This window comes from Halomonas sp. WWR20, assembly GCF_054602495.1.
Genome location: NZ_JBTRHR010000007.1, coordinates 57,672 through 115,342, shown reverse-complemented (window position 1 = coordinate 115,342; position 57,671 = coordinate 57,672). Strand labels below are relative to the sequence as shown.

Sequence of the window (57,671 nt, the reverse complement as noted above, 5' to 3'; positions counted from 1 at the left end):
GACCTTGAGTAGCGAAATCATTAAGGTTCCCGACATCGGTGGCAGCACCGATGTCGAAATCATCGAGATTGGCGTGTCCGAGGGCGATGTCATCGCCGCGGAAGACACCATGATCACGCTCGAATCCGACAAGGCCAGCATGGATGTACCGGCGCCCAAGGGCGGCAAGGTACTGAAAGTGCTGGTCAAGGAGGGCGACAGCGTTTCCGAGGGTGACGATATCCTCGAGCTGGAAGTGGAAGGCGAAGGCGACGGCGAGTCTCAGGACGCCGAGCCGGCCCCGGAAAAGACCGAGCAGCCCCAGGCGGCCGCCGAGAAAAAACCGGCAGCAGACAAGCCGGCAGCCAAGAAGACGTCGGGTGGCGGCAAGCGTACCGTCGAGATCAAGGTGCCTGATCTTTCGGGCAGCGAAGACGTGCCGATCATCGAACTCGCCGTCAGCGAAGGTGACGAGGTGGATGTCGAGGACCCGCTGATCACGCTGGAATCCGACAAGGCCTCGATGGACGTGCCCAGCCCTCACAAGGGCAAGATTGTCTCACTGTCGGTCAAGGAAGGTGACACGGTCTCTCCCGGTGACGTCATCGGCAGCATGGAGATCGCCGGGGAAGAGGGCGATGACGAAGAGGCGCCCGTCGAGGAGAAACCGCAAGCGGATTACACCGAGACGGCAGCTCCCGACGAAGCCGACAGCGGCGATGCCGAGGAGAGCGAAGGCGAGTCTCTGCGCAAGGAGATTCGTGTTCCCGACATCGGCGGCAGCGAAAACGTGCCGATCATCGAGGTGGCGGTCGCCGAAGGCGACGAGATCAACGAGGAAGATCCGTTGATCACGCTGGAATCCGACAAGGCGTCGATGGATGTGCCCAGCCCGTTCAAGGGCAAGCTCGTCGAACTGGCGGTCAAGGAGGGCGATAGCGTCTCCGAAGGCGACCTGATCGGATATATCGAAGTCGCGGGCGCCGCCAAGCCCAAGCAGCCAGCGGCCTCGAAGCCGGAGAAGCAATCCTCGGCGGATCAGGGCGAGACGCGCAAGCCGGCCAGCCAGATCGCGGAAGTCGAGGCGGCGGCCACCCCGAGCCCCGAGGCACAGATGGCCGCGCACAAACCGCGCGACGGCAAATTGGCCCATGCGGGGCCGGCGGTGCGCATGCTGGCGCGCGAGCTGGGTGTCGACCTGAATCAGGTCAAGCCCAGTGGACCCAAGGAGCGTGTCCTCAAGGAGGACGTGCATGCCTACGTCAAGCAGGTGATGAAACAGCAGTCCGCGGCGCCGGCGACGGCGACTTCCGGCGGGGCGGGCATCCCGCCGATTCCCGCCATTGACTTCAGCCAGTTCGGCGAAGTCGAGGAGCAGCCGATGGGCCGCCTGCTCAAGGCCGGGGCGACCAACCTGCACCGCAGCTGGCTCAACGTGCCTCACGTGACCCAGTTCGACGAGGCCGACATCACCGAGCTCGAGTCATTCCGCAAGGCGATGAAGGCCGAGGCGGAAGCCGAAGGTGCCAAGCTGACGCCGTTGCCGTTTTTGATCAAGGCGTGTGCCTTTGCCTTGCGCAAGTACCCGCAGTTCAACGTCAGTCTTCACCCGGACGGCGACAAGCTGGTATGGAAGAAGTACGTGCATATCGGCATTGCCGTGGACACGCCGGAGGGGCTGATGGTGCCGGTGATCCGTGACGCCGACAAGAAGTCATTGTTCGAGCTGGCGCGCGAGTCCGTGGATCTGGCCAAGCGCGCGCAAGCCAAGAAGCTCAAGCGTGAGGAAATGCAGGGCGGCTGTTTCTCCATTTCCAGCTTGGGTTCCATTGGTGGCACGGCATTTACGCCGATCGTCAACGCTCCGGAAGTGGCGATTCTCGGCGTCTCCAAGGCGCAGATGAAACCGGTGTGGGACGGCAAGGAGTTTGCGCCGCGGCTGATGATGCCGCTGTCATTGTCGTACGATCACCGCGCCGTCAATGGCGCCGACGCGGCACGCTTCACCGCCTTCCTGGCACAGGTGCTGACCGATATCCGCCGATTGCTGCTGTAATCGGATATTGTTTCATCTTATTGGGCGGCTCTCTCGAGAGCCGCTTTTTTTGTTCTTGGCCTGGATAACGCCTGCATTCCAAGCTTGCATGACGAATGTTTCCTCAAGCTTTTGTTTTTAAAGATCTCCTTATATTAAAGTTTTTCCGGCGGAATCCGATATAAACCGTAACCGGCCCTTGTCAGAAAATCGCTCCGATAAAAACTATCAGTCGCCTAATTCCGTTGCGCCCTCATCCCGACCGGGCATGTGTCAGCACCGCCTGCGGTGGGGTCTGTCCGTGGCGGCGCTGCGTGATGAGCGTGCGGTTTCGCAGGGTCTGTCCGAATTCAGAAAAACTATAGGATTCACCGTCATGCAAAAAACATTCGCTCCCCAGTTCCTGCGTCAGCTGTCCCTGCAGGGCAGGATACTGATGGCGGTATTGCTGCCGCTTGCCATCGTCACGGCATTGCTCGTCTTCGAAAGCACCACAAGGCTTCAGGCGCGGGGAGAGGCAAGCGTTCAGGCGCAGCGAGAAATGCTGCTCGCCGATCGTCAGGAGTCGCTGAAGAATCTCGTCCAGACGGCGATGACCGCGATCGCGCCCTTCTATGCCGATGCCGGCGCCAACGACACACAGGCCAAGCGGCAGGCCGCGGAGGTCCTGCGCAGCATGCGCTATGGCGAGAACGGCTATTTCTTCGTTTACGATTATCAGGGTACGAATATTGTCTTGCCGACCAGTCCTGAAACGGAAGGCAAGAGCCTATGGGACAAGCAGGCTCCCAACGGTGACTACATCATTCAGGGCTTCGTCAAGCAGGCCAAGGCGGGCGGAGGCTTTCATGATTATCCATGGGGTAACCCGGCCAGTGGCCAGGAAGAACCCAAGCTTTCCTATCTGACGGGGCTTGACAAGTGGAACTGGGCGCTGGGCACCGGTGTGTACATTACCGATATCGAGGAGCAGGTCGCGGCGCTGCGCGAGCAGGTGGAAGCCGACGTCGCCGAGAGCGTGATGTTCAACGCTCTTCTCGGCCTGGGGGCATTCATCATCGTCGGCATGATCGCCGTCGTCATCACCCGACGTATCATCGGGCCCATTCGCCAGACCAGCGCCGCCATGGCGGATATCGCCTCTGGCGAGGCCGACCTGACCAAGCGTCTGCCGGTGATGCGTAAAGATGAAATCGGTGAGCTGGCCGAGCAGTTCAATGCCTTCGTGGCACGCATTCAGACCACACTGCTGGAGGTGCGCGGCAGCACCGACTCGGTAGAGCATGCTGCCAGGGAAATCGCTCAGGCCAGCCAGGATCTGGCCGGTCGTACCGAGCAAACCGCTTCCAACCTGCAACAGACCTCGGCCTCCATGGAGCAACTGACCGGCACGGTGAGCAACTCGGCGGACTCCGCCACTCAAGCCAATCAGTTGGTCCACACGGCCGCCGAAGTCGCCAAGCGAGGGGGCAGTGTGATGGGGCAGGTGGCGCACACCATGGAGGAAATCAATGCGTCGTCCAAGCAGATCGCCGAAATCATCGAGCTGATGGACGGCATCGCCTTCCAGACCAATATTCTGGCTCTGAACGCCTCGGTCGAAGCCGCCCGGGCCGGAGAGCATGGGCGTGGTTTTGCCGTGGTGGCCGGCGAGGTACGCAATCTGGCCAGCCGTTCGGCCCAGGCCTCCAAGGAGATCCGCACCCTGATCGATACTTCGGTGGAGCGCACCAGAACGGGAACGCAACTGGTCGAGAGTGCAGGGCATACCATGCAGGAGATCGTCGACAGCGTCATCCGCGTGACCGATGTCATCAGCGAGATCAGTGCGGCGACCAAGGAGCAGAGCGTGGGCATTGGCCAAGTCAACAGCGCGGTGGCCGAGCTGGATCAGATGACGCAGCAGAATGCCGCGATGGTCGAGGAGTCGAGTGCCGCCGCCGACGAGCTGCGCTCGCAGGCACAGCGTCTGACCGGGACGATCGCCGCCTTCCGCCTGGGGGAAAATTACTCCCAGGCGACGCACGGCGAGCTTTCACATACGCGCCGGGAATCGCTGGTCAGGCCTGCCCCGGCGTCTTCCGCAAGCAAAGCGCTGACTTCTCGAACCGGAAAGGCCGAGCCTCAGGCGGTGGAGGACTGGAGTACGTTCTAGAGTCGATGCTTGGCGAACAGGACTTATTGCCAATCGGGAAACGGATTATGATTCACTTGGGCGGCCCTGCGGGGCCGCTTTTTATCGATCCCGAGCCAGCATGCAAGCTTTCAGCGGGTGGCAGCCATCACCAGGCAGGAGATATCGAGGCGCAGGATACGGCACGCGGTGGTTCGGCCAATTTCTGGAGCGTGCTGGTACAGATCGCCCTGATCGATATCGTCTTCTCGCTGGATTCGGTGATGACCGCGAGGCATGGTCGATCAGGTCGAGATCATGATCGCGGCCAAGCCGATCGGCGATTTCGTCGATGTCCATCCCACGATCAAGATTCTGGCATTGGCGTTCTTGATCCTGGCGGGCATGACGCTGATGGTCGAGGGATTCGGCATCCATGCGTCCGAAGGCTATATTTATTTCGCCATGGCGTTCTCGCTGTTGGTGGAAACGCTCAACATTCGCCTGCGACGCAAGCGCCAGTCAGCCGCGACATTGCGCCGACATCAGGCGGACGAGGCGGACTCGCCGAGCGAATAGGCCGACCAAAGTGGTATTCCCGGCCTAACCTATTGTCGGGAAAGGAAGTATTGTCTGCCCTGGCAGCAGGAATGTGCGCTTTGTTGCTTGTGCGTCCCAGGCGCGCCGGGTATCGTCTGCAGCATCCGCTTATTTTGTCATGCCCGACTGTATGTCGGGCATGACCCACGCTTTTTTACTGATAAGTCGCGAGACGAATATTCGAGGAGCAGTGCAGATGCGTTTGATCCTGTTGGGCGCCCCCGGCGCAGGTAAGGGCACCCAGGCCCAGTTCATCAGCGAGCGGTTCGGCATTCCGCAGATCTCTACCGGCGACATGCTGCGCACGGCTGTCAAGGAAGGCAGCGAACTGGGGCTCAAGGTCAAGGAGATCATGAACAGCGGTGGGCTGGTGTCCGATGACATCATCATTTCCCTGGTCAAGGAGCGCATCAGTCAGCCCGACTGCGAAAACGGTTTCCTGTTCGACGGCTTTCCGCGCACCCTGCGCCAGGCGGATGCCATGAAGGAGGCCAACGTTAAGCTCGACCACGTCGTGGAGATCGCCGTCGACGACGAGGAGATCGTCAAGCGCCTGGCGGGGCGTCGGGTACATCCCGATTCCGGTCGCGTTTACCATGTCGATTACAATCCGCCCCGGCAGGATGGCAAGGACGACGTCACCGGCGAAGCCCTGATCCAACGCGACGACGATCGTGAAACGACCGTGCGCAACCGCCTGTCCATCTACCACGACCAGACCGCACCGCTGATCGACTACTATCGGCAGTGGGCCGAGCAGGAGCCCCAGGCGGCCCCGAAGTATCATCGCATCGAGGGCGTGGGAAGCGTCGACGACATCAAGGCTCAGGTCACGAGCGCCCTGGAAAGCTGAGCTGCCGCGTTAACCGGTCAATCGGCCGTTTCGGCAAGTTCACCGGCCGGCGTCCTGCCGGTCGGTGGCATGCTTTTGCAAGCTGCTTCGTCCCCGTATAATGCGGCTTCATTCTTCTGATTTCGCGATAGCCCATGTCCACGCTGCTGGCTCTGGATGCCTCCTCAAGTGCCTGCTCCTGCGCGCTCTGGCAGGACGGTGAGGTGACGTCTCGTTTTGCTCTGACTCCCCGGGAACACACCCGCCGGCTGATGCCGATGATCGACGATGTGCTGCGTGAGGCCGGTGTCGCTTATGCATCGCTGGATGCCGTAGCCTACGGTCATGGCCCGGGCTCCTTCACTGGGCTGCGTATTGCCGCCGGTGTCGCTCAGGGATTGGCCTTCGGGCTGGAGCGCCCGTTGATCGGTATTTCCACGCTGGAGGCGCTGGCCCTGGCGGCCCATCGCCAGCACCATGCCCGGCATATCGTGGCCGCCCTGGACGCGCGCATGGGCGAGATCTATGTCGCCGCCTACCGTTGTCACGATCAGCAACTCGAGGCGCTGCTCGACGAGGCCGTCATGCCTCCCGAGCGTCTAGAGCTGCCGATGCCGCACGAGACTTCCGACTGGCTCGGGATCGGTTCGGGCTGGGCGCTGCTGAAGAGCATGCCGGTCATGGTCCAGACGGCCATGGCCCAGTGCTTGCCCGAGCAATATCCTGCCGCTGAAGACATGGTGAGACTGGCTGCCCGGCGCCTGGCCGAAGGTAAGGCCTGCGCCGCGCATGAGGTGGTGCCGGTCTATCTGCGTAATGAAGTGGCTTGGCGCAAAGCATGACGGAATCCAGCCTTTATCAGGTTCCGCTTATCTGAAAAAATGGCGCTGATACCCTTTGTCTAAGGACTGCCAATGGACGGGTTGCATGTGGCCGTACTGGCCCTGCTTCAAGGATTGACCGAGTTTCTGCCGATCTCTTCCTCGGCGCATCTGATTCTACCCTCGCAGATCCTAGGTTGGCCCGATCAGGGGCTGGCCTTTGACGTGGCGGTACATGTGGGAACCCTGCTCGCCGTTATGCTGGCCTTTCGCCGCGACATCGGGGCGATCGTGCAGGGCTGGTTCGGCCAGTTCGCCGGGCAGGGGTCATTGGCGTCGCGTCAGACCGAGTCCAGTTGGCTGGGCTGGATGGTATTGCTCGCCACGCTGCCGGCGGTGATCGTCGGGGGCATGTTCGACAACCTGATCGAGACTTCGCTACGCTCTTCTTTGGTCATCGCCATCACCACCATCGTCTTCGGTGTGTTGCTGTGGTGGGCCGATGCGCGTGGATCACGAACCCGCGACCTGACCACGCTGACCCTGCAGGCGGCACTGATCGTGGGGCTGTTCCAGGCCATCGCCCTGATTCCCGGCACCTCCCGCTCCGGCATCACCATCACTGCGGCACTGCTGTTGGGCTTCAACCGCCAGAGTGCTGCGCGCTTCTCGTTTCTTCTGTCGATTCCGTTGATTCTCGCCGCCGGTCTGCTCAAGGGGGTGGAACTGGTGGAGGCGGGCACCGATGCGGCGCTACATGACGTGCTGATCGGGGCGGGGCTCTCTTTCGTGGCAGCGCTGGTATGCATCAAGCTGTTCCTGGCGGCACTGGATCGTATCGGTATGTGGCCCTTCGCCGTCTACCGGTTGCTGCTGGGCGGGTTGCTGCTGGCCTTGTGGATGACATGAGCGCAGCCATCGTGGCGGTCGGTGAGATATTGCAACCGCTGGCGCAGCGGTTGGGGCTGGCCTGGGCGGCGACCCGGCCGGCGGACGCCTTGGGGTTGATCGCCACGCCGCAGGGATTGGCGATTGCCGGTGACGAGGCGCGCTACGGCAAGCCGGTGACGGCGGATTTTGTTGGCGGCAAGGCCGGACATCGGCGGCGTTTCGGCGGCGGGCGTGGCCAACTGGTCGCCAAGGCCTGCGGACTGGGACGGGGGGCGACGCCGGACATCGTCGACGCCACGGCCGGGTTGGGGCGCGATGCCTTCGTCCTGGCCAGTCTCGGCGCCCGCGTGCTTATGCTGGAGCGGATCGCGCCGATCTATGCCTTGCTGGAAGACGCTCTGGATAGAGCACGCGGCGAGCCGGACATCGCGGCAATCGCGGCGCGGCTCTTTGTGCGTCATGCCGATGCCACGCTTGCGCTGGAGCACGCCGTGCACGACGCGCCGGTGACGCCTCAGGTGATCCACCTCGATCCGATGTTTCCCCACCGCGACAAGTCATCGCTGGTCAAGAAGGAGATGCGTCTGTTCCGTGAGCTGGCGGGCGACGATGAGGACGCCCCCCGCTTGCTCGAGGCGGCGCTGGACGTGGCCACGCATCGCGTGGTGGTCAAGCGTCCCCGCAAGGCGCCGCCCATCGCGGGTCCCGCGCCGGCTCACGTCATCGAGGGCAAGACCAGCCGCTATGATCTCTATGTGCACCGCGCCCTGAAGTAGCCGGCAATATTTCGGCCCGTTTGGAATGGGCGGGCCAGTGATATGCCTTCAAGGCTGGCGGGTCAGCTGTCCCAGGCGCTGGCGGAGCATGGGGTCGAACAGGGCCCGCACGCGGTGCTGGGCGTTCTCCAACGCCTCGCCGTAGCATAGCTGTCCATCTTCCTGCCATAGCCAGCCATAGGCTTCGAGAGTATCGAGCAAACCGCTGAACAGGCGCTTGTCGAAGAATTCGGGGGCATTGAGCCCCGAGAGCAACGTCAGGCGTTCGGCAAGCTGATGGCTATGTTCTTCCAGCGCTTCACGCGACAGCTCACCGCTGGCGTGGCGCAACAGGGTCGCCAACAGCAGGTAGCCTCTCTCCAGAGTGGGCTGCACCGGCTGGCCGAGCAGACGCAGCTGTTCGCTGGCGCCCAGGTCCCGGGTGGGGCGGCTCCAGCGCTCGTCTTCGCGAACCAGCAGGCCTTCGTGCTGCAGCGTCTCCAGGCAAGCCTTGGCGTGCGCGGCCAGATCATCCGGTGTCCGCAGATAGAATTCCCGAGCGAGTACCGGCCAGGTCAATTCCAGTAGCCCCACGAGTTCTTCCAGCGTGAAACGTGCATTGTTGCGAAAGGCGAAGGCAACCAGGCCGGGGAAGGCGAACAGATGCAGGATATTGTTGCGATACCAGGTCAGCGATGTGGCTTGCTCGGGGGAGGCCAGCACCAGTTCGCCGAGGGCTTGGGTGCGGCGTTCGATAAAGCCCAGATGAGCGACGTGAGCGATCCAGTCGCGTGCGGTGCCTTGGGGCAGGATCACCTGCTCGCCGCCGGGAAACTGTCGCTGTAGCCTGACCAGCAACGCCATGTGCTGGCGAAGCAGGTCGGCCTCGATGGCACGGTGGGGCGTAGCGAGCAGAGTGATCGATACCAGTGACACCGGATTGAGCGTGGCGGCGGCATTGATACGCCGGGCGAGCTCCTCGCCAAGCGCGGGCACGGCCTGCTTGAGCCAGGCGGGACGCCCGGTGCGATGCGGGGCCCGCCAGTCGACGACGCCGGCGTCGAGAAAATCCGTCAGCGACAAGGGGGCACCGATATTGACGCTGACCCGCCCGAAGGGCTGACGCAACTGCCCTACGACCCGCAGCAGATCCAGCGGCGACTCCTTGCGCTTGCTGGCGCCACGCAGCTCCTTGAGATAGCTGGCGCTCTCCACCACCTTTTCGTAGCCGATATAGACGGGCACGAAGGCCACGTCACGCCGGGTATCGCGAATGAAGGAGCGTAGCGTCATGGCCAGCATGCCGGGCCGGGGCGTGAGCATGCGCCCGGTGCGCGAGCGCCCGCCTTCAATGAAGTACTCCACGGGATGCCCGCGGGAAATCAGACGGTGCACGTATTCGTTGAACACGGCGGAGTAGAGCCGATTGTCGCGGAAGCTGCGGCGCATGAAAAAAGCCCCGCCACGGCGCAGCAGCGCGCCGATCACCGGCATGTCGAGGTTGCGACCGGCGGCGATATGCGGCGGCATCAGCCCTTCGCGATAGAGCACGTAGGAGAGCAGCAGATAATCGATATGGCTGCGGTGGCAAGGCACATAGATGATCTCCTTGTCACCGGCCAGCGTCTTGACGGCGTCGAGTCCATGCACGTCGACACCATCATAGAGACGATTCCATACCCGGCGCAGCAGTTGATACATGAAGCGCAGCACCGGATAGGACATGTTGGAGGCGATCTCCTGTCCATAGCGCCAGGCCTGGCGGGTTTCCCGCTCGAGGGAGGACGCGCGTTGCGAGCAGGTGTCGCCGATGGCCTGGCGCACGTCGGGGCTTGCCACGACGCCGCGTATCAGCGTACGCCGGTGAGAAATGTCCGGACCCAGCACCCGCGTGCGCACGCGCCGGAAATGCACGCGCAGCACGCGTGCCACCTTGCGCTGGGTCAGGGCGGCGGGGCGCTCGTCGAGCAACTGACGCAAGCGTACCGGCTCACCCAAGTGAACTTCCACGCTCTTGCCATTGATCAGCACCGACAACAGGCGCCGCAGGCGTCCCGACCACTGCCAGCTGTCTGCCGCCAGCAGTTTCCAGAATCCGAAGTCCTTGCCGGGTGCGCGGCCCCAGAACACGCTGACGGGCACTAGCTGTACCTCGCTGTCGGGGTGGCGCTGCAGGCTTTCCACCAATGTTTCCAGAGGGCGAGAGCGGTTGCCCTTGAGCCCTCCCAGCCCGCGCTTCAGACGGGGCAGGGCGAAACAGGCCGGTAGCTGGACGTCACCGGCCGCGACGCGTCCTGCGGCGGGAGGCAGGGCCTGACGACGGCATAGAAGCTCCAGGGCCAGCATGTCAGAGAGCGACGCGTGCGGCAGCACATAGAAGACCGGGTGTTCCCGGTCGAGGTCCAGGTGGGCGGGGTCAGGTTCGACAAGGCGAAATTCGAGCCAGCCGTGCAGAAGGCGGCGTGCCAGAGTGCGCCAAGGGTGTCGAAGTGCGCTCGGAAAAGCCATTCGGTTGCCTGTGCTCGAGTGGGAAGTGGCATTATAGCGGGACCGCTTATAGCGAAGCGAAACGTCCCGAGCTTTTTCTCCTATATCGTTATAGGGTAATGAAAAATTACTGATTGCAGCACAAGGAGCCAGAATGCGCAGCATTTGGAGAGCCGGCAATCGTTTCACCCTGTTGCCGGAAGGCAAGCGCTTTCTGCCTGAGATGTTTGCGGCCATCGAGGAGGCTCGCGAGTCGCTACTCGTCGAGCAGTATCTGATGGAATCCGGCACGCTGGCCGGGCGCTTCATCGAGGCGCTGTCCGACGCGGCGCGGCGCGGCGTCTCGGTCATGTTGCTGCTCGACGGCTACGGCTGCATGGGGCTTGTGAGCGAGGACCGCGAGCGGCTGCAACAAGCGGGGGTGGCGGTGCGGGATTTCAATCCTCTGGCCTTGCATCGGCTAAGCGGGAACCTGACTCGCGATCATCGCAAGCTGCTGGTCGTGGACGGGCGCGTGGCGTTCACCGGTGGCTTCTGCATCGTTGATGAGTTCCTCGAGGCTTGGTATGAGGTGGCGGTACGCATCGAAGGCCCGGTGGTGGGCGACTGGGTGCGGCTGTTCTCGCGATTATGGGATTCGTCGAAGACCCGCGGCGCGGGTGAGCCGTCGCGTATCCGCAGGCTCGCGCTGCACCTCGATCCGGTACCCGGCTATCACGGCATGTTGGGGCGGGTGATGTGGGGACAGGGCCACCGTTACCAGGCGATCCGCCATTCACTGCATCAGCGCATTGCCAACTCCCGTCAGCGGCTGTGGATCTGTACGCCCTATTTCGTGCCGACCCGCTCGCTGCTACGGCGCCTGGGACAGGCGGCGCAGCGCGGCATCGACGTACGCCTGTTGTTGCCCGGCGAGAAACATGACCATCCCACCGTGCGCTATGCCGGGCAACGCTTCTATGGCCGGTTGCTGCGTGCGGGCGTACGAATCTTCGAGTTCCAGCCGACCTTCATTCACGCCAAGTTCTGCGTGGTCGATGACTGGAGCACGGTCGGTTCCTGCAACTTCGATCACTGGAGCCTGCAATGGAACCTGGAAGCCAACCAGGAGATCGACGACAAACGCTTTGCCGATGAGATCGCCGCGCTCTTCGAGCGCAACTTCGCCTCGAGCGAAGAGATCCATCGGGAAGCCTGGGCCCGGCGCCCTCATCTTCAGCGCTGCCGGGAGTGGCTATTTGGAACGCTGGATGCCTGGCTGACACGGCTGCGCTAGGCGTTTGCAGTGCGGCTAGCGGCGTCGTCCACCCTTGCCACGCTGAGTGCCGGACTTGCGTTGCAGCGCGGGCTTGGGCGCCTCGGGCGGGACCCGATAATGCAGATAGAGATCGAGCACCAGCTCGGGCAGCTGACGTACCAGCGCTTCTGCCTGGTGCGCTGGGGTGATCAATTCCTGCATGTCCGGCTCGTCCTCGAATAGCCCCGACAACGCCATGAACGGCAACAGCAATGCCGCGGTATTCTCTTCATCCTGGGCGAACCAGGCCGCCTCGTCGAGGAACACGCCTTCCATGAAACCGGCGCACCAGTCCCCGATCGGAGTTTCGGCCGGGTCGAGTCCGCCGAGTTCAAGATCGAACGGCAACTCGGGGAGCAGACCATGCTCCAGAGCGTCAACGGCGTTGCTGCGCAGAGCTTCCAGCAGGCTCAGGATGTGGTCTCGCTCGGCGTCGTCGGCAAAATTGGGTTCGCCATGGAAGAGTTCGGCCACCCAGATGGACGCCTCCGTGTCGCGCGGAGCCACGGCGAGCGCCAGCAGAAAGCCATGGGCGCTGACCAGATCGAGTGCGTCCGGGTCGACGCGCTCGGACTCGAGAAACGCATCCAGGGTGTCGAGCCCGGTGTCGTCGAGCAGAGGTTGAGGGAGGGCGGGGGAGGTCTCGTTCATGACAGGCTCTCTTGATTCTTCCAGGGCTGGACGCTGCCGGCATCTGTCGGCATTCTAGCACCCCATGATGTCAGCGACCCTACCTTCTCCCGATCCCGATCATCTGGCCAGCCTCGACGAAGCAGCGTTACACGCGAGCGTTCGTGACCGTGCCGAGGCTGCCTGGCAACTGGCGAGGGAAGTTCACCCCCAGCTTCCCCGCCCTGGAATATGGTTCGACCTGCGCGGCAAGGGGGCCGGCCAGGCACACTACCAGCGCGGTGGGCTGCGCTTCAATCCGGTGTTGCTAGCGGATAACCGCCAGGCGTTCATGGTCGAGGTCATCCCTCACGAGATGGCGCACTGGCTGGTGTTTCATCTCGATGGCCCGCGTGTACGACCGCATGGTCGCGAGTGGCAGACCGTCATGCGACAGCTCTACGGGCTGGCGCCCGTCACCACTCATCGTTTTGACGTGACGCGTGCCAGCCCCGCACCCTATCGCTACCGCTGCGGTTGCAGTTCACCACATCATTTTTCGCCACGGCGTCATGCGCTTGCTCGTCGCGGTACCGATTATCGCTGCCGTCGATGCCGTGAATGGCTGGTTTTCGAGGCGCGTATCGACGTTTGAATTGGATTGCAAGCTATTGAAATGAATAGGGATCTTTTTGATACCAAGGTCTAATAGGGCACGTGGTACCTCCCGGGTATATGCTGAATGCAGTTCTAGCGCTGGTACGCTCGGTTTTGCGACGCCAGCGAAATGCATACATCTCCGGCACAGAGGCAGACCATGACCGAACAGCAGAAAGTCTATCCGGTACGCGAAGAGCTCGCCGCCAATGCCTGGGCCGACAACGAACAGTACCTGGCCCTGTATCAGCAGTCGGTGGACGATCCCGAGGCTTTCTGGGCCGAGCAGGCCAAGCGGCTGGAATGGTTCAAGGCGCCCACCAAGATCAAGAACACCTCGTTCGCATCGCAAAACGTCGATATCCGCTGGTATGAGGATGGCGTGCTCAACGTGGCCTACAACTGCCTCGACCGTCACCTTGAGGCTCGTGGCGACCAGCCGGCGATCATCTGGGAGAGTGATGATCCCGGCCTCGACAAGACACTCACCTACCGCGAGCTGCACGCCCGTGTCTGCCAGCTGGCCAACGCGCTTAAGGCGCTTGGCGTCAATAAGGGCGACACGGTCACGCTATACATGCCGATGGTACCCGAGGCCGCCATGGCCATGCTGGCCTGCGCGCGTATCGGCGCCGTGCATTCCGTAGTCTTCGGCGGCTTTTCGCCGGATGCGCTTGCGGGGCGCGTAGTGGATTCCCAGTCCCGTGTCGTCATCACCTCCGACGAGTCCGTGCGCGGGGGCAAGAATGTCCCGCTCAAGGATAACGTGGATGCCGCCCTGACCCGTCAGGGCACCGATGTGGTGGAAACGGTGCTGGTGGTTAAGCGTACCGGAGGCGATATCGACTGGCAGGAAGGCCGGGATGTCTGGTTCGATGATGCCGTCGACAAGCAGTCCAGCGACTGTCCGGCCGAGCCCATGAATGCCGAGGATCCGCTGTTCATTCTGTATACCTCCGGCTCTACGGGAACGCCGAAGGGGCTCGAGCATACCTCCGGTGGCTATCTGGTCTATGCGGCACTGACGCATCAGTACATCTTCGATTATCACGAGGGCGAAGTGTACTGGTGCGCCGCCGATGTGGGCTGGATCACCGGGCATAGCTATATCATCTACGGGCCGTTGGCCAATGGGGCCACTACGGTGATGTTCGAAGGGGTGCCCAGCTATCCGACACATGGGCGCATCGGCGATATCGTCGACAAGCACAACGTCTCGATTCTTTATACGTCGCCCACCGCCATTCGTGCCTTGATGGCGCATGGCGAAAACATCATGGACTCCAGCAGACGCGACACTCTGCGCGTGCTGGGTTCGGTGGGCGAACCGATCAACCCCGAAGCCTGGGAGTGGTTCTATCGGGTCATAGGCAACTCGCGCTGTCCCATCGTCGATACTTGGTGGCAGACCGAAACGGGCGGCATCATGATCGCGCCGCTGCCCGGTGCCACGGCGCTCAAACCGGGCTCGGCGACACGGCCGTTTTTTGGTGTGCAGCCGGCACTGGTGGACAACGAGGGGCATCTGCTCGAAGGTGCCACCGACGGCAACCTGGTCATGCTCGATTCCTGGCCGGGGCAGGCGCGTTCTATCTGGAACAATCACGAACGTTACGTCCAGACCTATTTCTCCAATTATGAGGGAATGTACTTCACCGGTGACGGCTGTCGCCGCGACGAGGATGGCTACTATTGGATTACCGGGCGCATCGATGATGTCCTCAACGTTTCGGGACATCGCATGGGTACGGCGGAAATCGAATCCTCACTGGTGGCGCACCACGCCGTGGCGGAAGCGGCGGTGGTGGGCTTCCCTCACGATATCAAGGGTCAGGGCATCTATATCTACGTCACGCTAGCCGACGGGTTCGAGCCTGACGAGGATCTCAAGAAGGAGCTGATCCAGTGGGTACGCAAGGACATTGGACCGATTGCCTCCCCCGACATCATCCAATGGGCGCCGGGTCTGCCCAAGACGCGCTCAGGCAAGATCATGCGGCGTATCCTGCGCAAGATTGCCGCCAATGAGTGCGAAGGGCTGGGCGATACCAGCACCCTGGCGGACCCCAGCGTGGTCGACGACCTGATCGAGCATCGCGCCATTCGCGAGTAAAGATAGGCTGCATTGTTTTGCCCGGACCCTCCCGCTTGCCGCCAGCTTCATTACCGCGGGGAAGTACGCCAGCTTCCATGGGCTCCGGGCTCTTTCGTGCCGGCCTTGAGGCTGGCTTTTTCATTTCTGTAAGATTTTTCCTCTCGATCGTCTGTAAACGTATGCCCCAGGCTTGGGATCGCGCAGGCCTTGGGGTAACATGCCGTGATAAGAGGCGAACCGATCCTGGCCCGATACCGCATGGCACGGCTGTTCGCTCAAGGGGATCCGAGGAGACTCGCAATGGCTTTTGCCCAGAAATTTATCGTCGCCGATGACCACCCGCTATTTCGTGCCGCACTGAATCAGGCGTTGCGCCAGGTCGCGCCGCAGGCCGAGATTGTCGAAGCCGATACCATGGCGGCGACAACCGATGTCGTGATGCGGCATCCCGATGCCGACCTGATCCTGCTGGATCTGCACATGCCCGGAGCACACGGGTTCTCGGGGTTGATCCAGTTACGTGGACAGACGCCCGATATTCCCGTAGCGGTGGTGTCCGGGAGCGACGAGCCGCATGTAGTGCGCCGTGCCATTGACTATGGCGCCTCGGGCTTCATCCCGAAATCCTCGTCGCTGGATAAGATCGCCGAAGCGATCGGTGAAATCCTCGATGGCGAGGTATGGCTGCCCGCCGAGATGGCCAACTCCCTGGGGGAGTCGGACTCGGAAGATACGCGCTTTGCCGAGGCCATCGCCTCGCTCACGCCGCAGCAATTCAGAGTACTCAACATGCTCACCGAAGGCTTGCTCAACAAGCAGATCGCATATGAGCTCAGTGTCTCCGAGGCCACCATCAAGGCGCACGTCACGGCCATCCTGCGCAAGCTTGGCGTGCATTCGAGAACTCAGGCGGTAATCGCCGCTCAGCGACTCGAAGTCGAGCCGCCCAAGGTGGAGAGTTGACATTGGGACAATGCGCCTGAGGTCAAGAATCCGCGACATTCGATGAACTGCACCCCGAAGGTTGGACACTCTCCAGCCTTCGGGGTGTTTCTATGAGGAAGCCATGCGACGAGCGGTTCAAGCGGCTGGTGGTGCAGCAGTGTTTACGCGAGGACACCCGCCCAAGGGAGGTGGCTCTATACCCTTGAGTTGCAGCAAGGCCTCGACCATGACGTCCATGACGACAATCATGAGCGCAGAGCGCTGGAGCTAAAAGGCCTGAGCCCCAGCACTCAGGCCTTGAGCGCCGGCCGAATGAGCCGTCCCACTATTGGAGGACAGCTCACAATCGAGAACCTCTCGTTTCACACTCTAGGGTCTGTTGACATTTCAGTGCGAACCGCGTTGCTGCGCCAAATGGCGCCCAACAGACCCTAGGCAGTAACGGATGAAAGTTGCGGGCGCTCGCGGCTAGGTCGTGGCATAGGCGTAGAGTAGGGTTTCCTGGGCGCTGATCGGCGCAACGTCGCCGGGCTCCGACTTGCGATAGCTACCGTTCTCCTGAAGCAGCCAGCTCTGGCAGTTATCGACAAGGTAGGTTTCCAAGTCCTTACGCACCCGCTGGGCAAGTTTCTTGTCGAGAATCGGAAAGCAGGTCTCCACGCGATGGAACATGTTGCGTTCCATGAAATCGGCACTGGAGGCCCAGGCTTCCGGCTTGCCGTCATTATGGAAGTAGAACACGCGAGTATGCTCCAGGAAGCGGCCCACGATCGAGCGGACATGAATATTATCCGAAACCCCCTTGACGCCGGGGCGCAGACAGCACATGCCGCGGATGATCAGGTCGCAGCGTACCCCCGCCTGGGAAGCGCGATAAAGCGCACGAATCAGGCGAGGTTCGGTGAGCGAGTTGCATTTGATGATCAGATGCGCCTTTTTGCCTTTCTCGGCGAACCGGGCTTCGCGATTGATCATCTCCAGGAGCTTGCCGTGCAGTACGAAGGGGGCATGCAGTAGCATCTCGATCTGGCGTGGCTTACCCATCCCCGAGAGCTGCTGGAAGACCATATGTACGTCCTCGCACAACGTCGCATTGGCGGTGAGCAGGCTGTAGTCGGTATACAGCTTGGCCGTCTTGGAATGATAGTTACCGGTCCCCAGATGGACGTAGTAGTGCAACTCGCCTTTCTCGCGGCGCACGATATGCAGCATCTTGGCGTGCGTTTTGTAGGCCATTACCCCATAGATGACGATGGCCCCGGCTTCCTGCAGTCGCGAGGCCAGGGCCAGGTTGTCGGCTTCGTCGAAACGCGCACGCAACTCGATGACCACGGTGACTTCCTTGCCGTTGCGTGCGGCATCGACCAGTGCGTTGATGATCGGCGAATCGGCCCCGGTGCGGTATAGGGTCTGCTTGATGGCGAGCACGTGGGGATCGCAAGCCGCCTCGGTCAGTAGTCCCTCGACGGGCGAAAACGCTTGGAAAGGGTGCTGCAGAAGAATGTCTTCCTGACGGATCAGGTCGAAGAGGCTATCGTTGCCGCCGCGCAGGGCTTTGGGCAGGCCCGGGGTGAAGGGTGAGTAGAGCAGATCGGTACGCTCGGAGTCGCCGATCATTTCCATCAGGCGGCTCAGATTGACCGGCCCGTCGACCTGGTAGAGGTCGCGATCGTCGAGTTTGAACTGTTTCAGCAGAAAATCGGTGAGATGCGCCGGGCAGTTGCTCGCCACCTCGAGGCGCACGCCATCACCGTAGCGCTGGGCTAGCAATTCGCCCCTGAGTGCCGAGGCGAGATCGGAAATTTCCTCGGTGTCGACCGTCAGATCGGCATTGCGCGTGAGGCGGAACTGATAGCATCCCTTGATGATCATGCCGGGGAATAGCTCTCCAGCGTGGGCGTGAATCATCGAAGAGAGAAAGATGAACTTGTCGCTGCCTGTCTGGCCGAGGTCTTCCGGCAGGCGGATCAGTCGCGGCAATGAGCGCGGTGCGGGCAGGATCGCCAGCCCCCCCGTGCGGCCGAAAGCATCCTGGCCCTCGAGCTCGACGATGAAATTCAGGCTCTTGTTGACCAGCCGCGGGAAGGGATGGGAAGGGTCGAGCCCGATCGGACTGATGACCGGCATGATCTCTTCTTCGAAGTATTCCCGCACCCACTGCTTCTGTGCCGGGGTCCAGGCGTCGCGGCGCAGGAAATCAATGCCCTGCTCGTTAAGGGCGGGGATCAGGACCTCATTGAGTATCCGGTACTGTCGCTCGACCTGTTCGTGGACGATGCGGGAAATTTCATCGAGGACCTGCGAGGGGCGCATCCCATCGATCCCTGCCTCCTCATGATGGAAAGCGATGCGATGCTTGAGTCCGGCGACCCGGATCTCGAAGAACTCGTCGAGATTGGATGAAAAAATCAGCAGGAACATTAGCCGATTGAGCAGGGGGTGCGACGTGTCCAGGGCCTGCTCGAGAACGCGAATATGGAACTGCAACGTGGACAATTCGCGGTTGAAGTAGAGGCCGGGTGCCTCCAGGTCGGTCACATCCGAGGGAGCCGGTTTGGCGCGCACCCCCGTGCGGGTGCGATTGACCCGCAACGGGGACGTATCGCCGCCGGCGTCGACGTTGGCCGCTTCGGTGGCGTCGCTATCGGTGAATGCCGGCGACTGGCCACGTGGCTCTTCTTCCATTGCAAAGCTCCTTGCGCTGGCGAGAGGCGCGTGGCTCTCGCGTTTATTGATTGAGCAGTTGGGCGGCGCGTTTGGCGAAGTAGGTCAGTACACCATCGGCACCGGCACGTTTGAAGCACATCAGGGATTCGAGAATGATGCCGTCGGCCTCCAGCCAGCCGTTTTCGAAGGCCGCCATATGCATGGCGTATTCGCCGCTGACCTGATAAGCGAAGGTTGGCACCCGCAATTCGTCCTTGACGCGGCGCACCACGTCCAGATAGGGCATGCCCGGCTTGATCATCACCATGTCAGCCCCCTCAGCGAGGTCCATTGCCACTTCGTGGATGGCTTCGTCGCTGTTGGCGGGATCCATCTGATAGGTCGTCTTGTCGGCCTTGCCCAGGTTACCGCTCGAGCCGACCGCGTCGCGGAAAGGCCCGTAATAGCGTGACGCGTATTTGGCGGAATACGCCATGATCCGGGTGTTGTGCAACCGTTCCTGTTCGAGCGTCTGGCGAATCGCGCCGATGCGTCCGTCCATCATGTCGGAGGGCGCCACCACGTCGGCGCCCGCCTCGGCGTGCGACAGAGCCTGCTTGATCAGGGTTTCGACGGTACGGTCGTTAAGCACATAACCCCGTTCGTCAAGGATGCCGTCCTGGCCATGCACCGTGTAGGGATCGAGTGCCACGTCGGTGATCAGGCCCAGCTCGGGCAGAGCGTCCTTGAGGGCACGTACGCTGCGCTGGACCAGTCCCGAGGCGTTGTAGGCTTCTTCGGCAAATTCACTTTTCAGGCTAGCGTCGACCACTGGAAACAAGGCCAGGGCCGGCACGCCCAACGCCGCGACTTCACGCGCCTCCTCGATCAGCAGGTCGATCGACAAGCGTTCTACGCCCGGCATGGACGGCACGGGTTCGCGGCGATTCTCACCGTCGAGCACGAACACCGGCAGGATCAGATCCGCTGGCGTCAACGTGGCTTCACGCATCAGACGCCGGGAGAAATCATCCTTGCGCATACGACGCAGACGTGTAGTGGGGTACTGACGAGAAGAGGCGTAACTCACGGTATATCTCCGGTCGTGTCAGATTCGACCGCTACGCAGGCCAGTGTGCGGCGATCGTGTGACAGTGATATGACAACGGGGTGTGGTGTGTCGAGTTTATTGAGTATATCAGGAGCCGATGGATCAAGACTGCGGGCGCTTGTCGCACGTCTTGGTTGTCGCTGGCTATAGGACTCTCTAGAGTAGTAGCTTTTTGGCCATTGATGGTGGCGAGCCTGCTGTCGCGGGCCTCCTCCAGGAGACAGGATGCATGAACAAGAACGTCGCGGTAATTCTTTCCGGTTGCGGGGTATACGATGGCTCGGAAATCTATGAGACGACCCTGACACTGCTGCGTCTGGATCAACGCAACATTACCTATCGCTGCTTTGCTCCGGACATCGATCAGTATCACGTCGTCGATCACCGCACCGGGGACGTCGTCGAGGGCGAGACCCGCAACGCGCTTACCGAGGCGTCGCGACTGGCGCGTGGCGAGATCTCACCGTTGGCAGAGCTGGATGCCGGCGCCTTCGACGGGGTGATTGTGCCGGGAGGCTTCGGTGCCGCCAAGACGCTATCGAGCTTCGCAGTGGCCGGGGCCGACATGGAAGTGTTGCCGCTGCTCAAGGAGAAATTGTGCGATTTCCGCCAAGCCGAAAAGCCCATCGGATTGATGTGCATCGCTCCGGTACTGGTGCCTCGGCTGTTCGACGAGGTCATTCCGGTCACCATCGGCAAGGACGCCGCTGTCTCGGGGGCGATCAGCAGCATGGGAGGATTGCATAAAAGTTGCGCTGTCGGCGATGTGGTGGTCGATCGCGAACACCGGGTCGTGACCACGCCGGCCTATATGCTCGCCGAACGCATCAGCGAAGCCGCTGAAGGCATTTTCAAGCTGGTCGACAAGCTCGATGAAATGATCGTTACGGAGTGAGCCGTTGGTTCGAAGAAAAAGGCCCTGCCGGACATATGGCAGGGCCTTTTTCATCTGGGGGCAGCACTTATGCCGCGTCGTCGGAAGTGTCCGTATCGTGTCTGCGTCGACGTACCAGGCGCGCGAACAGGATGCCTACTTCGAACAGTAGCCACATGGGCACGGCCAGCAGACTTTGCGAGATGACATCCGGCGGGGTCAGCAGCATACCGATCACGAAGCAGCCGAGGATCACGTAGGGGCGTTTCTTGGACAGGCTTTCGACGCTGCTCGCACCGGTCCAGATCAACAGGAAGGTAGCGATGGGAATCTCGAAGGCCACGCCGAAAGCGAAGAACAGCTTGAGCACGAAGTTCAGATACTGATTGATATCGGTCATGATGGCGATGTTCTCCGGGCCGGTATGCACGAAGAAATCGAACAGCAACGGGAATACCACGAAATAGGCAAAAGCCGCTCCGCCATAGAAGAGCGCGATGCTGGAGGCCAGCAGCGGCAGCGCGAGCAGCTTTTCATGCTCGTAGAGTCCCGGCGCGATAAACGCCCAGGCCTGATGCAGGATAAAGGGTATCGAGGCGAACACCGCCACCACCAGCGTCAGCTTGAAAGGGGCGAGAAAGGGCGAGGCGACCTCGGTGGCGATCATCTGCGAACCGGCCGGCAGCAATGCCATCAAGGGGTCCGCGACGAAGCGGTAGATGTCGTTGGAGAACGCATACAGCGCTGCGAAGATGATCAGCACCACGATAACCGCTTTCATCAAGCGTGAACGCAGCTCGATGAGATGCTCGATCAACGGGGCCTGAGGCGTCTCTTGAGGCGGGCGGGTATCACTCATCGGGACGCGGGATCCTTATCGTCGGCGGAAGCGTTCTCGGGCGACGTGGGACGTTCGCTACGTTCAGGCGCGCGGCTCTCTTCAGGCGTCCGGCTTTCTTCAGGAACTCGATTCTCTTCAGAAGTCCGGCGCTGCTTCTGCTGGCCGGCCATGTCGACGGCGTCACCGGTGGCAACGCGTTCGCTCGATGACGCGGGGGCCTGGGGCGTGTCGGTCTCGCGGGAGACGGTGCCCGATGTCTGAGCCGGCTTGTCGGCGGCAGAGGAACGAGGCGGCGCCTCGACCTGTCTTTCGACCTCGGCGCGCGCTTTGGCAAGACCGTCATCGAGCTTTTTCTGTTGGTCGGCGAGCTTCTGCCGCAGTTCCTCGGCTTCGAGCTGTGCAGTGATCTCACGTTGCATGCCGGCGACGCTGCGCTTGATTTTACCGATCCACAGCCCGGTGGTGCGGGCCGCCTTAGGTAGGCGTTCGGGACCCAACACCAACAGCCCAACGATGCCTATCAGCATCAACTCGAGAAAGCCGATATCGAACATACGTGCTTATTTCCGCTCGGTTTTTTCTTCGGCTCGCGGGGCGTTTTCCGCCTTGACGTCATAGGTTTCGCCGGCCTCTTCATGGCTGACGCGATGCTGAGGGTCGTCCTTGTGCTTCTCTTCCTCGCCCATCGCCGACTTGAAACCCTTGACGGCGCCACCCAGGTCGCTACCGACGTTGCGCAGCTTCTTGGTGCCGAAGATCAGGATGATGATGCCGAGTACGATCAGCAGTTGCCAGATACTGATGCCACCTAACATGAGATGTCTCCTCTAGGCCTGGTCTCGAAAGATACAGGCGCCTAACGTAAGGGTCGTGCCGCTTTTTCTTCGAGGCCGGACATGCCGAAACGGCGTGCCAGCTCGTCCAGTACTGCTTGGTGCTCGATGTCCAGATGCGACAGCATCACCAGACTATGAAACCACAGGTCGGCGGTTTCGGCGACCAGGGCCTGATGACTCTCCACATTCTGGGGATCGAAATCCTTGGCCGCCAATATGGTCTCGGTGGCCTCTTCGCCGACCTTCTCGAGAATCTTGTTGAGCCCCTTGTGATGCAGCTGAGCCACGTACGAGCTTTCAGGGTCGCCATGGCGGCGCTCAACCAGAACCTTGGACAGCTGCAGTAGAATATCACTCATAGATGACAGTTCTCATATCTTCACGTTACGGCTGGCACATTGCGTGTCGCGAGAGTTTTGTGTGTCGCGAGAGTTTTCCGAGGCTGCTATCAGCGCCAAGCCAGTAGCACAATTCCCAGGCCAGCCGCGCCGAGAACGGGCAGGGGCTGTTCCTGAGCCCAGGCCAGTAGGGGTTGCCAGGCCAGGGCCAAGGCCAACAGCAGCAGGCCAAGACGCAGGCGACGGGTGCTGGCGCCTGCGCGGTCCAGGCGTTCGCGCATCGCGGTCAGCGCCTGGGCCTGGAGGTGGCGCTGCTTGTGTTCGACATCCAGACGCGACAGCGCCTGATGGGCCAGCACCGGCAGCTCGGGCAATTGATGCGAGAGCTCGGGCGCCTGCTGCTTGAGCGACTGCCAGAAACCGATCGGGCCGGCCCGCTCCTTCATCCAGCGCTCCAGATAAGGCCGTGCCGTGCTCCATAAATCCAGCTCCGGATACAGCTGGCGCCCCAGGCCCTCGATGTTGAGCAGCGTTTTCTGCAACAGCACCAGCTGCGGCTGCACCTCCATGTTGAAGCGCCGCGCGGTTTGAAACAAGCCGAGCAGCACCTGACCGAAGGAAATATCCTTGAGCGGTTTCTCGAGGATCGGCTCGCAAACGGTACGGATCGCCGCGGCGAACTCATTGGCCCGGGTGCCTTCACCGACCCAGCCGGATTCGATGTGCAGTGCCGCTACCTGATAATAGTCCTGATGAAAGAAGGCCAACAGGTTGCGCGCGAGATAATCCTGATCCTCGCGGGTCAGACTGCCGACGATACCGCAATCGATGGCGATATAGCGCGGGTCCTGCGGGTGTTGTCGGGAGACGAAGATATTGCCCGGGTGCATGTCGGCGTGGAAGAAATTGTCGCGGAACACCTGGGTGAAGAAGATTTCGACGCCTCGTTCGGCCAGCTTGCGCAGATCGGTACCCTGGGCGCGCAATGCCTCGATGTCAGCCACCGGAATACCGTGGATACGCTCCTGCACCATGACCCGTTTGCGCGTCAGCTCCCAGTAAATGGCCGGCACATAGAGTAGCGGGGAACCCCGAAAATTGCGCTTGAGCTGGGAGGTGTTGGCGGCCTCCTTGTGCAGGTCGAGTTCATCGAACAGGGTCGATTCGTAGTCGGCAATCACCTCGACGGGGCGCAGCCGGCGCGCCTCGGGAATGCGTCGCAGCATGCGCGCGAACAGGTACATCAGCGCGATGTCCTTGCGCATCACCCGATCGATCCCCGGGCGAATGATCTTGACCACCACGTCTTCGCCGCTGTTGAGGCGAGCGGTATGCACCTGGGCAATCGACGCCGAGGCCAGCGGTTCGAAGCTGAACTCGGCGAAGGCCACTTCGACGCTCATGCCGAGTTCTTCTTCGACCAGTGCACGTGCCGCCTGGCCTGGAAAGGGTGGCACCTGATCCTGGAGCCGCTTGAGCTCGTCGGCGATGTCCGGCGGCAGCAGGTCGCGGCGCGTGGAGAGCATCTGACCGAACTTGACGAAGATCGGACCCAGTGATTCCAGGGCCAGACGCAGCCGCTGTCCACGGTTATGCGCGCCGGTAGGCACCAGGCGCAGCGGCGAAAGGCGAAACAGCACACGCAGCAGAGGAGGCAAGCGCTCGACGGGGATCAGGGTGTCGAGTCGGTAGCGCAGTATCACCCAGCCGATGCGTATGAGTCGCAGGTTCACGTAGGCGTCTCCAGGCGAGACGGTTCAGCACTGTCACGGGGCCGCTCCGCCAGGCGAACCAGGCGCGCCAGGCGGGCCTCCAGACGATCGGTGGCGATCTCGAGCTCAGTCAGGTGGTCGCGGAGCATGTCCCGCTGCTGGCGTCCCGGCAGGACGCGCGCCTCCTCGAAGATGTACTCGCGCATATCGGCACTCAGCTCGCGGCGCGAGCGCAGCCCCCAGCGGCCGAAGTGACGTAGCCCCTCGGCCAGTTGATGGGCGGGAACATCGCCCAGCCACTGGGCGATGGCACCTTCCCAGTCGAGGTCGAGATCCATGAGCAGGATCCGCGCCTCATCGAGGATTGGAACGCGTCCGCGTACCGATAGCCGGCCCGAGAACATCAAGCGCTCGACGTTCTCACCCGCCAGTAACGCCCCGAGTGATTCGCTGTCGAGCTCGACCACCACGTCGCTGTCGCTTTCCTGCGGGTCGGGTTGGCGCAGCAGATGCAGGCCGTGGGTGTCGAAATGCACCAGCAGGTTGAAACGAGGCTTTTCAAGACGCAACGACAGGTGCCGGCCGTTGAGCCGGGCAAGGCGTGACGGAGCGGCGGGGTCTCGGGCCAGCATGCCGTTGATCAGCTTTTCCGCACTTGCCAGCAGCAGGGGAAACATCAGGGACATCGTGACCTCACAGCTTGATGCCGCGGTGCAGGGCGACGATACCGCCGGTCATGTTGGTGTATTCGACACGCTCCAGGCCGGCGGCTTCCATCATCGACTTGAGCGTTTCCTGATCGGGATGCATGCGGATCGATTCCGCCAGGTAGCGATAGCTGTCGGCATCGTTGGCCACCCATTCGCCCATCTTGGGCAGGATCTTGAACGAGTAGTCGTCATAGGCGCGCGACAGCAGAGGATTGCTCGGCGTGGAGAACTCCAGCACCAGCAGCCGTCCACCAGGCTTGAGTACCCGGGTCATGGAGCGCAGAGCGGCATCCTTGTCGGTCACGTTACGCAGACCGAAGGCGATGGTGATGCAGTTGAAGGTATTGTCGGGGAACGGCAGGCTCTCGGCGTTGGCCTGCACGTATTCGACGTTGTCGCCCACACCCTGGTCGAGCAGCTTGTCGCGGCCCACGCGCAGCATGGAGGCATTGATATCGGCCAGCACGACGCGGCCGTTGGGGCCGACCAGGCGTGAGAACTTCAGTGTCAGATCGCCGGTGCCACCGGCGATATCGAGCACGCTATGGCCGGGGCGCACGCCAGCGCGCTCGAGCGTCAGACGTTTCCACAAGCGATGGATGCCAAACGACATCAGATCGTTCATCACGTCATAACGGGCCGCCACCGAGTGAAAGACGTCCGCCACCCGGGCGGCCTTCTCATCGACGGGAACTTCCTGATAACCGAAGTGTGTCGTGCGCTTATCCATGACCTTCCCTTGGTGAGAGAGCAGGCCATGCCTGCAAGGGGATTTGTTGCATCGAGCGGCATTGTAACGTCCGCCCCGGCCTTTGTCTTTGACCGTCCGCAGTAGGTGCCCGCGACAACATGACGCGACTAGAGTTGGCGTACCGGGATACCCAGCGCTTCCCGGGAGCCCCCGGCCTCTTTCAGGCGCCGCTCGTAGTCCGCCCACCACTGCGCCTGGTGGGTCGCCATCCGATAGAGGTACTCCCAGGTAAACAGGCCGCTGTCGTGGCCGTCGTCGAAATGCAGCTTCAGGGCGTAGCGTCCGGTGGGGGTGATGTTCTGCAGGCCCACATCCTTCTTGCCGACCTGAAGTACGGCGGTCGCGGGGCTATGTCCCTGGACCTCGGCCGAAGGCGAGTAGACGCGCAACAGTTCTGCCGGTAGCCGGTACGTCGTGCCATCGGCATAGCCCAGTTCGAGTTCGCGGGCGCGCTTGTGGTAATGCACGCGATTGGGAGTCGGAGCGCTCATGGCTGTTTCCTGTCCAGGAGGCGCCCGACGAAGGCCGGGCGCCAAGGATAATGACAACTTACAGAATATAGCGTGACAGGTCTTCGTCCATGGCCAATTCACCCAGCTGGGAATTGACATAGTCGGCATCGACGGTCAGCGGACCCGCAAAATCGCTGCCTTGGAAGGAAGGCTCTTCCAGTAGCCGCTCCATCACCGTGTGCAGACGACGGGCGCCGATGTTCTCGGTACCCTCGTTGACCTGGAAGGCGATCTCGGCGATGCGTGCGATGCCGTCATCGGTGAACTCGATATCGAGTCCCTCGGTGGCGAGCAGGGCCTGGTACTGCTTGGTCAGTGCCGCGGAGGGCTCGGTGAGGATGCGCTTGAAGTCGTCGGGGGTCAGCGCGGAGAGCTCGACGCGAATCGGCAGGCGCCCCTGCAACTCGGGGATCATGTCCGAGGGCTTGGACAGATGGAAGGCGCCGGAGGCGATGAACAGGATGTGATCGGTCTTGACCATGCCGTGCTTGGTCGACACCGTCGAGCCCTCGATCAATGGCAGCAGATCGCGCTGCACCCCCTCGCGGGAGACATCGGCACCGCCGGACTCGCCGCGCTTGGCGACCTTGTCGATCTCGTCGATGAACACGATGCCGTTCTGCTCCACCGCCTCGATGGCGCGCTGCTTGAGGTCCTCGTCGTTGACCAGCTTGGCGGCTTCCTCTTCCTGCAGCAGCTTCCAGGCATCCTTGACCGTGACCCGGCGGCTCTCGGTCTTCTGCTTGCCCATGTTGGAAAACAGGCTCTGCAACTGGCTGGTCATCTCCTCCATGCCCGGCGGCGTCATGATATCGACACCCTGCGCCTGGGGCGTGATCTCGATATCGATCTCCTTATCGTCGAGCTGTCCTTCGCGCAGTTTCTTGCGAAACGTCTGGCGGGTCGCGGAGTCGTTGCGGGTGGTGTCGTATTCGCTGCCGCGTGCCGGCGGCAGCAGCGCATCGAGAATACGGTCCTCGGCGGCGTCCTCGGCCTTGTGCCGGACTTCCGCCTTGGCCTGCTCGCGGACCAGTTTCATGGCCATTTCGATCAGATCGCGGATGATTGACTCGACATCGCGACCCACATAGCCCACCTCGGTGAACTTGGTCGCCTCGACCTTGATGAACGGCGCGCCCGCCAGCTTGGCCAAACGCCGGGCGATTTCCGTCTTGCCGACCCCGGTGGGACCGATCATCAGGATGTTCTTGGGGGTAATTTCCGGGCGCAGCGTATCGTCGAGCTGCATGCGGCGCCAGCGGTTGCGCAGTGCGATGGAAACGGCGCGCTTGGCGTCGGCCTGACCGACGATGTACTGGTCCAGCGCATGGACGATTTCGCGGGGAGTCATCTGTGACATGGGATCAATCCAACGCCTCGAGAACGATGTTGTGGTTGGTGAACACGCAGATATCGGCGGCGATGTTCAGGCTTTTTTCGGTGATTTCACGTGCCGACAGGTCGGTGTTCTCAAGCAGAGCGCGGGCCGCGGCATTGGCGAAATGCCCACCGGAGCCGATGGTGATGATGCCGTGCTCGGGCTCGAGAACGTCGCCGGTACCGGTGATGATCAACGAGGCCGACTTGTCGGCGATGGCGAGCATCGCTTCCAGGCGCCGCAGGGCACGGTCGGTGCGCCACTCCTTGGCCAGCTCGACGGCGGCCTTGGTGAGATGGCCCTGATGCTTCTCGAGCTGGGCTTCGAAACGTTCGAACAGCGTGAAGGCATCGGCGGTGCCGCCGGCGAAGCCGGCCAGCACCTGGCCACGATGGAAGCGGCGTACCTTGCTGGCATTGCCCTTCATTACCGTGTTGCCCAGCGATACCTGACCATCACCAGCCAAGGCAACCTGATCGCCGCGGCGCACGGACACGATTGTGGTCATGTAAGAAAAACTCCGTTAAGGGTGACGGACACCCGGTGACTTTGACCCGGTGACATTGACGCGACGCAGCATGAAAACATGCGCCGGGCAGCCGGCGCCGAGGCGAACATGCGCCTCATCGGTGTGTCATGGCGCCGTGGGTGGGTGAATTCACCCGGCGATGCCGTGGGCATCGCGAATGAGAATGGAAATGCGGGCGTGGGACGCCGAAATCAAGGTATCGGCAGATCGCTTACTCCTGCAGTTTGATCAGCAGAGGTTCGATGCCCTGTGTGACCATCAGATCCTGGGCGCGGGAAAGCTCCCGGGTATCCTGGTAAGGGCCGACCTGCACGCGATGCCAGAGCTGGTCATCGGAGGTGCGCACCGAGGTGATCTTGGCCAGCAGGCCGAAGTCGCGCAGTCGGCTGGCCAAACGCTCGGCATCGTCGCTGGCCTTGAAGGATGCCGCCTGCAGCATATAGCGGCCTGAGGCGGGCGACGACGCTTGGCTGGCGGGCTGGCCGTTGGAAGGTGTGCTGGCGGCCTTTTCCGGCGGGCGCGGCGTGGAGTGGTAGGCCTCGACCTTGGGGGCGATGACCTCGGATTCAGGCAGCAAGGTATAGAACTCGAAGGTCGGCATGCGCGACGCCTGGGACGCATCCGTCTCGGGCTCGTCAGCCGGTGCGCCGCTGTCGGATGACGACACCTGGCTGGCGGGCTTGGGCACCACCGTGGCCACCGGTGCCGGGGCGGACTGTTGCAGATACTGGGACAGCGCGAAGCCCGCCACCAGGCCGATTACGCCCCATAGCCATCCTGGCATTCCGCGGCGTTCGCCGCTGCCGGAAGATGACGGACGGCGGCGGGTCGTAGCGCCCTTGGGGGCGCTACGACGGGGAGCTTGTCCGCGTTGAGCGGGCCGACGTGCCATGAATTACATCTCCTCGGGTGCGCTGACCCCGAGTAGGGACAGGCCGTTTTTGATCACCTGGCGGGTCGCCAGGCCCAGCGAGAGTCGAGCATTGCGCAGGGCCGCGTCGTCGACCATGACCTTGATGGCGTTGTAGTAGGTGTGGAAGTCGGCGGCGAGATCGGTCAGATACTGGGCGATCTGCTGCGGCTCGCGAGACTTGGCCGCGTGCTCGACCACCTCGGGGTAGCGGGCCAGGCGATTCATCAACGCCTTTTCCTGATCGGCATCGAGCAGGGCGAGATGGTCGACGGCCAGGCCGAGATCGAAGCCGCGATCCTCCGCCTCGGCCTTGCGCAGCACACTGCACACCCGGGCATGCGCGTACTGGATGTAATACACCGGGTTGTCGTTGGATTGCGAGCGCGCCAGGTCGATATCGAAGGTCAATTGAGAATCGGAGCGGCGCGCGGCCAGGAAATAGCGGGTCGCATCACGCCCGACCTCATCGATCAGGTCGCGTAGGGTCACGTAGCTGCCGGCGCGCTTGGAGATCTTCACCTCCTGGCCGGAACGGGTCACGGTGACCATCTGGTGCAGCACGTAGTCCGGCCAGCCCTGAGGTATGTCGGCTTTCAGCGCCTGTAGTCCGGCGCGTACACGGGTAATGGTCGAATGATGATCGGCGCCCTGTTCGTTGATCACTTCCTTGAAGCCGCGCTGCCACTTGTCGAGATGATAGGCCACATCGGGGACGAAATAGGTATAGCCGCCGTCCTTCTTGCGCATCACCCGGTCCTTGTCGTCGCCGAACTCGGTGGTGCGCAGCCACAGCGCGCCGTCATCTTCGTAGGTGTAGCCATTGGCGACCAGGCGTTCGACGGCGGTCTCGACCTTGCCTTCGGCGTACAGCGAGGATTCCAGGAAATAGACGTCGAACTCGACGCCGAAAGCCTTGAGATCGAGATCCTGCTCGCGGCGCAGATAGGCCACGGCAAAGGCGCGGATCGCCTCGAGATCGTCGACGTCGGCGGCACCGGTCACTTCACGGTCGTCGGCGACCACCATCTCGCCGGCCAAGTAGGCATTGGCGACGTCGATAATATAATCGCCGCGATAGCCGTCGGCCGGCCAGCTTTCATCATCGGGGCCCAGGCGCTTGGCGCGGGCCTGTACCGACAGCGCCAGATTGTCGATCTGCGCGCCGGCATCGTTGTAGTAGAACTCGCGGGTGACATCGTATCCGGTGGCCTCGAGCAGCCGGCACAGACAGTCGCCGATGGCCGCTCCCCGCCCGTGACCCACGTGCAGCGGGCCGGTGGGGTTGGCGGATACGAACTCTACCTGCACCGGGGTGCCCACGCCGATCAGGCTGCGTCCGTAAGTGTCGCCATTGTCGAGAATGGTCGGAATCACCTGCGCCACGGCATCGGTGGCGGCGAAGAAGTTGATGAAACCGGGGCCGGCGATCTCCGTGCGCTGCACGGCGTCGCTTTGCGGCAGCGCCTCGACCAGTGCAGTGGCCAGTTCGCGAGGCTTGCGGCCCGCCGGCTTGGCCAGCACCAGGGCCAGGTTGGTGGCGTAATCGCCATGGGCCTTGTCCTTGGTCGGGTCGACCTTGATCGCCGGCGTGGCGTCCTGGGGCAGCACCCCCTGCTGCTTCAGCGTGTCGAGAGCGGCGTCAAGCAGTTCGATGATGGTGTCTTTCATGTCGTGGTTTCGCATTCCAATGAGGCGGCAGCGGGTCGCGGGCGGCTGGGGCGCGGGTTGCCTCCCGTGGGATGACCCTCGCATGGGCGGCCATTATCGGCAATTGCCGCCGTGCTTTAAACCCGTAGCCCGGTTATCGGCCAAAGCCGGGAGCAATGGACCGCATAGAGTGCAGGGAAAACAGCGTCGGATGTGGCGGAACATCAGCTCAGTGTCTGAGGGTCGACGTCCAGCGACCAGCGGATCCGTCGGGCTTCTGCGGCGTTTTCCAGCCAGCCGATCAGCCAGGCACAAGCCTCGTGCAGGGCCCCGCGCCGGCTGCCGGAGAGCATCAGTTGAACGTGATAGCGGTTCTGGCGCCGCTCCATGGGGGCCGGAACGGGGCCCAGACACTGCACTTCCGCGGCGCGCGTGGCGAGTTGCCGCTCAAGCCATTCGCGCAGTGCTTCGCCGGCGCGCAGGGCGAGAGCGGTGGCGACCTCTTCGCGAGCCGCTTCCACGCGCAGCAGTGCTAGGTGCCGATAAGGCGGCAGGCCCGCCAGGCGGCGCTCCTCGAGCAGTTGGGCGGCCAGCGCGTCGTAACCGCTCTCGGCCAATAAACGCAGGTTGGGATCGTCGGGGTGAAGGGTCTGCACCAGCACCCGGCCGGGATGCTCGGCGCGTCCGGCGCGCCCGGCCACCTGGATCAGCAGTTGGGCGCTCTGCTCCAGGGCGCGAAAATCGCTGGCGTAGAGGCCGGCATCGGCATTGACCACCACGACCAGGGTGACGTGGGGCAGGTGGTGGCCCTTGGCCAGCATCTGGGTGCCCACCAGCAGACAGGGCTCGCCACGCTGCACGTCGGTGAGAATCTGCCCCAGGGCATCCTTGCGCCGCGTGCTGTCGCGGTCGATACGATGCACCGGCACGTCGGGGAACAGCGCTGTCAGCGTCTCTTCGCTGCGCTCGGTACCTGCTCCCAACGGACGCAGGTCGGCGCTGGCACAGGTCGGACAGGCGTCGGGCAGCCCCTGAACCGTGTCGCAGTGATGACAGATCAACTGCGCCGGCTGGCGGTGCAGCGTCATGCGCGCATCGCAATGCGGGCACTCGGCGAGCCAACCGCAACTGTGGCAGGCCAGCGTCGGGGCGAACCCGCGCCGGTTGATGAACACTAGCACTTGGCCCTTGGCGGCGAGCGCCTGGCGGATGGCGTCGATCACCGGGGCGATCAGGCCACCCTGGCGCGGGCGTCCTCGCAGATCGACCAGTTCGAGCCTGGCCGGGGCGTGGCGGCTGGCGCGACGTGTCAGCCGCAGGTGGCGGTAACGTCCGGAGCGGGCTTGGGCGAGGCTCTCCAGCGCCGGGGTGGCGCTGCCCAGCACGATGGGGATCTTCTCGCGGTGGGCGCGCACCAGGGCCAGGTCGCGGGCGTGATAGCGCAGGCTGTCCTGCTGCTTGAACGAGCCGTCATGCTCCTCGTCGACAATGATCACGCCGGGACGTGCCAGCGGGGTGAAGATCGCCGAACGCGTGCCGATGACGATGGCGGCACGCCCCGAGCGGGCCGCTTCCCAGCCGTCGAGTCGCTCGAGATCGCTGAGCCCCGAGTGCAGCGCCACCACCGGTGCCCGAAAGCGCTTGCGAAAACGTGCCAGGGTCTGGGGGGTGAGGCCGATTTCGGGCACCAGCACCAAGGCTTGGCGGCCGTGGCTCAGCACCGCCTCGATCAGTTGCAGATAGACTTCGGTCTTGCCGCTGCCGGTCACGCCATGCAGCAGGCAGGGATGGTAGCGGTCGAGCCCTTCATGAAGCTCGGCCAGCGCCGAGGCCTGCTCGCGATTGAGCGTCAGCGCCGGCTCGGCGAGTACCGGCCCCTGCTCGGCGGCGCTGGCCATCAGCGGTTCTTCGCTATGGGTGACAAGCCCCTTGTCGCGCAGCCCGGTCAACTGGGCCCGCGTGAATCCCTGGGCGGTGATGGCGGAGGTCACCAGGCCGCGAGGATGCTGGCACAATAGCGCCAAAAGCTCCGCCTGACGCCGGGCGCGCCCGAGCTCCAGGGGCCGCTCGCAGTCGCTGGCCTGCCAGCGCTCACGGGTGCGCGCTTCCAGTGGCCGCCCCTGGCGCAGCGGTGCCGGCAGCGCCTGGTGCAGGGTATCGCCGAGCCCATGCTGGTAGTAGCGCGCGGTAAAACGGCAGAGCCACAGCCAGTCTGCGGGGAGCGGCGTCTCGTCAAGACAGGCCGCGATGGGTTTGAGCTGGGCCAGGGGAATCTCGCTGCTGTCGCGACAGGCCACGACGATGCCGACGACCTCGCGCCGGCCGAAAGGCACACGTACGCGCAGACCCGGCTGCCAGCCGCAATCCGGCGCGGTGCTGCCCGCCAGATAATCGAAGAGTCGGCGCAGGGGCGTAGGGACGGCGACGACCAGAACCTGCGGAGTGGATCGAGCGGGGGATGTGGCTGGCAATTGGCCTCCGGCGTTGGCTCTGCTAGAATGCCCGGCCTCCATGCGTCGGGATGCGTGGAACATAACCGGTTTTTTCAACCCGTGTGCGGTGCCTGGCGGAGATCAGGTGGCGGCACACCGCTTCATGAGGCTTCAAGATGAAACAAGGTATTCACCCCGATTACAAGCAAGTCACCGCGACCTGTTCCTGCGGTGCCACGTTCGGAGTCGGCACCACCGCCGGACACGATTTCAGCGTGGACGTCTGCTCTCAGTGTCACCCCTTCTATACCGGTAAGCAGAAGCAGGCGACCACCGGTGGACGCGTCGAGCGTTTCAACAAGCGTTTCGGTGCCGCCATCAAGCGCAACTGATTCACGCGCAGTTGCATGACAAAAACCCGCCTTTGGCGGGTTTTTTTGTGCCCGAGAATCGCACGACGCGGGGCAGGGATAAGGGATGTTTTATGCTTGATGCTTTAGGTATAAGTTGCAGCAAATGCTGAGAATGGTTTCAAACGGGCGCTTAAAAAAGCTGAAATGACAACAATTTGACTCAAGTTGTGAGGCGGCGGGTTTTTCTATATGGTGGCCGAACATCTCCATGACTTGATCGGAATAAAGAGCATGACAGACGCAAAAAAACAGGCGGCGCTGGATTATCACTCCCAGCCGATTCCCGGCAAGTTGTCTATTGAGCTCACCAAGCCCACCGAGACGGCCAAGCATCTGGCGCTGGCGTATAGTCCGGGGGTGGCCGAGCCCTGCCGTGAAATTGCCAAGGATCCCGAGAATGCCTACCTCTACACGGGCAAGGGCAATCTGGTCGCGGTGATTTCCGATGGCAGCGCCATTCTGGGATTGGGCAATCTGGGCCCGCTGGCCAGCAAGCCGGTCATGGAGGGCAAGGGCGTGTTGTTCAAGCGCTTTGCCGGAATCAACTCGGTGGATGTGGAGGTCAATGCCGAAAGCCCGCAGGCGTTCATCGACACCGTGGCGCGCATTGCCGATACCTGGGGCGGCATCAATCTCGAGGATATCAAGGCACCGGAGTGCTTCGAGATCGAGCGCGCGCTGATCGAACAGTGCAGCATTCCGGTCTTTCATGATGACCAGCATGGCACGGCGATCGTCACGGCTGCGGGCATGCTCAACGCATTGGATATCGCCGGTAAGAAGCTCGAGGACGCGCGTATCGTGTGCCTGGGCGGCGGGGCGGCGGCGATCGCGTGCATGAAGCTGCTGGTGGCCTGCGGCGCCAAGGCTGAAAATATCTTTATGATCGACCGCAAGGGGGTGATCCATAGCGGCCGCGACGATATCAACCAGTACAAGGCGATGTTCGCTTCCGATACGCCGCTGCGGACCCTGGATGACGCCATCGACGGTGCCGACGTATTCATTGGTCTTTCCGGACCCAACCTGTTCAAGCCCGAGCAGCTCAAGAAGATGGCGGCGAATCCAATCGTCTTCGCCTGCTCCAATCCGGATCCGGAAATTCACCCCGACGACGCGCATGCGGCACGCGACGATGTGATCATGGCCACCGGTCGCTCCGACTATCCCAATCAGGTCAATAATGTACTGGGTTTTCCGTTCATCTTCCGCGGCGCTCTCGATGTGCGCGCCACGCGCATCAACGAGGAGATGAAGGTTGCCGCCGTTCATGCCCTGAAGGACCTGGCCCGCGAGCCGGTTAGCCAGGAAGTGCTCGACGCCTACGAGATCGAAAGCCTGGAGTTCGGCCCCGGTTACATCATTCCCACGCCGATGGACTCGCGTCTGCTGGATCGCATCTCATCGGCGGTTGCCCAGGCGGCCGTGGATACCGGGGTGGCACGCAAGCCTTATCCCGCGCATTACCCCCTGATGAGCATCAAGGAAATTTACGGACGCTGAGATTGCTCCGTCATGATCTGGAAAAGCCGGCCCAAGGTGGCCGGCTTTTGCGTGGGAAGCATGTCGGAAGGCGATCGACAGGCCTTGCCAGCTTATCCATAGGCCTTACCAGCTATAGAGAATCGACATGGCGGTGATGCGATCGGTGTGCGCATCGGAAGCCTCCGGGGGGCTGGTATTGTGGCGTAACTCGTGGGAGAACTTCAGCGCGAGGCTTGAATTGAGTTTCGCGGAAATGGTGGTCAGCGAGCGTGCGGTGACATTGGCGTGCGATCCCTCCACCGACATTTCCTGTTCGAAATAGGCGCCCTGGGCCACGTTGAACTGATAGTCGAGCGCGGCATAGCCGATCGCCAGATCCCGGCCGAGGCCGCTATCGCTCTCCTCATGGCGGTAGCCGGGACCGGTTTCCAATGACAGTACATGGGTCGGACCGTCGGTCACCTGGCGCCCGTAGCCGGCGATTGTGGTGAACAGATAGTTATAACCGCTGAAACGATCCTTCTCCCAGCGGGCGAAGCCGAATAGATAATGCGGACCTTCGAGTTCGTAGCGCTCGCGGCCTCCCAGCAGATACTGCTCAGAGCTGGTCTGATCGTTGGTCTCGATGCGCAGCACTTCGCTGCGCAGGGTATGAGTCAAGCGGCCGGTCAGCCAGGTCAGGCGCCCCCGGGCAATCAGTGTTCGGCTGTTACTGTTGCCGGCGAGTTCGGTAAACCCCAGTTCGGCTTCTCCGCTGAACACGGGAGCATCCTCGGAGGGCGCCGGTGGCGCATAGAAGACATCGGCGCCCGCCGACAACGGCAGGTAGGCAAGTACCGCTATGGGCCATATCCGATAGGCTGATCGGGGCATAAGAGGCTCTTCGCGTATCGCAGGACTTGAGTGAAAAAAACGCGCCGAAATAACCCAGGGGGCGCACGGAGAGCCGTGCTGCCCCCTGAGGGATCAGAAGATGGCTTCGTATGTCCCGGTGCCCTGGGAGCCACTGCGATCCTCCAGCTCCGGGCGGATGGATCGAGGCTGATAATCCGGCAAGTTGTCTTCGCGGAAAATTTCCGTGATTCCACCCGGCTGGTCGTCATGCAGGCGCCGGCCGGTGTCGGGATCGATACGAACCTCGACGATGCCTTCCGGCATCGCGGGCATCCGCTCGGGTTGGCCCTCTAGCGCCTGACCCATGAACCTCATCCAGATCGGCAGGGCCGCTTGTGAGCCGTATTCGCTGGTGGTGGAGTTGTCATCCTTGCCGACCCATACCGTCGTCACTATGTCGCTGTTGAATCCCGAGAACCAGGCATCCCGCTGATCATTGGTGGTACCGGTCTTGCCCACGATATCGCCACGATTCAGAGCCAGCGCGGCGCGTCCCGTGCCATGCTCGATCACATCGCGCATCATGTCGCGCAGGATATACAGTGCCTCGGGGTCCACGACCCGAGGCGCAATGCGGCGAGTCTTGCCATCGACCTCGGTCTGTGTCGCATCCTCGCTGCATTCGCGGCAGGCGACCAGCGGGTCGGCCTCATCGATGACGGTGTCGTCGCTGCCCTGGGTGATTTTCTCGATGTACCAGGGCGAGACGCGGAACCCGCCATTGGCGAGCACGGCATAGGCATGTGCCATTTCCAGCGGTGTCAGTGAGGCGCTGCCCAAGGCCAACGACAAGCCATGCGGCAGTCGGCCTTCGGCAAAGCCGAAGTTCTTCAGAAACTCCAAGGTACGGTCGAGTCCCAGGGTTTGCAGAACGCGGATCGTGACCAGGTTGCGCGACTGATACAGCCCCACGCGCAGCCGGGTCGGGCCGTGAAACTCCCCTTCGGAATTCTCCGGGCGCCAATCGCCGCCCATGTCCGGCATGACCACCGGCGCATCGTTGATCACGGTGGCCGCCGTCATGTCACCTTGCTGGAGGGCGGCGAGGTAGACGAACGGCTTGAAGATCGAGCCGGCCTGTCGTTGAGCCTGAATGGCGCGGTTGAACTTGCTGGCGGCAAAACTGAAGCCGCCCTGCAGGGCGCGAATCGCACCGGTGTCGGGATCGAGCACCACGATGGCACCCTGAGCGTCGGGAAGCTGGGACAACCGCCACTGATCGTCTTCGGTCTGAATGATGCGCACCATGTCACCGCGGCTGGCGATCTGTGCGGCATCGGTCGGCGCCGCTTCACGCCAAGACGCACTACGATAACGACGTGCCCATTTCAAGCCATCCCAGGCGAGAGTGATGACTTTGCCGTCCTGACTCAGCACGCGCATCTCGCGGCCGTCGGTCTCGATCACGATCGCGGGTTGCAACGGGCCATAGGCAGGGGTGCGCTCGAGCACCTTGAGCCAGTTGCTGACATCGCCGTCGACACCGGCAATGCTGGCCTGGCTGCTCTGGGCGGCCTTGCGCGCCGTTTCCATGACCTCCGGCGATTCCGACAGTTCTTCTTCCAGCCCCTGACGTTCGGTACGTTCCTGCGCCTCGACCAGGCTCGCGGGAATATCCTGCTCTTCGGCGCCGCGCCAGCCATGGCGCGTGTCGTAATCGATCAGGCCCTTGATCAGCGCTTCGCGTGCCTGAGGCTGCAGCCGGCTGTCCACAGTCGTGGTGATTCGGTAGTTATCGGTATAGGCCGCGTCGCCGAAGCGTTCATGGGCATAGTGGCGCGCCATTTCGGCTACGTAAGGGGCCTCGACTTCCACCCGGGCCGTGTGGCGGCGTGCCGTGACCGGGGCCTGGACGGCTTGCTCGTAAGCCGCCGGGTCGATATAGCCCAGTTCACGCATGCGAAACAGGATCCAGTTGCGCCGGATCAACGAACGTTCCGGGTTGGCCAGGGGATTGAAGCGCGAGGGCGCCTTGGGCAGGCCGGCCAGCATCGCCTGCTGAGCCAGGCTCAGCTCGGCAAGAGGCTTGTCGTAATAGGTTTCGGCTGCCGCGGCGATACCGTAAGAGCGGTTGCCCAGGAAGATCTTGTTGACGTAAAGCTCGAAGATCTCCTGCTTGGTCAGAATCTGTTCCATCTGTAGCGACAGGAGGATTTCGCGAATCTTGCGCGTAAAGGTTCGGTCCAGAGTCAGCAGATAATTGCGCGCCACCTGCATGGTGATGGTGCTGCCTCCCGACTGGATATTGCCGCTCGAGGCGAGCTCCAGCGCGGCACGTGCCAGCCCCTTGGGGTCGACGCCCGGATGCTCGAAGAAACTGTTGTCTTCGGCGGCCATCAGCGCATGGACCAGCGTCTCGGGAATGTCGTCGAAGTTTACCGGCATGCGCCGCTCTTCGCCGTATTCTCCGATCAATTTGCCGTCATGGGTGGTGATGCGCAGCGGTGTCTGCAATTCGAAGCCCTGAAGTTGCCGGACATCGGGCAGACCGGGAGCGAAATACAGGGCGGCGCCAACGATGGCGAGCACGCTGCCGACGCACAATGACAGCAGCAACCATAGCGCTGAGGACAGCAAGCGACTGAAAAGCTTCATGAAAAAATAATGTCCTGGTAGCAGGTGGCGGTCTGGCCGCGATGGGTAGCGCAATCCGTGGCCCTGCGCATTATATGAATGCAGGGGAGCGTGGGCCAGCGTTGATGCCAGAGGCGTAATTGTGAAGTGTTATTTTGTGATACTTATTGTAATCTCGCCACTGTGCGAGGCGACGTATCTCGTTCTCCATTCGGGGCCGTGCGTGTTGGCTAATGCGTTGTGACTATTACAGAGGTGAGACATTGTTAGGGCTTAAAAGATCCGGCCGGGGGCTGGTCGGTGTCGACATCACCTCTGCCACGGTCAAGCTGCTCGAGCTCAAGCCTGTCGGGCAAAGCTTTCAGATCGACAGTTATGCCGTACGTCCCTTGAGCGAAGGCGCTGTCATCGAGCGGCGCATTCGCAACATGGACGAGGTGGTCCAGACGATACGCCGCGCGGTCGAGCATGCGCGTCCCCACTCCAAGCGTGCCGTTGTCGCGGTGCCTGCCAGTGCCGCGATTACCAAGAAACTGACCCTGCCCATCTCGTTCAACGATGAGGAAATCGAGACGCGTATCCAGATGGAGTCGGAGAAGCACATTCCCTTTCCCCTCAACGAAGTGGCCTTCGATTTCCAACGTCTGGGCGCGAACAAGCGCCATGCCGATCAGCAGGATATCCTGCTGGTGGCCTGTCGTCTGCAGGATGTCGAACAACTGACCGATGCGTTGGGCCAGGCCGGCCTTGAGCCCGAGGCCGTCGATGTCGAGACGTTCGCCCTGGAGCGGGCCTTCGCGGAACTGCACCGACAGGTGCTGGCGGGCAGCGACGAGGATGCCTGTGTCGCGCTTGTCGATGTCGGCGCCTACATGAACGCGTTTCATGTCATTCAAGGCGGACGCACCCTCTATACACGCGATACTCCTTTCGGGGGGCGTCAGCTCACCGACGAGATCCGCCGGCATTACGGGTTGAGCCTGGAAGAGGCGGGTCTGGCCAAGAAACGCGGCGGGCTGCCGGGGGATTACGAAAGCCAGGTGTTGGCCCCGTTCATCGATACCGTGATCCAGCAGGTCGGCCGTTCCCTGCAGCTCTATCACACCTCCGGCAAACAGTACGAAATTCGCCAATTGGTGCTCGCCGGAGGCTCGAGCGCCATTCCGGGGCTTCAGGAGCGTCTCGCCGAGAAAAGCGGGTTGCCGGTGGTCATTGCCAACCCTTTCGCGCGGATGAAGGTCCATCCACGTATTGGCGTTCAGGCGTTGGCCGGCGATGCCCCCGCCATGCTCACCGCCTGCGGGCTGGCCATGAGGACGCGAGGATGACGATCGATATCAATTTGCTGCCCTGGCGCGAGGCGCAGCGTGAACATCGCTCGCGGCGCTTTCAGCATGCTCTGCTGGTGCTGGCCGTTCTCGGTCTTCTCGGCGGCTGGGCCATGAGTCAGTGGTATCAACTCCGCGTCGATGCCGAGCAACAGCGCCTGGCGCTGATCAGCCAACATACCCAGCAGCTCGATAAGGATATTCAGGCAGTACGGGACTATCAGCGCCTGCGCGAGCGCATGCTCGAGCAGATCAAGCTGATACGCGAGTTGCAATTCAGCCGGCCGCAAACCGTGCGGGTATTCAACCAGTTAGCGGAAAATCTGGTCGACGGCGTGCGTTACGAGCGCCTATCCCGGCAGGGCGAGTTGCTCAGCCTCAGCGGGCAGGCGCATTCCAATCGTCAGGTGTCCGACCAGATGCGTGCACTGGCCTCCTCGGCGGTATTCGGCGTGCCGGTGCTCTCGGATGTGCAGTCGGGAGAGGGGCCGGTCAAACGCTTCAACATGAGCGTTGAGCAGCGACTGCCCGGCGTTCCGGGACCGCAAGAGGTATCGCCATGAATCTGCAATCCGAATGGCGGGCGCTGCGGGAGCTGGATTGGCGGGAACTCGATCTCAAGGAAGCCGGTACCTGGCCGTTGTCTCTACAAATGTTCTGCGGCGTGGCGACTTTCCTGCTGGTGTTGTGGGGCGCGCAGTGGTATTTGGCGACACCCAAGCAAGAAGCGCTGGAGCGTGTGCAGCGTGAGCAGCAGCAGTTGCTGGAACAATTCGAAATGAAGGCCTTCCAGGCCGCCAATCTCGGTGAGATGCGTACTCAGATGACCGAGCTCGAGGCGCGCATGGACTCGCTGCTGGAGATGCTGCCCACCGGAGCCGAAGTGCCGGCGCTGCTCGACGACATCAGTGAAGCGGCCCTGGAACAACATCTGGTGATCGACTTCATTCGTCTGAAGGCTCCGGTCGTCCGCGAGTTCTATATCGAACAGCCTTTCGATATCCAGGTGCAGGGCGACTATCACCGCATTGCCGCCTTCGTCTCCACGGTAGCCGGACTGTCGCGCATCGTGACGCTGCATGACTTCAGTCTGACGCCGGTGGCCGATGGCACCCTGCGTCTGTCGATGCTGGCCAAGACCTACAGCTATCGCGACGAGCCAAGTGCCAAGGAGGCGCCATGATGTTGCGACGTATCGGGTTCGCTGCGAGCTTGGGCTTGCTGCTGGGGCTCGTCGGTTGCCAGGATGCCCGGCTCGGCGAGCTTGAGCAGCGGCTGTCGACCTTGCGGGATAAACCGCAGGGGCACATTCCCGCGCTGCCGGAAACACCGGTCTACCAGGCGGTGACCTACACCCAGGCGGAAGCGCGCAGCCCCTTCGAGGCCGAGCGGATAGTGGCGCAGAGGCCGCAGGCGCCCGCCCACAATGAACTGGCCCCCGACTTGTCGCGCCCGCGCGAACCGCTAGAGCGTTACGCGCTGGAATCGCTGAGTCTGGTCGGCACACTGACGGTGGGGGGGCGTTCCTCTGCGCTGGTGCGTTCGCCCGAAGGCCAGGTTTATCGCCTCGAGGCGGGGGCCTACCTGGGGAGCGATTTCGGCCGTATCCGTAAAGTTCACGGGGCGGCCGTCGATATCGTCGAAGTGGTGCGTGATGGCCAGAACGGCTGGAGCGAGCGTCAACGCACGTTAGCGTTGAGCGAACAGAACGGCCGCACGGATTGACGCCGTGGACCGTGACAAGAGAGGCATTATGAGGCGATATCTGCGCAACAGTCTGAGCGGTCTGCTGGCGCTGGCTTGGCTGGTTTGCGGGCAGGCCCTGGCGGCATCGGCGTTGACGGAGCTGGATTTCACGCAACTGGCCGGTGGGCAGCTACGTGCCGTGATGACCTTCGAGGGCGGCGTGCCGGAGGTCAAGGGCTATCGAATCGATTCTCCCCCACGCTTGGCGCTGGATCTCATGGGCACGCACAGCCGTCTCGAGCGTCAACGGTTCGCGCTCGATATCGCGGGCGTCCAGCAGGCGACGGTGCTCGAGGCGGGCGGGCGCACGCGGCTGGTATTCAACCTTGACGAGCCTCTGGCCTACACCACGCGTCAGGAGGAAGATCGGGTCATCGTAACGCTTGGGGTAGACGCAGGACACAATGCCTCGTCGGGCTCGGCAACGACGACTCCCGTACCGCCGACGCAAGGCGGGCCGCGTATCGAGGACCTGGATTTTCGGCGTGGCCCCGACGGTGAAGGGCGCATCGTGGTGAGGCTGAATCGCAGCGGCCTGGAATCGCGCGTGCGTGAGCAGGGAGACTCGGTTCTGGTGGAGCTGAGGGGCGTACGATTGCCCGCCGAGCTCGATCAGGTGCTCGACGTCAGCGATTTCGGCACGCCGGTGCAGCGTATCGTGCCGCACGCCGGACGCAATGGCACGACGCTTGAGCTCGAGAACACCGGTAACTATCTGCAGATGGCCACCCATACCGGGCGCGAACTGGTGATCGAGGTCAAGCCGTTGAATGACCGCGAGCAAGCCGAGCGTCTGGAAAAGCGCTTTCCCTATACCGGGGAGCGCATCACGCTGAACTTTCAGGATATCGAGGTGCGTTCGGTGCTGGGAATCATCGCCGACTTTACCGGCCTGAACCTGGTGGCCAGCGACAGTGTAGAAGGCAGCGTGACGCTGAATCTTCAGGAAGTGCCCTGGGATCAGGCGCTTGACCTGATTCTCAAGAGCCATGGCCTGGCGAGCCGACGTACCGGCGATGTGCTGGTGGTCGCCCCGGCGCAGGAGCTGGCCGCGATGGAGCGGCAAGCGCTGGAGTCCCAGGCGCAGAATCGCCAGTTGGCACCGTTGACCACCGAATTCGTCCAGGTGCGCTACGCCAAGGCCGAGGCGCTGGCCACGTTGTTGCGCGGCATGGAAGGGGTCGGCTTGATGTCGGAGCGAGGCCGGGTAACGGTGGATCTGCGTACCAACACGCTGCTGATCCAGGACACCCGCGAGCAGATCGAGGCCATTCGGCGCACCATAGACTACCTCGATGTGCCGGTACGCCAGGTGCAGATCGAAGCGCGCATCGTCATCGCCCGCGACAGTGCGGCCAAGGAGCTGGGGGTAAGCTGGGGGGCTTCGGCGGCGGATGGAATCAATGGCATTCTTGGGCGTGGCAGCAGCCTGGACCTTTCCGGCGCCGCCGCTGGGTCGGTCGGCAATGGCGGATTGTCGGTGGATCTCGGTGATGCGGCCAGCCCCTCGAATGCTTTCAGTTTCGGCTATCTGTCCGGTGACGTGTTGATCGATCTCGAGCTGAGTGCGCTGGAGAGCGAGGGCAAGAGCCAGACCATTTCCCAACCCAAGATCATCACCGCCAACCAACAGACGGCGCTGATCAAGCAGGGCAAGGAAATCCCCTACGAGGAATCCGCCGGGGATGGCGCCACCAGCATTTCCTTCAAGGAGGCCGTGCTATCGCTTGAGGTCACGCCGCAGATCACACCGGACAATCGCATCATCATGGATCTGGTCATCAACAACGATGCCGTTTCCGATGACAGTTATGGCGGCGAGCCGGCCATCGACACCAATGAAATTCAGACCCAGGTGCTGGTCAACAATGGCGAAACCGTGGTGTTGGGCGGTATCCTGACCTCCGAACAGCTGCATACATTGTTCAAGACACCGTTTTTTGGTGATCTGCCGTTCGTGGGTAATCTTTTTCGCTATACCGACGAAGCCAACGAAAAGGTAGAATTGCTGGTGTTCATTACTCCCAAGATCATTGAGGACAATCTGGCGATTCGCTGATGCAGGGTCTTCCCAACCTTTTTTTGATCGGCCCCATGGGGGCCGGAAAAAGCACCATCGGCCGCCTTTTGGCGGCCGAGTTGCAGCGTGACTTTCTCGATAGTGATCATGAAATCGAGGCGCGTTGCGGTGCCAATATCCCCTGGATCTTCGATGTCGAGGGCGAGGACGGCTTTCGCTGTCGCGAGAGCGCGATGCTGTGCGAGCTGAGTCTACGCGACGCCATCGTGCTTTCCAGCGGCGGCGGCGCGGTGCTGCGCGAGGAGAACCGCCAGGTATTGCGCGAGCGCGGCACGGTGATCTATCTGGCGACCACGGTCGAACAGCAGCTCAAGCGTACCGCCCGCGACCAGAATCGCCCCCTGCTGCGCCATGGCGATCGCGAAAGGATTCTGCGCGACATGTTTGCCAAGCGCGATCCGCTCTACCGGGCCACGGCGGACCTTATCGTGCGCACCGACCGGCGCAGCCCGCGCTCGGTGGTCGCCGAGATCATTCGTCGGGTCAAGCGTCTTACCGACCCCTTACATATCAAGGCCTGAGCCATGACCGTGTCTACCGATTCCCTGCAGACCCTGACCGTTGAGCTGGGCGAGCGCCGCTACCCGATCCATATCGGTCCGGGATTGCTGGGCGACGCCTCCCGGCTGCGCCCCTATCTGGCCGGACGTCAGGTCATGATCGTCACCAACGAAGTGGTGGCTCCGCTGTATCTCGAAACCTTCAAACAGGGGTTGGACGAGGATCTCGAAGTCAGGGAAGTGATTTTGCCCGACGGCGAACGCACCAAGACTCTGGCCTCGGTGGAGCGCATCTGGGATGCGCTGCTGGCGGCGGGTTTCAATCGGCGCTGCACGCTGGTGGCGCTGGGCGGAGGTGTGATCGGCGACATGGCCGGCTATGCCGCGGCCAGCTACCAGCGCGGCGTGGCCTTCATTCAGGTACCGACCACCTTGCTATCCCAGGTCGACTCCTCGGTGGGCGGCAAGACCGGCGTCAATCATCCGCGCGGCAAGAACATGATCGGCGCCTTCTGGCAGCCGCGTGCGGTACTCATCGATACCGATACCTTGCAGAGCCTGCCGCCGCGCGAGCTTTCGGCGGGGCTGGCGGAAGTCATCAAGTACGGCTTGATCCGCGATGCGGCCTTTCTTGACTGGCTCGAGGCGCGCATGCCGGCGCTGCGTGGTCTGGATAACCAGACGCTGACAGAGGCGATTCTCAAAAGTTGTGCGATCAAGGCCGACGTGGTGGCCGAAGATGAGACCGAGCAGGGCGTGCGCGCCTTGCTCAATCTGGGGCATACCTTCGGCCACGCCATCGAGGCGGCTAAGGGATATGGCGTGTGGCTGCATGGCGAGGCAGTAGGCGCGGGCATGCTGATGGCGGCGCAACTGTCCGCGAAACTGGGCTGGCTGAGTTCCGCCGAGGTGGCGCGTGTCACTACCCTCATCGCCGCGGCGGGATTGCCCACGGCAGCGCCGGCCTCGATGGATGCCGATGATTTCCTGCGCCTCATGCGCCTCGATAAGAAGAATGTCGACAGCCGGCTGCGCTTGGTGCTGTTGCGCCAATTGGGTGAGGCTGGGGTGTTCGACGACACGCCCCCCGAAGTGCTTCGAGAGCTGCTGAGCACTTTCCCGCGTATCGAATGACGCCCGAGTTTGGCGCCCTTGGCCGGGCGTGAGCGCTGCCTTGACGCCTGCCGACCGGCAGGCGTCGGCGTTTTTGCGGCTATAGTCAAAAGGCCTAAGCGATAAAACTCGCATGGCTTATGCATGATCGGCATGGGGTGGGGGAGGGTGTCTAGACCAAAGTATAAGTTGAGGTGAGTTATGGAAATTAATTCCTAAGTCACTGAAAGTTTAGGAATTTTGTGGGGATCTGTTAGCTAAGGTCGCGATTTTGCGGAAGTTTTGCCACAAATATCCGGTAGGTGGTTTGCGCACGCAACGATGTGTGGCTATGCTAGGCAGCCTTTTTGCGCCGACATTTTGCCCTCCGTGACATCAGCACAAATTAAAGAAAACTGATCACTATATAGTGCATCTGTCCTGGATACAAGTTCTACGATTGTGAGGCACGCCCATGATGAGAGGTCTCCACCAGCCTGGCGAATTCCGCGACAACTGTGGTTTCGGCCTGATCGCCCATATGGAGGGCAAGGCCAGCCACGACCTGTTGAAGACGGCCATCGAGTCATTGACCTGCATGACGCATCGCGGCGGTATCAATTCCGACGGCAAGACCAGCGACGGATGCGGCCTGCTGTTTACCCTCCCCGACGCCTTCATGCGCGCCATGGCGGATGAAGAGCTGAACATCGAGCTCGGCGAGCAGTATGCGGTGGGTAGCGTGTTTCTGCCCGATGACGACGTCCGCGAGGCACACGCCCGCGAAGTGCTCGAAACCGAGCTGAGCGAGCGCGGCCTCAACGTGCGCGGCTGGCGGTCGGTGCCTCACGATTCCAGCGTCTGCGGCCCGATTGCGCAGGCATGTCAGCCGCGCATCCGGCAGATCTTCGTCGAGCCGCACGACGCGCGTCGCGACGACCAGCTCTTCAATGTCGATCTGTTCATGGCACGGCGTCGCGCCGAGCAGAAGCTGGCGCACGAAGAAGACTTCTATGTCAGCTCGCTGTCGTCCAAGGTCATCTCCTATAAGGGCTTGATGATGCCCGAGGACCTGCCGACGTTTTATCTGGACTTCGGCGATGAGCGCATGGAAATTTCGATCTGCGTCTTCCATCAGCGCTTCTCGACCAATACCGCACCGCGCTGGCCGTTGGCTCAGCCATTCCGTTTCCTTGCCCACAACGGCGAAATCAACACCATCGAAGCCAACCGCAATTGGGCCAACGCGCGCAAGGAAAACTTCGTCTCCGAATTGCTGCCTGACATCACCGAGCTCGATCAGGTGGTCAATACCGTGGGCTCCGACTCCTCAAGCATGGACAACATGCTCGAAGTGCTGATGACCGGCGGCATGGAGCTTTACCGGGCGGTACGCATGATGGTGCCGCCGGCGTGGCAGAACGTCGAAACCATGGATGGCGATCTGCGCGCCTTCTATGAATACAACTCCATGCATATGGAAGCCTGGGACGGGCCGGCCGGCATCGTGGTTACCGACGGGCGTCATGCGGTATGCATGCTTGACCGTAACGGACTGCGTCCGGCGCGCTGGGTGATCACCGACAACGGTTATATCACGCTGTCCTCGGAAATCGGCGTGTGGAGCTATTCGCCCGAGAGCGTCGTCGCCAAGGGGCGCGTCGGGCCGGGACAGATTCTCTCGGTGGACACTCACACCGGCGAGGTGCTGCATACTTCCGATATCGACGAGCAGCTCCGCTCGGCGTTTCCCTACAAGCGTTGGCTGAATGAAAACGCCAGCTATCTCGAGTCGTCGCTGACCGAGCTGGCACGTTTCCAGCCGATGGATGCCGACCAGTTGGGCGTCTACCAGAAGATGTTCCTGGTCACCAACGAAGAGCGCGATCAGATTCTGCGTCCGCTGGCCGAGTCCGGCCAGGAGGCGGTCGGCTCGATGGGCGACGATACGCCGATGGCGGTACTCTCGAGCCAGCCGCGGATGCTGACGGACTATTTCCGCCAGAAGTTTGCCCAGGTCACCAATCCGCCCATCGACCCGCTGCGCGAAGCGATCGTCATGTCGCTGGAGACCTGTCTGGGCGCCGAGCTGAACGTCTTCGAGGCCACGCCCGAGCATGCCCACCGTCTGATCCTGACCACGCCGATCCTGTCGCCGCGCAAGTTCACGGCGCTGACTCAGCATGAAGATCCCGCCTTTGCCAGCGCGACGCTGTCGCTGGGCTACGATCCCGAGACGCTCGGGCTCAAGCAGGCCATCGTGGCGTTGTGTCAGGCCGCCGAACAAACGGCGCGCAGCGGCAAGGTGGTGCTGGTGCTCTCCGATTGCGGTCTGGAAAAAGGACGCCTGCCGATCCATCCGGCGCTCGCCGTGGGGGCGGTGCACCATCATCTGGGCGGCAAGGGGCTGCGTACCCATGTCAATCTGGTAGTGGAAACCGGGTTCGCCCGCGACTCGCATCAGCTGGCTGTGCTGTTCGGCGTGGGTGCCACGGCGGTCTATCCGTATCTCGCCTACCAGGTCATGGCCGACATGCACCGCACCGGCGACCTGATCGGCGACCCGGCGGATTCGCGCGAGAACTATCGCAAGGGCATGCAGAAGGGGCTGTTCAAGATCCTGTCCAAGATGGGCATTTCGCATATTGCCTCCTATCGCGGCGCGCAGCTGTTCGAGGCGGTGGGGTTATCCTCGGAGATCATGCAGTTGTGCTTCCCGGGCATGGCTTCGCGCATCGAGGGTTCCGGTTTCGCCGAGCTGCAGATGCAGCAGGAGTTGCTGGCGCGCGAGGCGTGGATTGCGCGCAAGGCCGCGCGTCAGGGGGGAATCTACAAGTACGTTCATGGCTACGAATATCATGCCTTCAATCCCGACGTGATCAAGGCGCTGCAGGACGCGGTACAGCAGGGCGACTACGGCAGGTGGAAGCGTTTCGCGCAGCTGGTCAACGAGCGGCCGGTGGCGACGATTCGCGATCTGCTCAAGCTCAAGCCGGCCGCCGAGCCGCTGCCGCTGGATGAGATCGAGTCGGTGGAAGAGCTGCTGCCGCGCTTCGACAGTGCCGGTATGTCGCTGGGCGCCCTGTCGCCGGAGGCGCACGAGGCGCTGGCCCAGGCCATGAACGAATCCGGGGGACGCTCCAACTCCGGCGAGGGCGGCGAAGACCCGGCGCGTTACGGCACCATCCGCAGTTCCAAGATCAAGCAGATCGCCTCCGGGCGTTTCGGCGTGACGCCCGCCTATCTGGCCAACGCCGAAGTGCTGCAGATCAAGGTCGCGCAAGGCGCCAAGCCCGGCGAGGGCGGCCAGCTGCCCGGCGGCAAGGTCAACGAGTTGATCGCGCGGTTGCGCTACGCGGTGCCCGGCGTGACGCTGATTTCGCCGCCGCCGCACCACGACATCTACTCGATCGAGGATCTGGCACAGCTGATCTTCGACTTGAAGCAAGTCAACCAGGAGGCGCTGGTCTCGGTGAAGCTGGTTTCCGAACCGGGCATCGGCACCATCGCTACCGGCGTGGCCAAAGCCTATGCCGACCTGATCACGGTTTCCGGCTACGACGGCGGTACCGCGGCGAGTCCGTTGACCTCGATCAAGCATGCCGGCTCGCCTTGGGAGCTGGGGCTGCCCGAAGTGCATCAGGCGCTGCGTATCAACGGCCTGCGCGACAAGATCCGCCTACAGACCGATGGCGGGCTGAAGACTGGCCTCGACGTGGTCAAGGCCGCGATTCTCGGCGCCGAGAGCTTCGGTTTCGGCACCGCGCCGATGGTCTCGCTGGGCTGCATCTACCTGCGCATTTGCCACTTGAACAACTGCGCCACCGGTGTGGCGACGCAGAACGACTATCTGCGCGGCGAGCATTTCCGCGGCACGGTGGACATGGTCAAGAACTATTTCCGTTTCGTGGCCGAGGAAGTCCGCGAGATCATGGCATTGCTCGGGGTGCGCAAACTCACCGACCTGATCGGGCGCACCGACCTGCTCGAGAAGATCGAGGGGCAGACCAGCTCGCAGCAGAAACTGGTGCTCGACTCGCTGCTCGCCAACGACTGGGTGCCCGAGGATGCGCCGCGTCATTGCCTGGTGCAGCGCAACATGCCGCACGATCTGGCGAGCAAGAACGAAGAGATCCTCGAGGCCCTGAGGGACACTATCGAGCACAAGCGCGGTGGCGAATTCACCTTCACGCTCAGCAACTGTGACCGCTCCGTGCCGGCCCGCGTCTCCGGCGAGGTCGCCAAGCGTTACGGTGAGGCGGGTCTGGAGGACGCGCCGGTAACCCTGCGTCTGACCGGTGTGGCGGGGCAGAGCTTCGGGGTATGGAATGCGCGAGGTCTGAACCTGTATCTCGAGGGCGACGCCAACGATTATGTCGGCAAGGGCATGAACGGCGGCAAGCTGGTGATTACACCGCCCGAGGGTAGCCGTTTCGAAAGCCACAAGACGGCGATCATCGGCAACACCTGCCTGTATGGCGCGACCGGCGGCAAACTGTTCGCGGCGGGGACGGCCGGGGAGCGCTTCGGGGTGCGCAACTCCGGGGCACATGCGGTCATCGAAGGGGCAGGCGATCATTGCTGCGAATACATGACCGGCGGGCTGGTGTGCGTGCTCGGCGATACCGGCCTCAACTTCGGCGCGGGCATGACCGGCGGCTTTGCCTATGTGCTCGATCAGGATCGGACCTTCGTCGATCGTTACAACCATGAGCTGGTCGAGATTCATCGTGTCAACACCGAGGTGATGGAGGCATATCGCCGCCATCTGCGTGAAGTGCTTCAGGAATACGTTGCCGAGACCCACTCCGCGCGCGGACAGGAAATCCTGAGCAATTTCTCCGATTTCATCCGGCATTTCTGGCTGGTCAAGCCCAAGGCGGCAAGCCTCAACGGCTTGCTGGCCGAGTCCCGTCGCCGGCCCGAGTAGCGTCAGCTGCTCAATCGAGAAAGTAGAGGAGAAGCTGACTATGGCTAACCGTTTATCCAACGATTTTCAGTTTATCGATGTTGCTCGCAAGGACCGTACCAAGAAGGACGCTAGACGGCGGGCGAAGGAATTCACGGAAATCTACGAGCCTTTCCGTCCCCAGGAGGCCGCGAGTCAGGCGCATCGCTGTCTGCATTGCGGCAATCCGTATTGCGAATGGAAGTGCCCGGTTCACAACTATATTCCCAACTGGCTGAAGCTGGTCAGCGAGGGTAACATTCTCGAAGCCGCCGAGCTGGAACATCGCACCAACTCGCTGCCGGAAGTGTGCGGTCGCGTATGCCCTCAGGAGCGCCTGTGCGAGGGGGCCTGCACCCTGAATGACGGGTTCGGCGCCATCACCATCGGTTCGATCGAGAAGTACATCGCCGAGACCGCGTTCGCCATGGGCTGGCGCCCCGACATGTCCAAGGTGACCTGGACCGACAAGCGCGTGGCGGTGATCGGGGCCGGGCCGGCGGGGCTGGGCTGCGCCGACATCCTGGTGCGCAATGGCGTCAAGCCGGTGGTCTTTGACCGCTACCCGGAAATCGGCGGGCTGATCACCTTCGGCATTCCCGAATTCAAGCTCGAGAAGCATGTCATGAAACGCCGCCGCTCGGTGTTCGAGGAGATGGGAATCGAATTCCGGCTCAATACCGAAATCGGCCGTGACATCGATTTCCAGCAACTGCTCGACGAGTACGACGCCGTGTTCATGGGCATGGGCACCTACAAGTACATGCAGGGCGGTTTCCCTGGCGAGGACATGCCCGGCGTGCACAAGGCGCTGGATTTTTTGATCGACAACATCAACCACAATCTCGGCTTCAACGTTGCCACCGACGAGCATGTGTCGATGAAAGGGCGGCGCGTGGTGGTGCTGGGCGGTGGCGATACCGCCATGGACTGTAACCGCACCTCGATTCGCCAGGGCGCGACCAGCGTGACCTGTGCCTATCGGCGCGACGAAGCCAACATGCCCGGCTCCAAGCGCGAAGTCGCCAGCGCCCGCGAAGAGGGCGTCGACTTCCTGTTCAACCGCCAGCCGGTGGCGATTGTCGGCGAGGATCGGGTGGAAGGCATCAAGCTGGTGCGTACGCGCATGGGCGAGCCCGACGAGAAGGGGCGGCGTAGTGCCGAGGTGGTGCCGGGCTCCGAAGAGGTGGTTCCCGCCGATGAAGTGATCATCGCCTTCGGTTTCCAACCCAGCGAGATTGCCTGGTTCGAGACGCATAACATCGAGGTCGATCCGCGCGGTCGCGTGGTGGCCAAGGAACAGGGCCAACGGGTCAAGGGCAAGTTTGCCTTCCAGACCTCGAATGAAAAGGTCTTCGCCGGCGGCGACATGGTGCGCGGTTCCGACCTGGTGGTGACGGCCGTCTATGAGGGCCGTCAGGCTGCCGAGGGTATCCTCGACTACCTCGAGGTGTAAGCGCCCGCTAGCACCGGGTGCGTCCTGAGGCTTATAGCGTCATTCAAGCCCCGATCTCCGGATCGGGGCTTTTGTCTTTGCAGGCCGCGCGTGGAGGGCTAGCCTAAGAAAGGCACGACGCATCAGGGAGACAGGCAATGACGGAGCATGACGTGGACGAGGCATTGGTCGCAACGGGACTGGCGAGCGGACAGGCCACTTCGGTGACCCCCGAGACGCTGGTTTTCGAGGATGACGGCGCGATTCCCAATACCCGCCTGCCGACGTTGCATTTTCGTTCGCAGGGGCCCGCCGCTCGCCTCGATGGCAAAGCTCTGGCGGAGCGCTTCGAGCGGTTGTATGCCGCGCATGGTTGGCCGCCTAGCTGGCGAGGCGGGGTATACAATTACCACCATTACCATTCCACCGCCCACGAGGCGCTGGCGGTGGTTGCCGGCCGAGCGACGCTGCGTCTGGGCGGCGCCTCGGGGCAGGACGTCGAGGTCAAGGCAGGCGATCTGGTGGTCTTGCCTGCCGGCACCGGGCATTGCCGGCTATCGGCCAGCGAAGACTTCGAGGTCACGGCGGCTTACCCGCAAGATCAGTCACAGGTTGACCTGTTGCGTGCCGACCCGGCCGAGCATGATGCAGCGGTGGCCCGCATCGCCAGGGTTTCGCGTCCCCAGCACGACCCGCTGGGAGGCGAGCTGTCGCGCTGGTGGAGCTGAAGCGTCGTTCGGGACGCTAAATTGAGCGCTCCGATCGAATCTGCTATTCTGGCGTCCCATCCGGGCCCGGTTCTCTCCACGGCCTTCTGATCACGATTCGACAGGTTCTTCATGACACGATATATCTTCGTGACCGGCGGCGTTGTGTCCTCTCTCGGCAAGGGCATTGCGTCAGCCTCCCTCGCGGCGATCCTCGAGGCACGCGGCCTCAAGGTCACCATTCTCAAGCTGGATCCGTACATCAACGTGGACCCGGGCACCATGAGCCCGTTCCAGCATGGCGAGGTGTTCGTCACCGAAGACGGCGCGGAAACCGATCTGGACCTGGGCCACTACGAGCGATTCATCCGCTCGAAGATGACCCAAGGCAACAACTTCACTACCGGGCGCGTCTACGAGCACGTGCTGCGCCGCGAGCGCCGCGGCGACTACCTCGGCGGCACCGTGCAGGTGATTCCGCACATCACCGACGAGATCAAGCGCCGGGTGATTGCCGGCGGCGAAGGCTTCGATGTGGCACTGGTGGAGATCGGTGGCACGGTCGGTGATATCGAGTCATTGCCGTTTCTGGAATCGATCCGGCAACTGCGCAGCGAAGTGGGGGCCAACCGGGCGCTATTCATGCACCTGACCCTGGTACCCTACATCAAGACCGCCGGAGAGACCAAGACCAAGCCGACCCAGCACAGCGTCAAGGAGCTGCGCTCGATCGGCATCCAGCCGGATATCCTGATCTGTCGCAGCGAGGTCGAGCTCGAGGAGAGCGAGCGGCGCAAGATTGCGCTGTTCACCAACGTCGAGGAGCGTGCGGTCATTCCGCTGCAGGATGCCGATACCATCTATCGCATTCCGCTGATGCTGCATGAGCACGGGCTCGACGACATCGTCTGCGACAAGTTGCGTATCGAGGCGCCCGAGGCCGATCTCACCGAATGGGTGCATGTGCTCGATGCCAAGCTCAACCCGCTCAAGTCGATCAACATTGCCATGGTCGGCAAGTACATGGAGCTGCTCGACGCCTACAAGTCGCTCAACGAGGCGCTGATCCACGCCGGCATCCAGACGCGGGTCAAGGTCAATATCGACTACATCGATTCCGAGGATATCGAGCGTCACGGCCCCGATCGCCTGTCCGGCAAGGATGCGATCCTGGTGCCGGGCGGCTTCGGCGAGCGCGGCGTGGAAGGCAAGATACTCACCGCCCGTTATGCCCGCGAGAACGGCATTCCCTATCTGGGCATCTGCTTGGGCATGCAGGTGGCGGTGATCGAGTTCGCACGCCACGTGGTGGGCTGGGAGGATGCCAATTCCACCGAGTTCACCCGCGACACCAAGCACCCGGTGGTGGGGCTGATCACCGAGTGGATCAACGCCGAAGGGGAAATCGAGCTGCGCGACGAGGCCTCGGATCTGGGCGGCACCATGCGTCTTGGCGGTCAGGTCTGCCATCTCGAGCCGGGGACCCGGGCGCACCAGGCCTATGGTCTCGAAGACATCACCGAGCGTCACCGTCACCGTTTCGAGGTCAACAATCAGTTCATCGACGAGATCGAGCGGGCAGGGCTGGTGATCTCCGGCAAGAGCGTCGACAATTCCCTGGTGGAGATGATCGAACTGCCGGATCATCCGTGGTATGTCGCCTGTCAGTTTCATCCGGAATTCACGTCCACGCCTCGCGACGGTCATCCGTTGTTCACCGGCTTCGTCAATGCGGCGGTGGAGCACAAGGCGGCACGCAACCGCATGCACGCTCAAGCCCAGAGCTGAGGAGAGGCCATGGAAAACACCCCAAAGACCATTGAATTTGCCGGCCTCAGGGCCGGCAATTCGTTGCCGCTGGTGCTGTTCGGCGGCATGAACGTGCTGGAGTCGCGCGAGATGGCCTTCGACGTGGCCCAGGCCTACGTCGACGTGGCGGGCAAGCTCGGGATTCCCTACGTCTTCAAGGCCAGCTTCGACAAGGCCAACCGTAGCTCTATTCACTCGTTTCGCGGGCCGGGCCTCGAGAAAGGGCTAGAGTGGCTGGCCGAAATCAAGTCACGTTTCAACGTGCCCATCATCACCGATGTGCACGAGCCCTGGCAGGCGCAACCGACGGCCCAGGTGGCGGATGTCATTCAACTGCCGGCTTTCCTGGCGCGCCAGACGGACCTGGTGGTGGCCATGGCCGAGACCGGCGCAGTGATCAACATCAAGAAGCCGCAATTTCTCGCCCCGCACGAGATGCGTCATATCCTGCGCAAGTGCGAGGAAGCGGGCAATGATCGGTTGATGCTGTGTGAGCGAGGCTCCAGCTTCGGCTACAACAACCTGATCGTCGACATGCTCGGCTTCGGTGAGATGAAGCAGACCGGCTATCCGCTGATCTTCGACGTCACCCATTCCCTGCAGCGTCCCGGCGGACGTGGCGACAGCGCCGATGGTCGCCGTGCGCAGGTCTTCGAGCTAGCGCGGGCCGGTGTCGCCGTAGGACTGGCGGGCGTCTTCCTCGAAGCCCATCCGGATCCGGACAGCGCGCTCTGCGATGGCCCCAGTGCTCTGCCTCTGGACAAGCTCGAGCCGTTTCTGAGCCAGCTCAAGGCCATCGATGATCTGGTCAAGGGCTTCCCGGACGTTCAGGTCGGTTAGGTTTATACGTTAGGGGGCGCCGGTCCGAACAATCGGCGTGAACGCTCCTGACGGCAGGCATAGGGCTGGGGTTTTCGGCTGATTTTTCTATGTCCGGCCACCGCATGCCAACGTTTCGTTCGCATCTGATTTATGATCCGATAACGCTGAAACAACGACATTAAGGAAGATTGCACATGGCAGAAATCGTCGATATCCGCGGCCTTGAAGTCCTCGATTCGCGGGGCAACCCCACCGTCTGGGCCGAAGTGGTGCTCAAAAGCGGCGCCAAGGGCAGTGCCTGCGCCCCGAGCGGTGCCTCCACCGGCTCCCGCGAGGCGCTTGAGCTGCGTGACGGTGACAAGTCACGCTACTTGGGTAAAGGCGTGCTCAAGGCGGTCGAGGCCATCAACGGCCGGATACGTGAGCGCCTGATGGGGATGGATGCCCAGGACCAGCGAAATCTGGACAATGTCATGCTCGAGCTCGACGGCACCGACAACAAGGCCAATCTAGGCGCCAATGCGATTCTGGCCGTGTCGCTGGCCGCCGCCAAGGCGGCCGCGGTCGACAAGGATGTCCCGCTCTACGCGCATATCGCCGCATTGTACGGCCAGCCGGATCGGTACAGCATGCCGGTGCCGATGATGAATATCCTCAACGGCGGCGAGCATGCCGACAATAATGTCGACATCCAGGAATTCATGGTGCAGCCGGTCGGGGCGGCGAATTTCCGTGAAGCGCTGCGCATGGGAGCGGAGATTTTCCATGCCTTGAAGAAAGTGCTTTCGGCGAAGGGGCTGTCGACCTCGGTGGGTGACGAAGGCGGTTTCGCGCCCGATCTGTCGTCCAATGCCGAAGCGCTGGCGGTGATCAAACAGGCGGTCGGCGATGCCGGATATACCCTGGGCCAGGACGTGACTCTGGCGCTGGATTGCGCTTCCTCCGAGTTCTATCGCGACGGACAATACCGCCTGGCCGGCGAGGGCAAGAGCTTCGATTCCGCCGGTTTTGTCGACTATCTTGCAGGGCTGGTCGAAGAGTATCCCATCGTTTCCATCGAGGACGGCATGGACGAGTCCGACTGGGAGGGCTGGAAGACGCTGACCGACAAGCTCGGCGACAAGGTTCAGCTGGTGGGCGACGATCTGTTCGTCACTAACACGCGGATCCTCAAGCGCGGCATCGACGAATCCATCGGCAACTCCATCCTGATCAAGTTCAATCAGATCGGGTCGCTCTCCGAGACGCTGGATGCGATCAAGATGGCTCAGGACGCCGGGTTTACCGCAGTGATTTCGCATCGCAGCGGCGAAACCGAAGACACCACCATCGCCGACCTGGCCGTGGCCACTTCCGCCGGGCAGATCAAGACCGGTTCGCTATGTCGCAGCGACCGTGTGGCCAAGTACAACCGCCTGCTGATCATCGAGCAGGAACTGGGCGACAAGGCCCGCTATCCCGGCCGTCAGGCCATCAAGGGCCAGGCCTGAGCGAATAGCGGAACAAACGTGGTAACTAGATGGCTTGACGAGGCCCACCGGTCACCCAAGGGCGACCGGTGGGGTCTTGCGACGCTGCCAAGGTCCGCTTTATGTCGCGCTTGTCAGTATGACGAAACTCACTCTTGAGCGCGCAGCATAACCATCTTGTCGATAACGCTCGGTTCCGTGAGAATCGCATCCAGGAAACGCAGGAAATCTGTCTGCAACGTAGAGCAGGATGCGACGGCATAGAACACGGTGCGCTTGGTGCAACAGGGTGTGGCTTCCAGGCAGGGAAGGTACCCTCAGGAGTGTGGGCAACGGGAAGTGCCCGAGGATTGGCTGGAAGCCGGGCGACCCATGGGGTCGCCTTATTTTTGCATGTGGCACTTAACCCAAAGGCTGCCCTTCTTGGGCAGCCTTTGGGGCGAAGCGATTCGATACAATCCCCCGCGAGCGATCAGCGTTCCAGATATTCTTTCTTGCCGTCCTTGCCATCCCACTCTTCGGCTTCGGGCAATGGGTCTTTCTTCTCGGTGATATTGGGCCATACCTCGGCAAGTTCGGCATTGATCTCGATAAAGTCCTGCTGTCCGTCCGGCAGTTCATCCTCCGAGTAGATGGCCTCGGCGGGGCACTCCGGCTCGCACAGAGCGCAATCGATACACTCATCGGGGTGAATCACCAGAAAATTGGGGCCTTCATAGAAGCAGTCCACCGGGCAGACTTCGACGCAGTCGGTGTATTTGCAGCGGATACAGTTTTCGGTGACGACGAATGTCATGGTGCCTCCCGGGAATCACGATAACCTCCACACTTGGGCAGGACTGGCCAGGTGGGTCACAAGGTTATAAGCTTCGGCCGCTTTATAAGCAGCCATTCTAATGGCGACACATTCTAGTCGCCTCCGTTACTGCACGGCAAGCCGTGCCGTCAATCTCCGCCGCACCATGGGCCCGGCCCGCCGTGTTGGCCGTCTCTTAGCACTGCGTGCGCCATGCATATAGCAGC

Annotated in this window: 49 protein-coding genes (1 of these 49 only partly in view); 27 read left to right on the top strand and 22 right to left on the bottom strand. The window is 62.2% G+C overall.

Features of this window, described 5'->3' with window-relative positions:
* Window positions 1-4: 4 nt before the first annotated feature.
* A complete protein-coding gene (gene aceF / locus ACW4DH_RS14060) occupies window positions 5-2,035 on the top strand; it encodes a dihydrolipoyllysine-residue acetyltransferase (RefSeq protein ID WP_459637025.1) in 2,031 nt (676 codons plus the stop codon).
* Window positions 2,036-2,390: 355 nt separating this feature from the next.
* Window positions 2,391-4,169, top strand: coding sequence for a methyl-accepting chemotaxis protein (locus tag ACW4DH_RS14055; RefSeq protein WP_459637024.1), 1,779 nt, complete (start codon window positions 2,391-2,393; stop codon window positions 4,167-4,169).
* Window positions 4,170-4,279: 110 nt separating this feature from the next.
* On the opposite strand, the gene ACW4DH_RS14050 is transcribed toward ACW4DH_RS14055, so the two are convergent.
* Entirely contained in the window at window positions 4,280-4,426 is a 147-nt protein-coding gene (locus ACW4DH_RS14050; RefSeq protein WP_459637023.1) for a hypothetical protein, read from the bottom strand.
* Between ACW4DH_RS14050 and ACW4DH_RS14045 the strand changes: the two genes are divergently transcribed.
* The 5 genes from ACW4DH_RS14045 (at window position 4,425) to ACW4DH_RS14025 (ending at window position 8,047) form a co-directional block, all read left to right on the top strand.
* Window positions 4,425-4,706, top strand: coding sequence for a hypothetical protein (locus tag ACW4DH_RS14045; RefSeq protein ID WP_459637022.1), 282 nt, complete (start codon window positions 4,425-4,427; stop codon window positions 4,704-4,706). The two genes, ACW4DH_RS14050 and ACW4DH_RS14045, sit on opposite strands and share 2 nt — an antisense overlap.
* A gap of 217 nt (window positions 4,707-4,923) precedes the next feature.
* Window positions 4,924-5,580 (top strand): adenylate kinase, encoded by a 657-nt coding sequence (adk, locus tag ACW4DH_RS14040; protein WP_459637021.1) that lies wholly within the window; start codon window positions 4,924-4,926, stop codon window positions 5,578-5,580.
* A gap of 134 nt (window positions 5,581-5,714) precedes the next feature.
* On the top strand, window positions 5,715-6,401 hold the full coding sequence (tsaB, locus tag ACW4DH_RS14035) for a tRNA (adenosine(37)-N6)-threonylcarbamoyltransferase complex dimerization subunit type 1 TsaB (RefSeq protein WP_459637020.1): 687 nt from the start codon (window positions 5,715-5,717) through the stop codon (window positions 6,399-6,401).
* A 72-nt stretch (window positions 6,402-6,473) separates the two neighbouring features.
* On the top strand, window positions 6,474-7,289 hold the full coding sequence (locus tag ACW4DH_RS14030; protein ID WP_459637019.1) for an undecaprenyl-diphosphate phosphatase: 816 nt from the start codon (window positions 6,474-6,476) through the stop codon (window positions 7,287-7,289).
* The gene (locus ACW4DH_RS14025; RefSeq protein ID WP_459637018.1) at window positions 7,286-8,047 is read left to right on the top strand and encodes a class I SAM-dependent methyltransferase; all 762 of its coding nucleotides are present in this window, start codon (window positions 7,286-7,288) and stop codon (window positions 8,045-8,047) included. The genes ACW4DH_RS14030 and ACW4DH_RS14025 overlap by 4 nt, the downstream gene beginning before the upstream one ends.
* Window positions 8,048-8,095: 48 nt before the next feature.
* Here ACW4DH_RS14025 and plsB read toward each other — a convergent pair whose 3' ends face one another.
* The gene (gene plsB / locus ACW4DH_RS14020) at window positions 8,096-10,534 is read right to left on the bottom strand and encodes a glycerol-3-phosphate 1-O-acyltransferase PlsB (protein ID WP_459637017.1); all 2,439 of its coding nucleotides are present in this window, start codon (window positions 10,532-10,534) and stop codon (window positions 8,096-8,098) included.
* A 133-nt stretch (window positions 10,535-10,667) separates the two neighbouring features.
* On the opposite strand from plsB, the gene ACW4DH_RS14015 reads away from it, so the two are divergent.
* Window positions 10,668-11,789, top strand: coding sequence for a phospholipase D-like domain-containing protein (locus tag ACW4DH_RS14015; RefSeq protein ID WP_459637016.1), 1,122 nt, complete (start codon window positions 10,668-10,670; stop codon window positions 11,787-11,789).
* A gap of 15 nt (window positions 11,790-11,804) precedes the next feature.
* On the opposite strand, the gene ACW4DH_RS14010 is transcribed toward ACW4DH_RS14015, so the two are convergent.
* Window positions 11,805-12,461 carry a YecA/YgfB family protein gene (locus ACW4DH_RS14010; protein ID WP_459637015.1) on the bottom strand — a complete coding sequence of 219 codons (657 nt, stop codon included), beginning with the start codon at window positions 12,459-12,461 and terminating at the stop codon, window positions 11,805-11,807.
* A gap of 64 nt (window positions 12,462-12,525) precedes the next feature.
* On the opposite strand from ACW4DH_RS14010, the gene ACW4DH_RS14005 reads away from it, so the two are divergent.
* From ACW4DH_RS14005 to ACW4DH_RS13995, 3 genes are all read left to right on the top strand, one after another.
* Window positions 12,526-13,074, top strand: a complete 549-nt coding sequence (locus tag ACW4DH_RS14005) for a SprT family zinc-dependent metalloprotease (RefSeq protein WP_459637014.1) — start codon at window positions 12,526-12,528, stop codon at window positions 13,072-13,074.
* A 162-nt stretch (window positions 13,075-13,236) separates the two neighbouring features.
* Entirely contained in the window at window positions 13,237-15,189 is a 1,953-nt protein-coding gene (gene acs / locus ACW4DH_RS14000; protein ID WP_459637013.1) for an acetate--CoA ligase, read from the top strand.
* A 282-nt stretch (window positions 15,190-15,471) separates the two neighbouring features.
* Window positions 15,472-16,134 carry a response regulator gene (locus tag ACW4DH_RS13995; RefSeq protein WP_459637012.1) on the top strand — a complete coding sequence of 221 codons (663 nt, stop codon included), beginning with the start codon at window positions 15,472-15,474 and terminating at the stop codon, window positions 16,132-16,134.
* A gap of 450 nt (window positions 16,135-16,584) precedes the next feature.
* Here the strand turns inward: ACW4DH_RS13995 and ppk1 are convergent, their stop codons facing one another.
* Window positions 16,585-18,801 carry a polyphosphate kinase 1 gene (ppk1, locus tag ACW4DH_RS13990; protein WP_459637011.1) on the bottom strand — a complete coding sequence of 739 codons (2,217 nt, stop codon included), beginning with the start codon at window positions 18,799-18,801 and terminating at the stop codon, window positions 16,585-16,587.
* A gap of 43 nt (window positions 18,802-18,844) precedes the next feature.
* Window positions 18,845-19,852, bottom strand: coding sequence for a porphobilinogen synthase (gene hemB, locus ACW4DH_RS13985; protein WP_459637010.1), 1,008 nt, complete (start codon window positions 19,850-19,852; stop codon window positions 18,845-18,847).
* Between the two features lie 250 nt (window positions 19,853-20,102).
* Between hemB and elbB the strand changes: the two genes are divergently transcribed.
* The gene (gene elbB, locus ACW4DH_RS13980; RefSeq protein WP_459637009.1) at window positions 20,103-20,768 is read left to right on the top strand and encodes an isoprenoid biosynthesis glyoxalase ElbB; all 666 of its coding nucleotides are present in this window, start codon (window positions 20,103-20,105) and stop codon (window positions 20,766-20,768) included.
* A gap of 67 nt (window positions 20,769-20,835) precedes the next feature.
* On the opposite strand, the gene tatC is transcribed toward elbB, so the two are convergent.
* From tatC to ACW4DH_RS13915, 13 genes are all read right to left on the bottom strand, one after another.
* On the bottom strand, window positions 20,836-21,606 hold the full coding sequence (tatC, locus tag ACW4DH_RS13975) for a twin-arginine translocase subunit TatC (protein WP_459637008.1): 771 nt from the start codon (window positions 21,604-21,606) through the stop codon (window positions 20,836-20,838).
* A complete protein-coding gene (gene tatB, locus ACW4DH_RS13970) occupies window positions 21,603-22,142 on the bottom strand; it encodes a Sec-independent protein translocase protein TatB (protein ID WP_459637007.1) in 540 nt (179 codons plus the stop codon). Before tatB ends, tatC begins: the two co-directional genes overlap by 4 nt.
* A gap of 6 nt (window positions 22,143-22,148) precedes the next feature.
* Complete coding sequence (tatA, locus tag ACW4DH_RS13965; RefSeq protein WP_459637006.1) at window positions 22,149-22,403, bottom strand: Sec-independent protein translocase subunit TatA; 255 nt, start codon at window positions 22,401-22,403, stop codon at window positions 22,149-22,151.
* Between the two features lie 41 nt (window positions 22,404-22,444).
* Complete coding sequence (locus ACW4DH_RS13960) at window positions 22,445-22,783, bottom strand: phosphoribosyl-ATP diphosphatase (protein WP_459637005.1); 339 nt, start codon at window positions 22,781-22,783, stop codon at window positions 22,445-22,447.
* An 89-nt stretch (window positions 22,784-22,872) separates the two neighbouring features.
* Window positions 22,873-24,495 (bottom strand): ubiquinone biosynthesis regulatory protein kinase UbiB, encoded by a 1,623-nt coding sequence (ubiB, locus tag ACW4DH_RS13955; protein ID WP_459637004.1) that lies wholly within the window; start codon window positions 24,493-24,495, stop codon window positions 22,873-22,875.
* A complete protein-coding gene (locus ACW4DH_RS13950; RefSeq protein ID WP_459637003.1) occupies window positions 24,492-25,160 on the bottom strand; it encodes a ubiquinone biosynthesis accessory factor UbiJ in 669 nt (222 codons plus the stop codon). Before ACW4DH_RS13950 ends, ubiB begins: the two co-directional genes overlap by 4 nt.
* A 7-nt stretch (window positions 25,161-25,167) precedes the next feature.
* Window positions 25,168-25,914 carry a bifunctional demethylmenaquinone methyltransferase/2-methoxy-6-polyprenyl-1,4-benzoquinol methylase UbiE gene (gene ubiE / locus ACW4DH_RS13945; RefSeq protein WP_459637002.1) on the bottom strand — a complete coding sequence of 249 codons (747 nt, stop codon included), beginning with the start codon at window positions 25,912-25,914 and terminating at the stop codon, window positions 25,168-25,170.
* A gap of 128 nt (window positions 25,915-26,042) precedes the next feature.
* Entirely contained in the window at window positions 26,043-26,426 is a 384-nt protein-coding gene (locus ACW4DH_RS13940; RefSeq protein ID WP_459637001.1) for a gamma-butyrobetaine hydroxylase family protein, read from the bottom strand.
* Between the two features lie 58 nt (window positions 26,427-26,484).
* Complete coding sequence (gene hslU / locus ACW4DH_RS13935) at window positions 26,485-27,807, bottom strand: ATP-dependent protease ATPase subunit HslU (RefSeq protein WP_459637000.1); 1,323 nt, start codon at window positions 27,805-27,807, stop codon at window positions 26,485-26,487.
* A gap of 4 nt (window positions 27,808-27,811) precedes the next feature.
* Window positions 27,812-28,333: an ATP-dependent protease subunit HslV gene (gene hslV, locus ACW4DH_RS13930; RefSeq protein ID WP_459636999.1), complete on the bottom strand. Its 522-nt coding sequence runs from the start codon at window positions 28,331-28,333 to the stop codon at window positions 27,812-27,814.
* Between the two features lie 232 nt (window positions 28,334-28,565).
* Window positions 28,566-29,246 (bottom strand): SPOR domain-containing protein, encoded by a 681-nt coding sequence (locus tag ACW4DH_RS13925; RefSeq protein ID WP_459636998.1) that lies wholly within the window; start codon window positions 29,244-29,246, stop codon window positions 28,566-28,568.
* Between the two features lie 3 nt (window positions 29,247-29,249).
* The gene (gene argS, locus ACW4DH_RS13920) at window positions 29,250-30,935 is read right to left on the bottom strand and encodes an arginine--tRNA ligase (RefSeq protein WP_459636997.1); all 1,686 of its coding nucleotides are present in this window, start codon (window positions 30,933-30,935) and stop codon (window positions 29,250-29,252) included.
* A 203-nt stretch (window positions 30,936-31,138) separates the two neighbouring features.
* Complete coding sequence (locus ACW4DH_RS13915; protein WP_459637190.1) at window positions 31,139-33,427, bottom strand: primosomal protein N'; 2,289 nt, start codon at window positions 33,425-33,427, stop codon at window positions 31,139-31,141.
* 95 nt (window positions 33,428-33,522) lie between these two features.
* Between ACW4DH_RS13915 and rpmE the strand changes: the two genes are divergently transcribed.
* Both rpmE and ACW4DH_RS13905 read left to right on the top strand, forming a co-directional pair.
* Complete coding sequence (gene rpmE / locus ACW4DH_RS13910) at window positions 33,523-33,738, top strand: 50S ribosomal protein L31 (RefSeq protein WP_459636996.1); 216 nt, start codon at window positions 33,523-33,525, stop codon at window positions 33,736-33,738.
* A 252-nt stretch (window positions 33,739-33,990) separates the two neighbouring features.
* Window positions 33,991-35,262, top strand: coding sequence for a malic enzyme-like NAD(P)-binding protein (locus ACW4DH_RS13905; RefSeq protein WP_459636995.1), 1,272 nt, complete (start codon window positions 33,991-33,993; stop codon window positions 35,260-35,262).
* Between the two features lie 105 nt (window positions 35,263-35,367).
* Here the strand turns inward: ACW4DH_RS13905 and ACW4DH_RS13900 are convergent, their stop codons facing one another.
* Window positions 35,368-36,117, bottom strand: a complete 750-nt coding sequence (locus ACW4DH_RS13900; protein WP_459636994.1) for a DUF481 domain-containing protein — start codon at window positions 36,115-36,117, stop codon at window positions 35,368-35,370.
* Window positions 36,118-36,210: 93 nt separating this feature from the next.
* Window positions 36,211-38,733: a penicillin-binding protein 1A gene (locus tag ACW4DH_RS13895; RefSeq protein ID WP_459636993.1), complete on the bottom strand. Its 2,523-nt coding sequence runs from the start codon at window positions 38,731-38,733 to the stop codon at window positions 36,211-36,213.
* 242 nt (window positions 38,734-38,975) lie between these two features.
* On the opposite strand from ACW4DH_RS13895, the gene pilM reads away from it, so the two are divergent.
* The 13 genes from pilM to eno all read left to right on the top strand — a co-directional run bounded on the left by pilM (window position 38,976) and on the right by eno (window position 56,669).
* The gene (pilM, locus tag ACW4DH_RS13890; protein ID WP_459636992.1) at window positions 38,976-40,040 is read left to right on the top strand and encodes a type IV pilus assembly protein PilM; all 1,065 of its coding nucleotides are present in this window, start codon (window positions 38,976-38,978) and stop codon (window positions 40,038-40,040) included.
* Window positions 40,037-40,603 (top strand): PilN domain-containing protein, encoded by a 567-nt coding sequence (locus ACW4DH_RS13885; RefSeq protein ID WP_459636991.1) that lies wholly within the window; start codon window positions 40,037-40,039, stop codon window positions 40,601-40,603. The genes pilM and ACW4DH_RS13885 overlap by 4 nt, the downstream gene beginning before the upstream one ends.
* Window positions 40,600-41,223, top strand: a complete 624-nt coding sequence (locus ACW4DH_RS13880) for a type IV pilus inner membrane component PilO (protein WP_459636990.1) — start codon at window positions 40,600-40,602, stop codon at window positions 41,221-41,223. Before ACW4DH_RS13885 ends, ACW4DH_RS13880 begins: the two co-directional genes overlap by 4 nt.
* Entirely contained in the window at window positions 41,220-41,765 is a 546-nt protein-coding gene (locus ACW4DH_RS13875) for a pilus assembly protein PilP (RefSeq protein WP_459636989.1), read from the top strand. The genes ACW4DH_RS13880 and ACW4DH_RS13875 overlap by 4 nt, the downstream gene beginning before the upstream one ends.
* 28 nt (window positions 41,766-41,793) lie before the next feature.
* Window positions 41,794-43,845 carry a type IV pilus secretin PilQ gene (pilQ, locus tag ACW4DH_RS13870; protein WP_459636988.1) on the top strand — a complete coding sequence of 684 codons (2,052 nt, stop codon included), beginning with the start codon at window positions 41,794-41,796 and terminating at the stop codon, window positions 43,843-43,845.
* Entirely contained in the window at window positions 43,845-44,387 is a 543-nt protein-coding gene (gene aroK, locus ACW4DH_RS13865) for a shikimate kinase AroK (protein ID WP_459636987.1), read from the top strand. The genes pilQ and aroK overlap by 1 nt, the downstream gene beginning before the upstream one ends.
* Before the next feature lie 3 nt (window positions 44,388-44,390).
* Window positions 44,391-45,500: a 3-dehydroquinate synthase gene (gene aroB / locus ACW4DH_RS13860; RefSeq protein ID WP_459636986.1), complete on the top strand. Its 1,110-nt coding sequence runs from the start codon at window positions 44,391-44,393 to the stop codon at window positions 45,498-45,500.
* 433 nt (window positions 45,501-45,933) lie between these two features.
* On the top strand, window positions 45,934-50,388 hold the full coding sequence (gltB, locus tag ACW4DH_RS13855; RefSeq protein WP_459636985.1) for a glutamate synthase large subunit: 4,455 nt from the start codon (window positions 45,934-45,936) through the stop codon (window positions 50,386-50,388).
* Window positions 50,389-50,428: 40 nt separating this feature from the next.
* A complete protein-coding gene (locus ACW4DH_RS13850; protein WP_459636984.1) occupies window positions 50,429-51,862 on the top strand; it encodes an FAD-dependent oxidoreductase in 1,434 nt (477 codons plus the stop codon).
* A gap of 137 nt (window positions 51,863-51,999) precedes the next feature.
* The gene (locus ACW4DH_RS13845; RefSeq protein ID WP_459636983.1) at window positions 52,000-52,569 is read left to right on the top strand and encodes a cupin domain-containing protein; all 570 of its coding nucleotides are present in this window, start codon (window positions 52,000-52,002) and stop codon (window positions 52,567-52,569) included.
* A gap of 111 nt (window positions 52,570-52,680) precedes the next feature.
* A complete protein-coding gene (locus tag ACW4DH_RS13840; protein WP_459636982.1) occupies window positions 52,681-54,336 on the top strand; it encodes a CTP synthase in 1,656 nt (551 codons plus the stop codon).
* Window positions 54,337-54,345: 9 nt separating this feature from the next.
* Window positions 54,346-55,197: a 3-deoxy-8-phosphooctulonate synthase gene (gene kdsA, locus ACW4DH_RS13835; protein ID WP_459636981.1), complete on the top strand. Its 852-nt coding sequence runs from the start codon at window positions 54,346-54,348 to the stop codon at window positions 55,195-55,197.
* 176 nt (window positions 55,198-55,373) lie between these two features.
* Complete coding sequence (gene eno / locus ACW4DH_RS13830) at window positions 55,374-56,669, top strand: phosphopyruvate hydratase (RefSeq protein WP_459636980.1); 1,296 nt, start codon at window positions 55,374-55,376, stop codon at window positions 56,667-56,669.
* A 451-nt stretch (window positions 56,670-57,120) separates the two neighbouring features.
* Here the strand turns inward: eno and fdxA are convergent, their stop codons facing one another.
* Window positions 57,121-57,444, bottom strand: coding sequence for a ferredoxin FdxA (gene fdxA / locus ACW4DH_RS13825; RefSeq protein WP_459636979.1), 324 nt, complete (start codon window positions 57,442-57,444; stop codon window positions 57,121-57,123).
* Between the two features lie 196 nt (window positions 57,445-57,640).
* Window positions 57,641-57,671: the 3' portion of a DNA mismatch repair protein MutS gene (gene mutS / locus ACW4DH_RS13820; protein ID WP_459636978.1), read on the bottom strand. 2,540 nt of this gene lie beyond the right edge of the window; the window shows 31 of its 2,571 coding nt (coding positions 2,541-2,571); its start codon lies beyond the right edge, outside the window; the stop codon is at window positions 57,641-57,643.

Bases quoted from the DNA above. Each gene is read 5' to 3' on its own strand.
- ACW4DH_RS14055 (WP_459637024.1), top strand. From the start codon at position 2,391: ATGCAAAAAACATTCGCTCCCCAGTTCCTGCGTCAGCTGTCCCTGCAG.
- ACW4DH_RS14045 (WP_459637022.1), top strand. From the start codon at position 4,425: ATGGTCGATCAGGTCGAGATCATGATCGCGGCCAAGCCGATCGGCGAT.
- ACW4DH_RS14050 (WP_459637023.1), bottom strand. From the start codon at position 4,426: ATGCCTCGCGGTCATCACCGAATCCAGCGAGAAGACGATATCGATCAG.
- adk (WP_459637021.1), top strand. From the start codon at position 4,924: ATGCGTTTGATCCTGTTGGGCGCCCCCGGCGCAGGTAAGGGCACCCAG.
- tsaB (WP_459637020.1), top strand. From the start codon at position 5,715: ATGTCCACGCTGCTGGCTCTGGATGCCTCCTCAAGTGCCTGCTCCTGC.
- ACW4DH_RS14030 (WP_459637019.1), top strand. From the start codon at position 6,474: ATGGACGGGTTGCATGTGGCCGTACTGGCCCTGCTTCAAGGATTGACC.
- ACW4DH_RS14025 (WP_459637018.1), top strand. From the start codon at position 7,286: ATGAGCGCAGCCATCGTGGCGGTCGGTGAGATATTGCAACCGCTGGCG.
- plsB (WP_459637017.1), bottom strand. From the start codon at position 10,534: ATGGCTTTTCCGAGCGCACTTCGACACCCTTGGCGCACTCTGGCACGC.
- ACW4DH_RS14015 (WP_459637016.1), top strand. From the start codon at position 10,668: ATGCGCAGCATTTGGAGAGCCGGCAATCGTTTCACCCTGTTGCCGGAA.
- ACW4DH_RS14010 (WP_459637015.1), bottom strand. From the start codon at position 12,461: ATGAACGAGACCTCCCCCGCCCTCCCTCAACCTCTGCTCGACGACACC.
- ACW4DH_RS14005 (WP_459637014.1), top strand. From the start codon at position 12,526: ATGATGTCAGCGACCCTACCTTCTCCCGATCCCGATCATCTGGCCAGC.
- acs (WP_459637013.1), top strand. From the start codon at position 13,237: ATGACCGAACAGCAGAAAGTCTATCCGGTACGCGAAGAGCTCGCCGCC.
- ACW4DH_RS13995 (WP_459637012.1), top strand. From the start codon at position 15,472: ATGGCTTTTGCCCAGAAATTTATCGTCGCCGATGACCACCCGCTATTT.
- ppk1 (WP_459637011.1), bottom strand. From the start codon at position 18,801: ATGGAAGAAGAGCCACGTGGCCAGTCGCCGGCATTCACCGATAGCGAC.
- elbB (WP_459637009.1), top strand. From the start codon at position 20,103: ATGAACAAGAACGTCGCGGTAATTCTTTCCGGTTGCGGGGTATACGAT.
- tatC (WP_459637008.1), bottom strand. From the start codon at position 21,606: ATGAGTGATACCCGCCCGCCTCAAGAGACGCCTCAGGCCCCGTTGATC.
- tatB (WP_459637007.1), bottom strand. From the start codon at position 22,142: ATGTTCGATATCGGCTTTCTCGAGTTGATGCTGATAGGCATCGTTGGG.
- tatA (WP_459637006.1), bottom strand. From the start codon at position 22,403: ATGTTAGGTGGCATCAGTATCTGGCAACTGCTGATCGTACTCGGCATC.
- ACW4DH_RS13960 (WP_459637005.1), bottom strand. From the start codon at position 22,783: ATGAGTGATATTCTACTGCAGCTGTCCAAGGTTCTGGTTGAGCGCCGC.
- ACW4DH_RS13950 (WP_459637003.1), bottom strand. From the start codon at position 25,160: ATGTCCCTGATGTTTCCCCTGCTGCTGGCAAGTGCGGAAAAGCTGATC.
- ubiE (WP_459637002.1), bottom strand. From the start codon at position 25,914: ATGGATAAGCGCACGACACACTTCGGTTATCAGGAAGTTCCCGTCGAT.
- ACW4DH_RS13940 (WP_459637001.1), bottom strand. From the start codon at position 26,426: ATGAGCGCTCCGACTCCCAATCGCGTGCATTACCACAAGCGCGCCCGC.
- hslU (WP_459637000.1), bottom strand. From the start codon at position 27,807: ATGTCACAGATGACTCCCCGCGAAATCGTCCATGCGCTGGACCAGTAC.
- hslV (WP_459636999.1), bottom strand. From the start codon at position 28,333: ATGACCACAATCGTGTCCGTGCGCCGCGGCGATCAGGTTGCCTTGGCT.
- ACW4DH_RS13925 (WP_459636998.1), bottom strand. From the start codon at position 29,246: ATGGCACGTCGGCCCGCTCAACGCGGACAAGCTCCCCGTCGTAGCGCC.
- argS (WP_459636997.1), bottom strand. From the start codon at position 30,935: ATGAAAGACACCATCATCGAACTGCTTGACGCCGCTCTCGACACGCTG.
- ACW4DH_RS13915 (WP_459637190.1), bottom strand. From the start codon at position 33,427: ATGGAGGCCGGGCATTCTAGCAGAGCCAACGCCGGAGGCCAATTGCCA.
- rpmE (WP_459636996.1), top strand. From the start codon at position 33,523: ATGAAACAAGGTATTCACCCCGATTACAAGCAAGTCACCGCGACCTGT.
- ACW4DH_RS13905 (WP_459636995.1), top strand. From the start codon at position 33,991: ATGACAGACGCAAAAAAACAGGCGGCGCTGGATTATCACTCCCAGCCG.
- ACW4DH_RS13900 (WP_459636994.1), bottom strand. From the start codon at position 36,117: ATGCCCCGATCAGCCTATCGGATATGGCCCATAGCGGTACTTGCCTAC.
- ACW4DH_RS13895 (WP_459636993.1), bottom strand. From the start codon at position 38,733: ATGAAGCTTTTCAGTCGCTTGCTGTCCTCAGCGCTATGGTTGCTGCTG.
- ACW4DH_RS13885 (WP_459636991.1), top strand. From the start codon at position 40,037: ATGACGATCGATATCAATTTGCTGCCCTGGCGCGAGGCGCAGCGTGAA.
- ACW4DH_RS13880 (WP_459636990.1), top strand. From the start codon at position 40,600: ATGAATCTGCAATCCGAATGGCGGGCGCTGCGGGAGCTGGATTGGCGG.
- ACW4DH_RS13875 (WP_459636989.1), top strand. From the start codon at position 41,220: ATGATGTTGCGACGTATCGGGTTCGCTGCGAGCTTGGGCTTGCTGCTG.
- pilQ (WP_459636988.1), top strand. From the start codon at position 41,794: ATGAGGCGATATCTGCGCAACAGTCTGAGCGGTCTGCTGGCGCTGGCT.
- aroK (WP_459636987.1), top strand. From the start codon at position 43,845: ATGCAGGGTCTTCCCAACCTTTTTTTGATCGGCCCCATGGGGGCCGGA.
- aroB (WP_459636986.1), top strand. From the start codon at position 44,391: ATGACCGTGTCTACCGATTCCCTGCAGACCCTGACCGTTGAGCTGGGC.
- gltB (WP_459636985.1), top strand. From the start codon at position 45,934: ATGATGAGAGGTCTCCACCAGCCTGGCGAATTCCGCGACAACTGTGGT.
- ACW4DH_RS13850 (WP_459636984.1), top strand. From the start codon at position 50,429: ATGGCTAACCGTTTATCCAACGATTTTCAGTTTATCGATGTTGCTCGC.
- ACW4DH_RS13845 (WP_459636983.1), top strand. From the start codon at position 52,000: ATGACGGAGCATGACGTGGACGAGGCATTGGTCGCAACGGGACTGGCG.
- ACW4DH_RS13840 (WP_459636982.1), top strand. From the start codon at position 52,681: ATGACACGATATATCTTCGTGACCGGCGGCGTTGTGTCCTCTCTCGGC.
- kdsA (WP_459636981.1), top strand. From the start codon at position 54,346: ATGGAAAACACCCCAAAGACCATTGAATTTGCCGGCCTCAGGGCCGGC.
- eno (WP_459636980.1), top strand. From the start codon at position 55,374: ATGGCAGAAATCGTCGATATCCGCGGCCTTGAAGTCCTCGATTCGCGG.
- fdxA (WP_459636979.1), bottom strand. From the start codon at position 57,444: ATGACATTCGTCGTCACCGAAAACTGTATCCGCTGCAAATACACCGAC.